Below are 57,671 nucleotides of genomic sequence, written 5' to 3'. Positions count from 1 at the left end.
TGGACGCGCCGGCGGCGGGCTGGCTCGTGGCGCCGGTGGTGGCTTTGCCGCTGGCGCAGGCGGTCAGGACCAGGGCGGCGGCAAGGCCGATCGCCGTCAGCGGGAGGCGGCTGTGGCTCTTGGGGCGGCCGGCGAGACCGGGGAAGCCGGGTGGACGCCGCCTGATGCGGGTGCCTTCCATGGTTGCGGTACTCCTTCGTGTGATGCGCCGGCGTGACAGATGTCTCGGTCGGAGCGCGCGGTATGTCGGGGGGGTATGTCGGATGGCCGATCGCGGGCCTGGGTGCGCGCTCACGCGTTCACAGCGGGTCGCGCCGATTCACGCGAAGCGGTCGGGGACGTGGCCCTGGTGGTGCCGACGCGGATCGCTCGGCGTTCCACGGTCTATCGGCCTGCGGCCTCGAGCAGGGTCTTGGCCGCGGCGGCCAGGCCTTCGAGCTGGTCGAGCTCCTGGTCCTCGTGCTCGATGTTCACGGCCATGTCCGGGTCCACCTTCTCCAGTGCCCCCAGGAACGCGTTCCACCAGGTGACGTCGTGGCCGCGGCCGACGGCGACGAAGTCCCAGGAGGAGTTCTCCGGCCAGCGGGACAGGGTGTACGGCCCGCCGAGGCCGACGGCGCCGGGCTCGTCCGGGTGGACCCGGCCGAATCGGTCGTCGAGGACGCCGTTCACCCGAGCCGCCGGGTTGATCCTGGTGTCCTTGGCCGCGGCGTTGTACACCAGCGAGCCGAGGTGGCCGACCGCCTCCACGGGGTCGATGCCCTGCCAGAACAGGTGGCTGGGGTCCATCTCGGCGCCGACGTGGGTCGCGTCGATCGCCTCGGCGAGCCGCTCCAGCGTCGCCGGGTTGTAGACGACGTTGTGCGGGTGCATCTCGATCGCCACCTTGACGTCGAAGTGGGCCGCCCGCCACTGGACCGTCTTCCAGAACGGGATGGCGACCTCGTTCCACTGGTAGTCCCGTACGTCGAGGTAGGCGCTGTCCCAGGGCAGGACGTTCCAGGCCGGGTTGGTCCCGGTGGCGCTGGCGGCCGGCGTGCCCGACATGGCGACCACGCGCTTGACGCCCAGGAGGGCGGCCAGTTCCAGCGACCGCAGGAGGTCGTTCGCGTGCTTGTCCCGTACGACGGGGTTCGGGTGCAGGGGGTTGCCGTTGCAGTTGAGCGCGGTGAGCGTGATCCCCTGCTCGGCGAAGAGCCCGAGGTAGTCCTGGCGGGCCTGTTCGCTGTCGAAGAGCTCGTCGATCGGAAGGTGCGGCTCCGGGATGAACCCGCCGGAGTTGATCTCCGCGCTGTCCAGGCCCATCCCCTTGAGGATGGCCAGGGCCTCGGGCAGCGGTTTGTCGTGCAGGCAGGCGGTGTAGGCGCCGAGCTTCATCGGTTCTCTTCCTGTGAGATCTTGACTTCGGCGCCGCCGTTGCGGGCCGACTCGGTGATGGCGGCGAGGAGCCGGAGGTTGTGCAGCCCGTGCTCGAAGGAGGGCACCCTGGGCAGCCGGTCGAGCCCGGCCACCTGCTCCAGGAACGCCCGGGCCTGGAAGACGAACAGATCGTTCTGCCCGTATCCGACCCCGGGGAAGTCCATGGGCAGGCCGCCGGTGAGGTAGGGATGGTCCGGGCCGACGGCCACCTGCCGGTAGCCCTTGGTGGGCCCCTCCACCGCGCGGTCCATGTAGCCGAACTCGCCGGCCCGCAGCAGGTCGAAGGTCGCCGCGGCGTTCTCGGCGAACAGCTCGAAGCCGAGGGAGTTGGCCAGGCCGAGCGCGACGCGGGAGGCGGACATGGTCGCCGTGGCCCCTGATTCGAAGGTCGCGGTGAAGGTGACCAGGTCCTCGTTCTCGACCGGCTCGCGCTCGTCGCTCAAGGTCGCCGCGGCGTGCCCGACCGCGGCGCCCAGCGGCAGCGCGCGCTCGGTGACGAACGTCGACAGCGTCGTCCCCCGGACGGACCGGATCGGGCCGCAGAGGAACTCGGCGAGGTCCACGAGGTGGCTGCCGATGTCGGCGAGCGCGCCCGAGCCAGGACCGCCCTTGTACCGCCAGCTCATCGGTCCCGAGGGGTCGGCGCCGTAGTCACACCAGTAGTGGCCGTTGAAGTGGATCGGCCGCCCCGTCGACCCGTCGTCGACCAGCCGCTTGACCGCCGCGATCGCGGGCGAACGGCGGAAGGTGAAGCCGACTCCCGCCTGCGCCTCCGGCCGGGCCCGGGCCGCGGCGACCATGGCCTCGGCGTCCTCGACGGTCGGCGCGAAAGGCTTCTCGCACAGGACGTGCTTGCCCGCCGCCAGGAGTCCCTCGACGACCTCCCGGTGCAGATGATTGGCGACCACCACGCTCACGACATCGATGTCGGGGGCTTCGGCGACGGCCTGCCAGGACGTCTCCGCCCGTGTGTACCCGAACCGGCGCGCGGTCTCCTCCGCGAAGTGCTCGTTCACGTCGGCGATCGCCACCAGCCGCACGTCGGGCAGACCCGGGTCGTACGTCGTCGTGGCGCCGCGATAGCCGGCGGCGTGCGATCTGCCGGCCATCCCGGCACCGATGACGGCGACGCCGATGTGGTCGTTGGGCATGCCAGCTCCTTGGATCATGGGCGTAACTGAATAAGGGCGTCCGCGTCGCGTAAACCGCCCGGCAGCCGGTCTTGGAAACCGGTTTAAAGGAATGCGCCGAGCATGCGACTTGTTACAGGCATATGTCAAGGGTTTGTGCTGACAAACCCTCCGGCATTATGGTGACCGCATGGCCGACCCCACTGCTCCGGCACCGCGCCGCCGGCCCACGATTCTCGATGTCGCCGCCGCCGCGGGCGTCTCCAAAGGCCTGGTCTCCAAGGTGCTCAGCGGCTCGGCGGGACCGAGCGCCGCCACGACCAAGCGCGTCCTGGCCGTCGCCGAGCGCCTGGGATATCGCAAGGACCGGAACGCCACGCTCCTCGCCAAAAAGCGGACGCGGCTCATCGGCGTGACCATCCAGCCCAGCAACGTCTACCAGGGGGAGCTCGCCGAGGAGATCCAGTCGACGGTCGACGCCGCGGGCTACGAGACCGTGCTGGGGGCCATGACCGCCACCCACGACGAGCGGCGCGCCATCGAGACGCTCATCGACTTCCGGTGCGAGGCGCTCCTGCTGCTGGGGCCGACGATGCCCGAGGCCGAGCTGGCCGCGCTCGTCGAGGACGTCCCGACGGTCTGCGTGGGGCGCCCGCTCAACCTGCCGGGCGTGGACGTGGTCCGCGCCGACGACCAGCAGGGCATCTCCGACGTGGTCGATCACCTGGTCGCGCTCGGCCACCGCCGCATCGCGCACGTCGACGGCGGTCCTGGGCCCATCTCCGCCGTCCGGCGGGAGGCCTACCAGGCGGCCGTGCTACGCCACGGGCTCGAGGCCGTCGTCCTGCCCGGAGGGCTCACCGAGCGCCACGGGGCGGAGGCGCTGCGGCACCTCGACTCCGGCGCGGGAGTCACCGCCGTCGTCGCGTTCAACGACCGCACGGCACTGGGGCTGATCGAGGCCCTGGAGAGCGGTGGCCTCAGGGTGCCGGCCGACATGTCGGTGACCGGCTTCGACGACAGCCTCATGGCGCGGCACCCCCGCATGGCCCTCACGACCGTGAGCCAGTTAACGCTGGAGCAGGCCCGGCTCGCCGTCCAGGCGGCCACGGACCGGCTGGACGGCGTACATCAGGAACGCCGCGAGATCCTGCTTCCCACACGTCTCATCGTCCGCGGCAGCACCGGCCTTTCACCGCGATAATCCGCGAATTCGAATTTACCATTTAATGACTTTTCGCAAGGAGCCGATCAGTCGTTCTGCGGGAAACCGAGATTGAGGCCGCCGTGCGAAGGGTCGAGCCAGCGGGAGGTGACGACCTTGCCACGGGTGAAGAAATGCACGCCTTCCGTGCCGTGCGCGTGCGTGTCCCCGAACAGGCTGTTCTTCCAGCCGCCGAAGGAGTAGTGCGACACCGGCACCGGGATCGGCACGTTGATGCCCACCATGCCGACCTCCACCTCGTTCTGGAAGCGCCGGGCCGCCCCGCCGTCGTTGGTGAAGATGGCCGTGCCGTTGCCGTACGGGTTGGCGTTGATGAGGGCCAGGCCCTCGTCGTAGGACTTCACCCGGACGACGGACAGCACCGGGCCGAAGATCTCGTCGCGGTAGATGGACATGCCGGGGGTGACGTCGTCGAACAGGGTGGGCCCGAGCCAGAAGCCGTCCTCGTCGCCGTCGAAGTCGCCGTCCCGGCCGTCGACGACCAGGCTCGCCCCCTCCGCGAGCCCGGCCTCGACGTACCCGGCCACCTTGTCGCGGTGCTGGCCGGTGACCAGCGGGCCCATGTCGCAGCCCCGGGTGCCATCGCCGGTGCGTAGCTTGCGCATCCGGTCCTTGATCTTCTCGACGAGCGCGTCGGCGATGGTGTCGACCGCGACGAGCGCCGAGATCGCCATGCAGCGTTCGCCGGCCGATCCGAAGCCGGCGTTGACGGCGGCGTCGGCGGTGAGATCGAGGTCGGCGTCGGGCAGGACGAGCATGTGGTTCTTGGCGCCGCCGAGGGCCTGCACCCGCTTGCCGTGCGCGGTGCCGGTCTCGTAGACGTACCGGGCGATCGGGGTGGAGCCGACGAACGAGACGGCCCGTACGTCGGGATGGGTGAGCAGCGCGTCCACGGCCTCCTTGTCGCCGTGCACGACGTTCATGACCCCGTCGGGCAAGCCGGCCTCGGTCCACAGGCGGGCCATGGCGACCGCCGCCGAGGGGTCCTTTTCGGAGGGCTTGAGTATCACCGCGTTGCCGCAGGCGATGGCGATCGGGACGAACCACAGCGGCACCATCGCGGGGAAGTTGAACGGCGAGATCACGGCCACGACACCGACCGGCTGCCGGATGGAGTAGACGTCGACCCGGGTGGAGACGTTCTCGCTGAACCCGCCCTTGAGCAGGTGCGGGATGCCGCACGCGAACTCGGCGACCTCCAGCCCCCGGGTGACCTCGCCGAGCGCGTCGTCGAGCACCTTGCCGTGCTCGGCGGTGATCAGCGCGGCGATCTCGTGCTTGCGCGCGTTCAGCAGCTCGCGGAAGGCGAACAGCACCTGGGCGCGCCTGGCCAGCGAGGTGCCGGCCCAGCCGGTCCAGGCCGCCTTGGCCGTGGCGACGGCCTGGCCGACGAGATCGGCGGAGGCCAGGTCGACGCGGCCGGTGCGGGCGCCGGTCGCGGGGTTGTGCACGTCGCCGGCGCGCTCGGAGGTGCCCTCCCAGGGACGGCCGCCTATGAGGTGGGTGATGCGGGTGGTCAACGTCCTGGTCCTTCCGGGTCGCGGGGTGTCGGGGCCACGTGGGGGCCCATGAACGGGCGCTGCGCGGCCTTGTGCGTCGTGTAGCGCTCGTAGGCGCGGCGGGTGGTGCCGAGCTCGCTGACCTGGCTGACCGGGACGTCCCACCAGGACGCGCTGTCCGGGGCGTGCACCATCGGGTCGGTCTCGACGTGGATGACGACGGGGCCGCCGTCCGCCGGGGCTGCCTTGGCGTCCTTGATCGCCTGTTCGAGCTCCTGCCGGTCGCGTACCTCGATGACGGTGGCACCGAAGCTGCGGGCGCTGGCAGCCAGGTCGACCGGCAGCCGGTCGCCCGCCAGCCGGCCGGTGACCGCGTCGCGGAAGCGGTAGCTGGTGCCGAAGCGCTGCGAGCCGAGCTCCTCCGACAGCGAGCCGATGGAGTGGAAGCCGTGGTTCTGGACCAGGACGACGATGATCTTGATGCGTTCCTGGACGGCGGTGACGAGCTCGGTCGGCATCATCAGGTACGAGCCATCGCCGACCATGACGAAGACGTCCCGGCCGGGGTCCGCCAGCCGGACGCCGAGGCCGCCCGGGATCTCGTAGCCCATGCAGGAGTAGCCGTACTCGACGTGGTAGGCCTTGCGGTCGCGTACCCGCCACAGTTTGTGCAGGTCGCCGGGCATGGAGCCGGCCGCGCACACCACCACGTCCGCGGGGTCGGACAGCTCGTTGACGCGGCCGAGCACGGTGCCCTGGGTGAGCACGCCGTCGGCGAGCGCGCCGGTGACCTCCGGGGGCGGGTTGTAGGCCGCCTCCACCTTGGCGTCCCACTCGCGCCACAGCCGGGCCTGCCGTTCCCGGTAGGCCGGGTCCACCTGGTGGCCGGCCAGCGCCCGGGTGAGCGCGGTCAGGGCCTCGCGGGCGTCGGCCACGACCGACAGGCCGGCCAGCTTGCCGGCATCGAAGCGCGCGACGTTGAGGTTGACGAAGCGCACGCCCGGATCCTGGAAGGCGGTGCGGGAGGCGGTGGTGAAATCGCTGTAGCGGGTGCCGATCCCGATCACCAGGTCGGCCTCCCCCGCCAGCGCGTTGGCGGCGGTGGTGCCCGTCGAGCCGACGGCGCCCATCGCCTGCGGGTGGCCGTGCGGCAGCGCGCCCTTGCCGGCCTGACTCTCGCCCACCGGGATGCCGGTCGCCTCGCAGAACGCGCGCAGGGCCTCCTCGGCGCCGGAGTAGTGCACCCCGCCGCCCGCCACGACGAACGGCCGCCGGGCCGCCGAGATCAGCGCCGCGGCCTCGGCGATGTCGGCGGCCTCCGGCAGCGGCCGGCCCACCCGCCAGACCCGGGGGGCGAAGAGCTCCACCGGCCAGTCGAACGCCTCCGCCTGCACGTCCTGCGGCAGCACGATCGTCACCGCCCCCGTCTCCACCGGGTCGGTCAGCACCCGCATGGCGCCGAGCAGCGCCGAGGGCAGTTGCTCGGGCCGGTTGACCCGGTCGAAGAAGCGCGACAGCGGGCGGAAGGCGTCGTTGACGGTGACGTCCGCCGCGTACGGCGCCTCCAGCTCCTGCAGCACCGGCCCCGCCACCCGCGTCGCGAACGTGCCCGAGGGCAGCAGCAGCACCGGCAGCCGGTTGATGGTGGCCAGCGCCGCCCCGGTGAGCATGTTGGTCGAGCCGGGGCCGACGGACGCCGTGCAGACCCAGGTCTGGAGGCGATCCTTCTGGCGGGCGTAGGCCACGGCCGTGTGCACCATCGCCTGCTCGTTGCGGGCCAGCACGTACGGCAGGCGGTCCGGGTGGTCGCCGGCGAGGCGGTCCGGGTCATCGTCGGCGAGGCGGCTCGTGGGGTCGTCGGCGAGCTCGTCCTGCAGCAGCGCCTGGCCGAGCCCGGCGACGTTGCCGTGGCCGAAGATGCCGAAGCACCCGGCGAACAGCTTCTGCCGCCGCCCGTCGCGCTCGCTCCACTGGACGGCCAGGAAGCGCACGACGGCCTGGCTGACGGTCAGGCGGATCGTGCCGGTCATCGGAGTCCTCCTCGGATCCAGGCGTGGGCGGGGTCGTCGCAGATGAGCCAGGCCCGGGTGGCGCCGGGGCCGGCCATCACGTTGAGGTAGTACAGGTCGTAGCCGGGCGGGGCCATCGCGGGGCCGTGCCATCCGTACGGGACGAGGACGACGTCGCCGGTACGGACCTCGGCCAGGACGTCGATGGGGCGTTCGGCGGTGCCGTACACGCGCTGGTAGCCGACGGGGTCCGCGCCGCCGGGGGCGTCCGGCCGGGCCTGGACCTCGAAGTAGTAGATCTCCTCCAGCTCGGTCTCCAGGCCGGCGCGCTCCTCGTCGTGCTTGTGCGGCGGGTAGGAGCTCCAGTTGCCGGCGGGCGTGATCACCTCGCAGGCGATGATCGAGTCGGCGTCGAGCACCTGCGGGATCCCGAAGTTACGCACCTGGCGCGCGGCCGGGCCGGCGCCGCGGTGCTCGACGGGGACGTCGGCCGCGGCCAGGTGCCGGAACGGCAGCGGTTCGGTCAGTTTGGCGGCCTTCGCCCCGCAGAGCGCGATCTTCGCCGGACGCTCGCCGGCGGTCACCGTGAGGGCGGCGCCTCTGGGAACGTAGGCGACGTCGGTGGGCCCGGCGAACACGCTCTCGCGTCCGGCCAGCGGGGCCTTGTGGTGCTGTCCCGCGTGGTCGGCGACCGTGACGTCAACGCCGCCCCGCAAGGGCACCACGATGACCTCGCTGTCCCCGGTGTCCAGCTCCACCCGCTCGAACGGCGCCAGTGCGGCCACGCGCAGGCTCGTGTGGGCCCATCCGGGCACGGCGTCGGTGATCGACACCTGGAAGGGCCCGTCGGCGGCCGTGCCGTACGTCCGGACCCAGCGTTCGTTGTCGTTCATGACCCGTCTCCGTGTACGAGCCCCGCGGCGAGGTCCACCGCCGCGGCCACGTCACCGTCGGGCGGGAACAGCAGCGCCCTTCCCACGACCAGTCCCCGCACGGCGGGCAGCCGCAGGGCTCTCCCCCACCGGGCGTAGGTCTCGTCGGGGTGGCCACCGGGGTCGCCGCCCAGCAGCAGGGTCGGCAGGGTCGTGGCGTCCATGACCCGCTCCAGCTCCTCGACCACGGGCAGCTTCAGCCAGGTGTGCCGGCTGGTGGCGCCGAGCCCGGCGGCGATGTGGACGGAGGTGATGGTCGAGTCGGGGTCGAGCAGGTTGTGCACCCTGCCCTCGCGGCGGACCGACAGGAACGGCTCCACCATTGCCATGACGCCGTGCGCGCCCAGCGCGGTGACCGCCCGGCCACTGGCCTCCAGCGTGGCGGCCGTGCCGGGGTCGTCGAGGCAGATCCGGGTGAGCATCTTGCCGCCTTCCAGGCCGCGGGCGACGATCTCCCCCGCGGTGTAGGCGGTGAAGCGGTCGTCCAGCTCGAAGACCGCGCCCTGCAGGCCGCCCCGGTTCATCGAGCCGATCGCGACCTTGTCCTCCAGCGCCCCCAGCAGCAGCAGGTCGTCCAGGATGTCGGGGGTGCCGAGCACGCCGTCGACACCGGGGCGCGCCAGCGCCGTCGTCAGGCGTTCCAGCAGGTCGCTGCGCGAGGCCATCGCCCTGGCGTCCCCGCGTACGCCGAGCGCGCCGCGGGCCGGGTGGTCGGCGGCCACGATGAGCAGCCTGCCGTCCGCGCCCACCAGGTCGCGCCGCCGGCGGGCGGCCCAGCCGGCGGCGATCCGGTGCGGCTCGCGTACCCGGATCTCGGTCAGGTCGGCGATGCCGGGGCGACTCGGCGTCCGGGTCGTCATCGTGCGTCCTCTCCACTGTTCGGCATGGCGCCCTTGAGCAGTACCGTCTCGACCTCGGCCGCCGTCGGCATCGCGTCGGCGCATTCAAGCCGGCCGGCGACGATGGCGCCTGCCACGTTCGCGAAGCGCAGGATGCGGGTCAGGTCCCAGCCGGACAGCAGGCCGTGGACGAGCGCGCCGCCGAAAGCGTCGCCGGCGCCGAGCCCGTTGACGACCGTCACCGGGAACGGCGGCACCTCGACGCGCTCGTCCGCGGTCGCGGCGAGCACCCCCTTGGGTCCCTGCTTCACGATCGCCAGCTCCACGCCCCGCTCCAGCAGGGCGTCCGCCGCCCGCCGCGGGTCGGCCTCCCCGACCGCGACCTCGCACTCCTCCCGGTTGCCGACCGCCACCGTGACGTGCTCCAGGGCCTGGCTCACCTGCGCGCTCGCCTCACCCGGGTCCGGCCAGAACATCGGCCGGTAGTCGAGATCGAGCACGGTGTGCGCGCGGCGGCCACGGGCCCGCCAGGCGGCGAAGTGCGCCGAGCGCGACGGCTCCTGCGACAGCCCCGTGATGGTGGCCCAGAAGACCCCGGCCTCGCGTACGGCGTCGAACGGAACCTCCTCCGGCTCGATCAGCAGGTCGGGCGCGATCGGATAGCGGTAGAAGTACAGCGGGAAATGGTCCGGGGGGAAGATCTCGCAGAACGTCACCGGGGTCGGCGGCCCGTCGACCTCACCGGCGAAGGCGTCGTCGACGCCGAAGCCGCGCAGCGCCCGCCGGACGAAGCGGCCGAACGGGTCGCGCCCGGTCCGCGTGACGATCGCCGCGCGGCGCCCGTGCCGGGCCGCGGCCACCGCGACGTTGGTCGCGCTGCCGCCGAGGAACTTGGCGAACCGCTCCACGTCCTCCAGGCCGACGCCGTGGTCGAGCGGGTAGATGTCCACCCCGCACCGGCCCATGGACACCAGGTCGTATGACTGCGCCATCGCTGCTGCTCGATCCCTTCGATCTCGGAAAGCGGTACGGGCCTCAACGGATCGCCCGGCTCCGCCCCAGGTCAAGATGGTCGGCGATGATATGCAGCCTGCCTTGCCGATGCAGCCGACGTCAAGACTTTGTCCTGACATCTTAGCGTAACGTCATATTTATGGGAGGAAGGCCGCGGCGTGGTCGCGGGCGAAGTCGGCGAGGTCGCGCGGGGGGTGGCCGAGAAGGTCGGCGACCGTGTCGGTGGTGAGGTCGCCCCAGCCGGAGGCGTACGCCCGCGCGTACTCCTCGAGCATGTCGGCGATCCAGGCCGGGACGCCGTGGCCGAGCAGCGTCTCGCGCTTGGCGTCATCACTGACCGGCAGGTACGTGATGGATCTGCCGAGAGCCAGACTCAGCTGGCGGGCGACCTCGTCGAAGGTCAGCGAGCGAGGCCCGGTGAGGGTGTACGTCCGGCCGTGGTGGCGGTCCGGGTCGTCGAGGAGCACGCGGGCGGCGCACTCGGCGATGTCGCGGACGTCGATCATGCCGATCCGCGCCGCGGCCAGGTTGAGCGAGAACGTGCCGGTGGTGGCGATGTCGCCCGCCTCGTTCAGCAGGTTCTGCATGAACCAGTGGGGGCGCAGGATCGTCCAGCGCATGCCGCACCGTTCGGTCTCCCGGTCGGACAGCGCGTGCAGTCTGCCGCTGCGGTTCGGCGCGTCGTGTGCCGCGCCGACGACGGACAGGCGCACGATGCGCTCCACACCGGCCTGCCGTGCGGCCCATACGGCGTTCATGTTGTGCTCCGGAGCGCGCGGGCCGTTCGGGGTGAGCAGCCACACGTCCCGCACCCCCTTGAAGGCGGGCGGCAGCGACCGGGCGTCATCGAGGTCACCGACGAAGACCTCGGCGCGGAGGCCGTCCGCTCTGGACTCTTCGCGAACGAGAGCGCGGAGGTCCACGTCGGCTCCGTCCAGAGCCTTCATCAGTGCGGTGGACACGGTTCCGGTGGCTCCGGTGATCAGCACGGTGCGTGACATGCTCATTCTCCTTTGGTGGTGGTGACGGGGATGCGGACCAGGGGCTGCCGTTCCGCCCGGTTGACGGTGACGCGCTCCAGGCCCCAGAGTGCGACGGTCCCGGCCGAGAGGGTGGCGCCCAGGACGCACACGCCGGTCCAGCCGCCGTTGACCCAGATCACCGAGGTCAGCGCGGAGCCCACCGCGCCGCCCAGGAACAGGGAGGTCATGAAGGCGGAGTTGATCCGGTTGCGGGCCTCGGGCCGGAGCGCGTAGAGGACGTTCTGGCTGCTGTTGAGCACCGCCTGATGCGCCAGGTCCAGCACGATCACGCCGGCGAGCAGCCAGACCAGCGAGCGTGCCCCCGCCGCGAGCGCCGCCCAGGACGCCAGCAGCAGGACCGTCCCGCCGCCGGTCACGATCTGGACGTGCCCGCGGTCGGCCAGCCGCCCCGCCACCGTGGCGGTCAGCGCGCCCACGACACCGACCAGGCCGAACAGGCCGATGGCCGGCTCCGGCCAGCCGTACGGCGATCCCGCCAGCAGGAAGGTCAGCGCCGTCCACAGCACGCTGAACGAAGCCAGGCTCAACGCGCCGATGCCTGACCGCCATCGCAGCAGCGGCTCATGCCGGAACATCGCGACCGTCGAGCGCAGCAGCCCCAGGTAGGACAGGTGCCGGTCGTCGCCGCCGAGCCGGGGCAGGAAGACCCGCAGCAGGACGGCCATCAGCGCCATCAGGACCGCGTGCACCCAGTAGACCGTCCGCCAGCCGCCCAGCTCCGACAGGGCTCCGGACGCGGTCCGCGCCAGCAACAGGCCGAGCATCAGCCCGGTCATCACCGTGCCGACCACCCGGCCGCGCTCGGCCGGGTCGGCCAGCGTCGCCGCGAACGGCACCACCACCTGCGCTCCCACCGAGGTCAGCGCGGTCAGCGCCGTACTGGCCAGGAGCACCATGCCGTTGGCGGCGGTGGCCGACACCAGCAGCAGGACGGCGGTCGCCGCGTAGAGCGCCACCGCCAGCCGCCGCCGCTCCACCAGGTCGCCGAGCGGCACCAGCAGGATCAGCCCCAGCGCGTATCCGCTCTGCGCGGCCGTCACCACCAGCGCCGCCAGCGAGGGCCCGACCCTCAGCTCCCGGCCGATCAGGTCGAGCAGCGGCTGGGCGAAGTAGTTGCCCGCGACCGCCAGCCCGGTCGCCGTCGACATGAGCAGGAGCAGCCCGCCGTTCATGTGAGGTCTCATGCGCCTAGCCTCGGCGACGGGCGATCAATGAGTCCAACACATGTTTGTCATCGACAACGATCGTGCATCACGATTGATCCATGGAGCTTCAGCAGATGCGCTACGTCGTCGCGGTCGCGGAGACGAGCAACTTCACCCGTGCCGCCGAGCAGTGCCTGGTCGTCCAGTCCGCGCTGAGCCACCAGATCGCCCGCCTGGAACGTGAGCTGGGCGCCAAGCTGTTCGACCGCACCAGCCGCCGCGTCCGGCTGACCCCCGCGGGCGAGGCGTTCCTGCCCGCCGCCCGCCAGGCCCTCGACGCCGCCGAACGCGCCCGCGCCGAGGTGGCCGCCGTCGCCGGCGAGATCCGCGGCCGGCTCGCCATCGGCGCCATCCCCACCGTCGCGGCGATCGATCTCCCGACCACGCTGAAGCACTTCCATCTGCGGCATCGGCAGGTACGCATCAGCCTCCGCTCCGGCGCCAGCGAAGAGCTGATCGAACGGGTCCGGCAGGGCACCCTGGACATCGCCTTCCTGGGGCTGCCCGTGGGCGTACGACCCAAGGGCGTCCGCGGCCGCGAACTGGCCCGCGGCGACCTCGTCGCCGTGGTCGCGCCTGGTCACCCGCTGGTGGACGAGGACCGCGTGGACCTGCACCAGCTGTCGGACGAACCGTTCGTCGACTTCCCGCCGGGCAGCGCCGCACGGGCCCAGTCGGACGAGGCGTTCGCGGCAGCCGCGGTCCGGCGCGAGGTCGCCTTCGAGGTGACGACCGTGGACTTCATGGCTCGCCTGATCCGGCAGGGCCTGGGCATCGGGCTGCTGCCCGCCGCCTTCGTGTCCGAGCTCCCCGACCTGCCCGTCCTCCAGATACGCGACGCCCCCGCCCGCATGGAGCACCTCATCTGGAGCCGCTTCCCTCCCTCCCCTGCCGCCGCGGCGTTCCTGTCCGCCCTCGGCATCTCGTCAGAGCCGTCAGGGGGTCAGTAGCGGAAGGGCCTCGAAGACGTGCTCCTGCCACAGGCGGCGTGAGGTCTCCTCGGGGTACGCGGTGACCGCCCCGGGCGTGTCGAAGATCCGGGTCTGGCGCTGCCGGGAGTCGTACGCGGGCCAGCCGGGGGTGCCCGAGGTGACGAAGGAGGTCCAGGCTGTGCGGATCTGGGTCGTCAGGTCGCGGGCCTCGGCGGTGCCCTCGGGGCCGATGGCCACCGGGCCCAGGTGGGCGTCGTAGGTGCCGAACAGCAGCGGGCCGTCCAGGCCGTGGCAGGCGCGCATCACTCCGCCGCTGCCCGGGGACTGCCAGGTCAGCTCGTACAGGTACGCCTGCCCGCCCCCGGCGGTGTGCGCCTCGGCCAGGTGCAGCGTCGGCATGCGGAACAGCCAGTCGTTCTGGACGAGTTCGTACAGTTCCTCGGCGGAGGCGTCCGGGAACGCCGCGCGGTAGGCCCGTTCGCCGTCCTCGCCGGGGCCGAACAGGCGCAGCGCCTCCGTCGCCTGCTCCTCGGTGATGTTGCCGAGCTGTCCGGCGAACAAGAGGAACGTGCGGCACTCGTCGCGGGTGTGACCGATGATCAGCTCCACGTCCCGTCCCGCGCCACCGGCCAGCGCCTGCCAGGGCGCGGCGGGGAGCACCTCGCCGTCGACGACCGGGGAGAAGAGCGAGAGTGTGTGCGCGAATGTGCCCCAGCGGTCCTCGTACTGCCGCATCTTCGGCTCCAGCGTCTGCCCGAGCTTCGGCAGTTGCCGTGGATCCACACCGGCCAGCTCTCCGGCCGTCGGGCGCAGGCCCGCCTCGGCGGCGATGGCCGTCGCGACGTCCCGGGCCAGGGCGTCGGAGAAGAACGTGCCCGGTACGCTCTGCGCGACGGCCCGCCGGAACAGCCCCGCCGCGCTCGGCATGGCCATCAGCGCGACGATGGACCCGGCACCGGCCGAGTCACCGGCCACGGTCACCTGGCCGGGATCGCCGCCGAACGCCGTGATGTTCTCCCGCACCCACTCCAGGGCGGCAACCTGGTCGAGCAGGCCCCGGTTGGCGGGCGCGCCGTCGATGCGGGCGAAGCCCTCGATGCCGAGGCGGTAGTTCAGCGACACGAACACCACGTCGCCGTCGCGGGCGATGTGCTGGGCGTCGTAGCCGGGGCTGCCGGAGAAGCCGAGCTTGTAGGCGCCGCCGTGGATCCACACCAGCACCGGGCGGCGGGCGGCCGGATCGGGGTCGGGCGTCCAGACGTTGACCGTCAGCCAGTCGTCGCCCGTGTCCATGAGGAACTCGCCGCCGCCGCGGCCCGCCATGTTCACGTCCTGCGGGGCCGGTGGACCGAAGGCGTCCGCCTCCCGTACGCCGTCCCAGCCGCGCACGGGCCGCGGCGCCTGGAAGCGGGCCTCCCCGATCGGGGGTTCGGCGAACGGTATGCCGCGGAAGACGACCAGGCCGTCCTCCGTACGGCCGCGCACCACACCGGCGGTGGTACGGACTTCGGGCTCGAGTGCGGACATGGGCGACTCCTTGCCTTCGACAGGTAAAGCGACTGATTTAACAGTTGTCTATTTTTTTAACACATGTCTAGTGTCGAGGGCATGCAGGATCGACAAGACCGCCGGGTGCTGCGCTCCCGCGCCGCCCTCATGGCCGCCGCTGTACACCTGGTCTCCGAGCGTGGCACCACCGCCCTGCCCATCACGGACCTGGCCGACGCCGCGAACGTCAGCCGGCAGCTGGTCTACCTGCAGTTCGGCGACCGTGACGCGCTCCTCGTGGCGGCCGCGGCGGACCTGGTCGAACGGGAGCTCATGCCCGAGGTCGGGGACGGCGGCGCACCGCGGCGCGCGCGCATGCTGGCGATGGCCCGGCACTTCGCCCGGCACCGATCCTTCTACCGCGCGATGCTCACCGGATCGTGCGCCTTCCTCATGACCCGCGCCCTGAACCGGCTGTTCGGCTCGCTCATCACCACAGCGGGCGTGCGGGAGCTGCTCGGCGACCTCGACGACGCCACGGTGCGGGACTTCGCGACGCTGATCACGGGCGGGACCGGCGCGATCGTCAACGACTGGCTGATCGACGCCGCCGACCCCCTCGACCCGGAGGAACTGGCGGACCGCCTGCTGCGCCTCTCGACGGTGTTCGTCCACGCCGAACAGCGGCTGTGATCAGGTGGCCACCCGCTCCGGGACTCCCGTCTCCGTGCGAGCGGCCTCCGCTACCGCCGTGGCCGTGCGAGCGGCCTCCGCGACCGCCGTGGCCGTGCGGACGAAGGCGGCGACGGCCGCCGAGCGCGCGTCCTGCGGCCAGGCGACGGCCAGCGTGATCGGCTCGAGGTCGTCGACGGTGCGGTAGGCGATCTCGGGCCGTGGGTAGATGCGGGCGATCGAGGCGGGGAGGAAGCAGACGAAGCTCCCCAGCTCGACCAGCTTCAAGATCTGCGTCATGTCCGTGGCGCTCTGCCCGGACGCGGTCACGAGACCGCGCTGCGTCGTCTGCGGGCGCTCACCATCGCTCTGGGTGAGGACGGCGTACGGCGGCTCACTGACGCACTTGGCGATGGCGACATACGGCCGGTCACTGTCGCTCAGTGCCGTGGCGGCGTATGGCCGCTCACCATCGCCCTGGGCCAAGGCGGCGTGCGGCCGATCATCGTCGCACTTGGCGATGGCTGTGTGCGGAGGCGGGAAGCCGCCCTGGTCGGCGGGGGCTCCGCTGGGGAGCCTGCGGCCGGTGAGGTCGGCCAGGCGCAGGTGTGATCGGGCAGCCAGCGGATCGGCCGCCGCCAGGGCGACCAGGCGCGGCTCGGTCAGCAGCGGCTGGTGGTCCAGGCCGCGACCGTCGAAGGGCCCGGTGACCAGCGCGACGTCGGCCCGGCCGTCGCGCAGGGCCGAGGTCTGCTCTCCTCGCCCGCCCAGCACCAGTTCCACCCCGAGCGCCGCTTCCGCACCGCGGTAGGCGGAGAGGATCCGCGGCAGCAGCCCGGCGTCATGGTCGGCCTTGAGCGCGAGTCGCAACCGCGGCTCGGCCTGGCCCGCGTGCCGGGCGCGCCGGCCGGCCGCGGTGACCGCGTCGAGGGCGGTCCGCGCGTCCCGCAGGAAGACCTCTCCCGCCGTGGTGAGTGCGACGTGACGAGTGGTGCGTTCGAGCAGCCGCACGCCCACTCGGCGCTCCAGCGTCCGGATCGCCCGGGACAGCGGGGGCTGCGCCATGCCCAGCCGCTCGGCCGCCCGCCCGAAGTGCAACTCCTCCGCGACCGCCACGAAGTACCGGAGCTGCCGCACCTCCAGATCATTCATATCCGCGAGGGTATCAATGGTGATCCGATCGGTCCTTCAGGTTCACCGCCGGGCCGGGTTGACTGAGCCGTGCGGTCCCGCCGGCGACCAGCTCGCATCTGGGCCGCATTCCCCTGCCTCGAATCCCTTTGTCATGGAGATTTCATGATTGTCATTGCGGCTCCCGCTTGCCCGATCGGCAGGCAGATTCACGGAACCACCGAGAAGGCGGGGCGATCGTGACGAGAGAGCCCACCGGACGATGGCAGGTGCACGCGGCGATCCTGGCGTTCGGGACCTTCGCCGTGGGCACGGACGCCTTCGTCATCGCCGGCATCCTCCCCGAGATCGCCCGGTCGCTGCACGTCAGCGTCGCTGCGGCAGGGCAGCTCGTCACGGTCTTCTCCATCGCCTACGCCGTGCTGGCCCCGGTGCTGGCCACGCTGACCACGGGCTGGTCGCGGCGGGTCGTGCTGCCCGCCGGGCTGGCGCTGTTCGCCGTGGGCAACGTGATCACCGCGCTGGCACCCTCGTACGGCCTGGTGCTGGTGGCCCGGGTGGTCGCCGCGGGCGGCGCGTCGCTCTACGCGGCGACCGCCAGCGCGACCGCGGCGGCGCTCGCCGGGGACGAGCGCCGCGGCCGGGCCATCGCGATCGTCATGCTCGGACTCACGTCGTCGCTGGCGCTCGGCGCCCCGCTGGGCACCGCGGTGGGCGCGGCGCTCGGCTGGCGGGCCACGATGTGGCTGGTCACGGCGTTGGCCGTGGTCGTGGTCCCGGTCATCGCCGGCCGCCTGCCCGATGTCGGCCACGGCCCGGCCGGCGGGTGGCGGCAGCGGCTCGCCCCGCTCGCCGACCGGCGGGTGCTCGGCGTGCTCACCACCACGGTCGTGGCGTTCACCGGGATCTACGTCCCCTACACCTACCTCAGTGCCGTGTACGAGCCGGCCACCGGCGGTCAGGGCGGCCGGGTGGCGGTGTTGCTGCTGGTGTTCGGAGTGGCCGGCACGGTGGGGAACCTGGCGGCCGGGCACTTCACCGACCGTCGCGGGCCCCGCCGCGTCGTGATCGCCGGCACGCTGCTCCTCGCCGTCGTCTTCCTCTTGGTGCCGGCGCTGCGCGGCTCGTACGCGACGGCGCTGCCGGCGGTCGCCGCCTGCGGCGTGTTCTCCTTCACCGTCACGACGCCGCAGCAGCACCTGATCATGAGCTACGCCCCGGCGGGCACGCAGCCGATGGTCGCCTCGCTGAACCAGTCCGCGGTGTACCTGGCGGTCTCGTTGTCCGGCGCGGTCGGCGGGCTCGCCCTCGACGCCGCCGGCGCCACACTGCTCCCGCCACTGGCGGCTGTGCTCGCCGCAGCCGCGGCCGCCCTCACCTGGTGGTACGGCCGCGCCTCCCGCATCGTTCAGGGCCAAGCCCCTGACAGTCATCGGGCGGGGAAGTACGCATAGGCGTCCACGGAGACGGTTACCTGCGAGGTGCCCTCGTTCTTCAGCACGACCGTTCCGTCCTTCCGCAGCGCCGCCGTCGTGAAGCCGGTCGTGTCCTTGCCCGCCGCGTACGCCACCACCCGGGCGGTGCTCGGCCCGCTTGGCGGAACCACCGACACGACCCCGGCCGTGGTCGCCTTGGCGGCGATGGTCAGGCCCACGGCGGAGACGCCGGATGCGGGGATGTCCGGCACGCCGGCGAAGGTCAGCACGCGGGTGCCGCCCGCGGTGATGGTGACGGCTTTGGCCACCGACGCCGGACGGATCGCCTTGACGGTCGATCCCCGCTGGGCGGCGGTGTAATAGCCGCTCACGTCGACGGAGATCTCCACGGTGTTGGCGCCGAGGTTGTGGAGGTTGATCTTTCCGTCGGAGCCGGGCTTGACGATGGTGAAGAACTGCGCCGCGACGTTGGCCGGGTAGTCGATGTTGGCGTCGACGGGATAGACGTCACCGGCGGCGTAGGCGCGGATCGTCCCGGTGGCGGAGCTCTTCACCATCACCGTGAGCGCGACCGTGTCCACGCCGGAGGTGGGGAGGCCGGTCATGGCGGAGGTCGTCAGCTGAACGTTTCCCCATGCCGGGATGACGGTCCGGTCCGCGACCCGTACCGGGGAGATCGGCAGGTAGGTACCGCCCACGGTGGTGGCGGCCTGGGCGCGGGTGTGGCCGTGGACGTCCAGCGTCACGCGGGCCGGGGCGGCGCTCCGGTTCACCAGCTTGATCTTCCCGTCCGTGCCGACCTTCGCGATGACCATGGTGGAGGCCCAGCGGTTGGGGTCGTAGAAGAGGGTGTTGCCCTCCGGCTCCTGCTGGTCGGAGGCGTACACCGCCACGGAGCCCGAGTTGAACCAGTCGCCCTTGGCGGCGATGTTGAGCGCGACCGCGCGGATCCCCTCCGCGGGCAGCCCGGCGACCCCGGTGACCTGCACCGCCATGGTGGAGTTCGCGCTGATCTGGACGTTGTCGAGGATCCGGCCGCGCGAGTGGAAGTACTGGTCGGGCCCCGGTCTCGGGTTCGCGTCCAGGGCGGCGTCGTCGAGCTGGATCCGTGGAGTCGTCGCGATGGGGTAGCTGATGCTCCTGCCGTTCTCCTTGAGCATCGAGACCAGCTCGGCCACACCCGCGTTGGGGAAGGCCTGGCGTAACACCGCCAGCGCGCCGGCGACGTGCGGGGCGGCCATGGACGTCCCGCTCATGGAGCGCCATTCGTCACCGGGCACCGAGGAGATGATGTCGGATCCCGGAGCGAAGAGGTCCAGGAGCGGGCCGCGGTTGCTGAAGGAGGAGACCGCGTCCTCATTGGTGCTGCTGCCCACGGCAACGGCCGAGGAGACGCAGGCCGGGGCGCTGATCGCGTCCGGGTAGCCGTTGTTGCCCGCGGCGATCACCGTGGCCACCCCGGCGGCCAGGAGGTTGTCGATGGCGGGCTTGCGCGGGTCGGTGTCGCAGGCCGCGGTGTATCTGCCGCCGCCCAGGCTCAGGTTGGCCGCGACGATGGGGAGCTCGCCTTTCAGCTCCAGGACGTTCTCCAGCCCGGCCAGCTGGGCGCTGGTGAAGCTGAGCACGCACGGCGTCCCGCCCACCCCGCAGAAGTCCTCGGTGTCGAACTTGCTGAAGACCTGGATGGCGGCGATGTCAGCCCCCGGCGCGACGCCGCTGCCGTCGTCGCCGTCCAGTCCCTCGCCGTCACCCGCGACGATGCCGGCCACGTGTGTTCCGTGGTCGCAGTCCAGGTCGACGGCCGCGCACGGGCCGCTTTCCGAGTCCGCCGAGCCGGGCCCGTCCTGCTGGGCCGTACCGTCCGGGCACAGGCTGGTGGCCGAGTAGTCGGGATCGATGGGCGAGAAGCACGCCTCGGCCACGACCCGGCCGCCCAGGAAGGGATGGTTGACCGCCACGCCCGTGTCCAGCACCGCCACCACACTGCCCTCGCCCGTCAGACCTGCCGCACGCGTACGGTCGGCGCCGATGAGCGCGGTGCTCGGACCGAGCGCCGGCGGCACCGGCCGGTCCTCCGACACGCTGACCACGCCGGGCTGGGCGGCCAGCCGCTCCAATGCCGCCTGGTCCGCGCGCAGCGTGACCACGGGTAAGACGGACAACGTCTGGAGCACCTGCCCGGCGCTCGCCGCGGCCGGCAGGTCCGCGCGGGCCTTCGTCACCACGTTCACCCTGGTACGGGCGCCGCCCGCCAGTTTCTGCGCCAGCCCGGGCTCCACCCACGGGCTCTGCGCCGAGGCGGAGACGTCGGCGCTGACCGCCATCGAGGAGAACAGGATCGCCGCCACAGCGATGATGCGGCGAATAAGACGTCGGTTCATCACGGTCTCCGCTCAGGGCCACGAAGGAGTTGCACAACATCCACGCCTGCATCACGGCACCCGCGGACGCCACCACAAGCGGCGTCCGCGGGCCCGGGTCACTAGTCCTTGGTCGCGTTCGCGCCGTTCCTGGGGTTGCCCTTCTTGCGCACGGCCTGTAGGTAGGTCCACGCGATGCTCTTGCAGAGCGGCCGCACCCACTTGTTGTACGCGGTGCACGTCCAGTCGCGCAGGGTGGTGTAGAAGAGGACGTCCACGTCGTTCTTACGGCTCCAGTCGAGGTAGTACGGGTAGTACCACCGCTTCAGGTTGTTCCCGATCAGTCCGTAGCCGTAGTCGTGCATGTCGCAGGCGGCGCGGAAGTTGAATCCCGACGGAGCATCCGGTGAATTGGTGCAGTGGTCATGGAGGATGCCGACCACCCAGCGCTTGGTGGGCAGCTGCCTCCAGTACGGCGCGTGCCAGCCGTAGTGCGCTGCCCAGGCCGCGCAGTTGCGGCTGTGGTACAGCCAGTGCACGGCCGCCCAGCAGGAGGCCGGGTACGACATCGGGCCCGCGACGCCGCCACTGGGGACGCTGCCGGGAGCGGCCGGGTCGAGCGCCGGTGGCTCGGTGGCGGAGGCGTCCGGCCATCTGGTGGTGGAGGTGGCGGTCGCGGCGGGCAGCGCCGAGTCGCCGCTGTAGGCCAGCGCCCAGGCGCCCGACAGGCGCGAGTCGACCGTGGTCAGCCGCCCGGTCGCGTCGTAGCCATAGGTCGCCGGCGGGATGCTGGTCTCGCGCGGGTCGGCCATGCTGCGCAGCAGGCCGGCGGTGTCGTATCCGTACGCGGCCACGGTCTCCGGCGTTCCCGAGCCGGCCGTCTGGGTGATCTGCTTGAGCCGGCCCGCGTAGTCGCCCAAGGCCGTGCCCGTGGCCGTGGTGGACGTCGCGTAGGTGAAGGCCAGCGTGCTCTCGGGCTCCTCGCCGGCGGCGGGCTCGGTGACGGTGGCGACCCGGCCCTGCGTGTCGTACCGCACGGTCGAGGTGCCGAAGGCGTTCGTGCCGACGCGCGTCACCCTCCAGGTGTCGCCCTGGGAGACGCCCGTCTGCTGCCAGGTGTAGACCTGGTTGAGGTTGGCCGAGCTGATCGGGTTGCCAGTGTCGTCGGTGAACCCGTCGTCGCCCGCTTCCGTCGTGCCGAGGTTGGTGGCCATCGTCTCGCTGATGGTGGTGCTCATCGCGCCGGCCGTCGTGTCCCACCGGGTGGTCTCGGTGAGCTTGGAGCCGTTCTCGGCCTCATAGCGCCGCACCTCGCCGCCGTCGGGGAAGGAGGCGCTGCTCTTGAACGCGTACTGGACCTTCTCCCCCGAGTCGAGCTCGGTGACCTGGACGGCGTTGCTGAGGATCTCGAGTTTCCGGCCGGTCGTCCCGCCGAGGAATTCGGCCTGCCAGCCCGGCCCGAACACCGACAGGTCGGCGCGGGAGGCCGGCACCGCCTTCGGCTGGGCCAGGCTGCCGTCGACGGCGGCCACGCCGTGCTTGCGGCCGATCGCACCCGCCGAGGCGTCGATCTCGTTGAGCTCGAAGGTCTTGCTGTCGGAGAAGTACTGGCCGGGGCCGACGGGCTGGTCGCCGTCCGCCGCCGTCGTGGCGACGGCCGCTTGCCCGGGAAGGACGGCCAGCAGGGGCAGGATCACCGCGGTGACCGCCGTGACGATGGTTAATCGCCTCATGAAGCTCTCCTCAGGTACTCCCCCGTATGAGGCGGGGAACGGTGCCCAAAATGTATGGAGAGATCGGCGGCCAGTCTTCAACCCCCGGTTGGACGAGGCGGTCTACCATCCGCGGTAGCCGCTGCTACCTCGTTCGCTTACACCGGGGGGCGATCTACCTCAGAAGTCGCAGAAAGGGGCACTACCGATGAAACTCCTCAGTCATGTCCTGCAGCGTTTACTGAAGCTGGACCCGCCGCTCACGCGGGACATCGCGGTCCACCACGATCTGCGGGTTCCCATGCCCGATGGGGTCGAGTTGCTGGCCGACCGCTGGGCGCCGCGCACCGGGGGTGACGGGTTGCCGACCGTGTTGCTGCGCAGCCCGTACGGACGCAGCGGACCGCTTTTCGGCGCCGCGATGGCGCTGCCCTGGGCCGAACGCGGGTTCCAGGCGGTGGTCCAGAGCACCCGGGGCACGTTCGGCTCCGGCGGGGTCTTCGACCCGATGCGGCAGGAGCGCGAGGACGGCCTGGCGACGCTGGAGTGGGTGGGGAAGCAGCCGTGGTTCGGCGGGTCCATCGTCCTGGCCGGCGCCAGCTACCTCGGTTACGTCCAGTGGGCCGTCGCGGACAGCCTGCCGCCGACGGTCAAGGCCATGGTCGCGCAGGTCACCGAGTCGGCGCTGACGCTGGAATTCCTGCGCGCGGACGGCCTGTCCCTGGAGACGCCGTTCGGGTGGGGCGTCCAGGTGGACGGCCAGGAACGCCGCTTCGCGTTGCTGCGGCAGCTCACCCAGGGTCGCAAGAGGAGCCGGGCGCTGTTCGCCCTGCCGCTCGGCGGGGCCGACGTCGCCGCCACCGGCCACCGCGTCGACTACATCCAGGACGTCCTGGCCCACGACGCGGAGTCGCCGCGCTGGGCCGGGCTCGACCATCGGGACCGGGTGGCGCGGGTCAGCGTTCCGGTCCACTCGATCGGTGGCTGGTACGACATCTTCCTGCCCGGCCAGCTCCGCGACTTCCAGGCCCTGCAGGAGGCGGGGCGCCCCGCGCGACTGACGGTCGGGCCGTGGACGCACGTCGGTATGAGCAGCACGGTGATGCGGGAGAACATCGCGTTCGGGCTCGCCCACGCTCGCGGGCAGCAGCCACCGGAGCGCGCGCCGGTACGCCTGTACGTGATGGGGCAGGAAGCCTGGCGCGACTTCGACTCCTGGCCACCGGAAGGTCATGCGCCGCGGCGCTACCACCTCCAGCCCGGCGGCGACCTGGCCGACCAGCCGCCCGGCGAGTCACCGCCCGACCGCTACCGCTACGACCCGGCCGACCCCACACCCGCGGTCGGCGGGGTGCGCATGGTCCGCGGCGCCGGCCGGGCCGACAACACCACGCTGGAGAGTCGTCCGGACGTGCGCACCTACACCACCGCCGTGCTCGACCAGGACGTCGAGGTCGTCGGCGAGGTCAGCGCCGAGATCTGGTTCCGCTCCAGCCTGCCGTACGCGGATGTGTTCGTCCGGCTCTGCGATGTCGATCCGCGCGGCCGCTCGTACAACGTCTGTGACGGTTTGGTGAGCCTGACCGGCGCGGACGAGATCAGCCTCGCCAAGGTGACGCTGTGGCCGACCGCGTACCGCTTCAAGCGCGGCCACCGCATCCGCGTCCAGGTCTCCAGCGGCGCTTTCCCCCGCTACGCCCGCAACCCGGGAACCGGCGAACCCCACGCCACCGCCACCACGCTCCGGCCCGCCGACCAGGAGGTCCACCACGATCTCCAGCATCCGTCGGCCGTGATCCTGCCGGTCCGGCACTGAAAGCGGGGGCGGAGCGATCCCGCCCCCGCTTTTCGCGGTCAGTTGCCTCGCAGGACGGTCGTGGCCTTGTTGCCGGCGTAGTCCTCCAGGATGGCGACCACCTTGCTGGTGGCACTGGACATGGTCACCGTTTCGGCGGCGCGGGTGGTGCGGCCGCGGATGATGTACGGCTTGGCGCCCGAGCTGTAGGTCGTCGCGAACGACTTCGGCTGGCCGTCCTCAAGGATGGTCAACGTGTGCCAGTCCGGAAGGGCCGGCCGGGAGAAGGTGAACGTGTTCCCGTTGATCGCCACCGCCGCGGCCGGATAGGGGCTGATCTCGGTGTCGGCGAACGTCCCGCGTGCCCCGGTGATCGTTCCGGTTCCCGCCCGCAGGCTGAGGAGGTAGTCGCCGCCGTCGACGGGTACGCCGGTCAGCGTCGTGCCCGTGCTCGTCGCGGAGAGTTCGACCTCCTTGGTGTACGGGTGGGCGGTGTCGAGGCTCTGGACCTTCAGGGTGATGGGCCCGCCGCTCCCCCGGACCGGGGACGTCCAGGTGGCCGTCAGCGTGCCGTCCGGCTTGGCCGACGTCTTCACCCCGCCGGGCGCCGTGGCCAGGTCGAACGACGTGGTAGCCGCCGGGCTCTGCGAACCGTCCGGGCCGACCGCCACCAGCTTGATCGTTCCCGACGTGGCCGTGAAGCGCTTGACGTAGTAGACGTCGTCGTAGACTCCGCCGAGGTAGGTGTCGTCGAGGTAGACGTCGTAGCGGCGTACCTTGTCGTACCCGGAGCGCTTCCAGGACAGGAACAGTTCGCCGGTCTCGGGGAGCAGCTCGGTGATGCGCAGGTCCTGCGGCGCGGCGGGGGTGTTGGCCTGGCCGTCGCGCAGGGCCAGGGCGCCGAGGTTGACCTGATATCCCGGGATGGGGCGGGCGCCGGCCGCGACGACCAGGCCGAGCGCGGCGACACGCTGACCGGCGTACGCCGACAGGTCCACCGACCCGGTGGTCCACCCCGTGGTGTGCCGGCCCGAGCCGGTCAACGGGAGCTGGATCACCTTGGCCGGGTTGGCGGCAAGGACGAGGCCGAGCCGGAGTTCGGAGTCGTCGCTGGCCGAGGGCTTGTTGTAGGTCAGCTCAAGGGTCGAGCGCTTCGTGAGCTGAAGGTCCGTCTTGTAGAGCCGCGCGGTGTTGTCGCTGTCGAGGGTGCCGCTGAGGACGAGGGAGCTGCCGCCGTTGTAGGCGCCGATCTTCTGGTACGAGAACCGGCTCGCCGGCGTGTACGCGGGGCCGTAGTCGAAGTCGGCTTTGAGGGGCGTCCCGGCCGAGTCGATCCACCACTGCCAGGTCACCGGGAGGTCCTGGAGGTTGACGTTCCCCCACTCCTTCGGGTTGGACAGCCGGCCCTTGGTCCAGGTGGACAGGCCGTGGCCGGTGTTGAAGGAGGTGGCGAACGTGGTGCCGCTGATGACGGAGCGTTCGGCGATGTACTTCGAGATTCCCTTCCAGGTGCCCTCCGGCGTGGTGGCGCCCTGGGAGGAGCCGGTCCACCAGCGGCGTTCCCGGTCGAAGACGTCTCGCTGGGCGGCGTCGTCGGTCTTGGCGGCGTAGTCGGAGGAGACGAAGTCGGCGCCGAGGGTGGCGATGGCGTTCATCGGAGCGCCGCTCGCGTCGAGGTTGTCGTCGAGGTTGTAGGGCTGGTCGAACTGGTACTGCCCGGCCTCGACACCGGCGAAGACGCTCTTGCGGGCGTTCAGGCCGAGGCCGGCGGCGTAGCTCTTGGAGTTGGTGAGCTTGGTCCTGTTCCACCAGTAGTTGAGGAAGATGGAGTCGGACACGTCGCCTTGAGCGTCGCGGACGAACGGGCCGTTCACCGCGTTGAACTCGTTCTGGTACGAAATGGCGCCGGTGGAGCTGTTGATGGAGTCGTACCACTGCACGTAGATGCCGCCCGCGCGCAGTTGCCGCAGGAACTGCTTGTACGCCGGGATGTCGGCCGGCGCGACCTTCGCCTCCTGGTTGATGAAGTAGCCGTCGAAGCCGTAGAACTTGGCGAGCTGGACGAGCTTGGCGGCGACGGGGAAGGTGCCGTCGGCGTCACGGACCAGGAGCTCCGCGTAGGTCTGGTCGCCGCGGTCGTTGTCGGAGAAGAAGACGCACCCCAGCGAGCGCACCCCGTTCGCGTGGGCCGCGTTGGTGTAGCCGGGGTTGGGCAGGTTGAGCATCCCGAACTCGAACCACTTCTCCCGCCAGTCCTTGGTCGGGTCGTAGTAGCTCACCGGCACCCCCTCGGTGGGCATGCCGTGCCAGGAGGCGTAGAAGTCGGCGTACTGCCAGTAGTTGAAGAGGTACTGGCTGAACTCGTTGGTGTAAGGGTGACTTTCGAAGAAGGCGTTGCCGTAGTCGCCGGCCAGGGTCAGCAGCTGCGTGTCGGCGGGCAGGGCGGGGGTGCGCTGCGTGGCGGCGTTGGCGGCGTTGCGCTTCTGGAGCGGCACCTTGGCGCGTAACAGCTCGGCGTGGGCGTCGTCGGCGGGGTTCCAGCGCAGCAGGTCGGTGACGGAGTAGCCGTGCTGGTAGGGCTGGTGGGCGCCGGCCGCGCTGTCGCCCGTCCAGGGCAGCGTGTCGCTGGCCGCGGCGCCGCCGGCGGCGAGCACGACGGTGAGCATCGCGGCCAGGGCGGCGGTGCCCGCGCGGGTCGTCACCCGTCTGCCGGTGCGAGGTGATCGGGCCATCACAACTCCTCACTGTTGGGAATGAGCTCGGCCGCTGACGGCCGGATGGTTTCGTGGAGGTCTTCGACGTACAGGTCGGTGACGGCCCGGTCCGCCGCGCCCTCGGCGAAGCAGCGCGCCGCAGGCAGGTCCCAGACGACGGTGGTGCGGGCGCCCGGCGGGACGGTGACCCTGCGGAACGCCAGCAGTTCGCGTACGCGAGGCAGCACGACCCCTCCGGACCGGTGCCCGAACAGCGGCACGACGACCTCGGCAGCGGCGTCGGCGGGGTTGACGACCTCGACGCTCACCCGCACCGTGGCCGCGTACGCCGATGCGGTCAGGCGGTCGAACAGCACGGGCCGGTAGCGCAGGCCGGCGCCGAAGGGGAAGAGCACCGGGTCCGGCGCGTCCTGGTAGACACCGTTTGCCGGGTGCCGGTCGTTGTGGCGCACCGGCACGGCCCCCGGATGGCGTGGCGCGGTGAACGGCAGGCGGCCGACCGGCTCGTGGCCGCCGAGCAGCGCGTCGACGATCGCGTGGCCTCCGTGCGGGCCGGGGTAGCCGGCCCACAGCAGGGCGTCGGTGTGGGCGAGCACCTCGGTGAGCACATGCGGCCGGCCGGCGATGACGACGGCCACCACAGGGCAGTGGGACCGCGCGCGGACCGCCTCGACCAGCTCGTCCTGGCCGCCGGGTAGGGAGAGGTCGGCCAGGTCGACGCCTTCACCGGCGGTCGCGACGGTCGCCGGGCCGGCGATCGCCCCGTTGGCGGCGAAGTCCTCCGCGTACGTGCGGTGGCTCGTCCCGCCGAGTGCCAGGATCACGACGTCGGCGCCTTTTAGATCGGCCGCCGTCGGCACGCCGGACACGCACCTCACCTCGGCGCCACTCAGGTCGGCCGCCGTCGGCGCTCCGGACACGCACCTCACCTCGGCGTCGGGTAGCGCCTGCCGCAGGGCGAGGTCCAGGCCGGCGGCCGACCCCTCGGGCAAGGGCGGCACGTAGTCGCCCAGCAGGGCGGTGACATCGCAGGCGTTCGGACCGGCGAGGACCACCTTGGTCAGCGCCCGCCGGTCCAGGGGCAGGAGCCCACCGTCGTTGTGGAGCAGCACCAGCGACTGCCGGGCCAGCCGACGTGACAGGCCGTCGGCGGTGCGACCGGCCAGGGCGAGCGTTTCGCGGCGGATCAGCGTGCCCCGCTCCCGCGCCTCATTCGCGGGCGCGGTGGCCATTGCGAGCAGGCCGACCCGCTGTTTGAGTGTGAGCACCCGGCGGCAAGCGGCGTCGACCAGGTCGGCCACCCGTGGGTCCTCGGTGGCGGCCTGTTCCAGCAGGCCGAAGGAGTCGTCCCAGAGCGACAGGTCCACGCCGGCCTCGAGCGCCGCCACGGCGGCGGCCGTCGGGTCGCCCGTCATCGCGGTGAGCCGGTCGACGGCCAGGCCGTCGGCCATGACGATTCCGTCGAAGCCGCATTCGTCCCGCAGGTAGCCGGTGAGCAGGTCGCGGTTGGCGCAGCACGGCACCCCGTCGATGTCGTTGTACGCCGCCATGAACCCCAGCGCCCCGGCCTCCACAGCGGCCCGGACAGCAGGGAGGTGCAGCTCGCGCAGGTCGCGGGGGCCGATGACGGCGGACTGGCCGTTGCGCCCGCCGACGGCCTCGCCTTGGGCGGCCAGGTGCTTGAGCACGATCGCGACTCCGCCGCCGCCCACCGCGCCGCGATCGCCGCCCTGCATGCCGATCACCAGCGCTCTGGTGAGCTCGGCTGCCAGCAGCGGATCCTCGCCGAAGCACTCCTCCGCCCGGCCCCAGCGGGGGTCGCGCAGCAGGTCGAGCGCGGACACCAGAGCCAGATGCACCCCGCTGGCCGCGAGCTCGGCCGCGACGGCGGCCGCGGCCTCGGTCAGCAGCGCCGGATCCCACCCCGCGGCCACCGCGAGGTTGGTGGGCAGCAGCGTCCCGCCCAGCGCCTGGTGCCCGTGCGGGGCCTCCTCGGACAGCAGCACCCCGACGCGGTGCCCACCGGCCCGCGACACCTCGTCCTGGACGAGAGCGGCGACCTCGGCCCGTTCCTCCGGCCGGATCCCGTCGGCCCACGAGCGGCCCGACCAGGCGTCGGCGCGGAAGACCCCGTACAGCGCACCGAGCCCGCCCCACCGGTCGAGCTCGGCGCGCGCGAGGTCGGTGAGCCGGAACCCGCCCCGAGGAGCCCGCTCGACGGCCTGCCAGCCGTACAGGCGCTGGTTGAGCTGACCGACCTTCTCCCGCAGGGAAAGCTCGGCGAGCAGCGGCTCCACGACGCCGATCCCCGGCTCACCACCACCGCTGCCGCTGCCGGGCTCAACGTTCGGCATGCGCGGCCATCCGCTCGAGCACCTCGGCATCGGCGACCGAGCTGTAGAAGGTGCGACCCGTCGGCTCGGCGTGGACGAGCCGTTCGATGCCGCGGGCACGCAGCGCCGACGGGTCGCCCGCGACCGTGGCGGTGACTACAGCGGGCCGGGCTCCGGCGCGGGCACGGCTCATCCAGGTCTCGAACACCCCGCCACCGGGAGAGAGCTCCGCCCGGGACACGGGGACGTCCTCGGCGTCGACCGGGACGACGACCGCCTCCCGCCGTGGGGACGGACGCGGCCGGTGCCGCAGTTCGGCGGCCAGTTCGGCGAAGCGCCTGCCGATCGGCTTGACGGTGGCGTCGGCGCCGATCAGGCCCAGGCTGTACTCCAGGTCGGGGAAGTCGGCCAGCCCGCGTTCCACGTCGTGCGAGCACCACCACGTGACGCCCCACAGGGCGTCGCTGTCGGCCGCGGCCCGCACGGTGCCCTCGCAGAAGTCCGGCGCCTGGTCCTCGGTGAGGTGGTTGAGCGGCGCGCCGACCTCCTGCAGCCACACCGGGCGGGCCGGGTCGAGGGCGAAGGCGCGCGACAGTTCGATGAGGTACGCGGCGTGGCTGACGCTCTCGTGTGACATCGCCCCGTACCCCTGAGCCGTGCCGTTGAAGATCCACGAGTGGATCACGCTCATCTGGCCGTGCCGGGCGGAGTGCGCGGGGGTGAAGGCGTGACCGTCGGCGTACCAGACGGCGTCGTATTCGGCGTTGAGCCGGAAGTGGCGCCGGTCGCGCGGACCCTCGCCGTGCAGTGCCCGGAGCCAGGCCGTGACCTGCTCGGCGGTGGCCGGCATCGGGCTCGGGTGCAGGGCGGAGGTGAACTGGTTGACCTCGTTGCCCAGGGTCAGGCCGAGGAAGTTGGGCAGGTCGTGCAGGTGCTCGTCGAGGGCCTCGACCAGGTGGGCCTGCGCGGCGATCGCGTCGGGGTCGGTGAACATGCTGCGCCGGTGCCAGTCCGTCAGCCAGGCCGGCACGAAGTCGAAGCCCGACAGGTGTCCCTGCAGGACGTCGACGCTGGCGTCGAGACCGGCCTCGCCGGCGATCTCCACGACGTGCCGCACGTCGTCGAGGGCGCGGCGGCGGATCAGCGTCCGGTTCGGCTGCAGGACGGGCCACAGCGGCATGACGCGGACGTGGTCCAGGCCGAGCCCGGCCAGGGCCTTCATGTCGCGCCGGGTGACCGCCCGGTCCGGATCCAGCCAGGAGTAGAACCAGTCCCGGGAGGGCGTGTAGTTGACCCCGAATCTCAGCATTTCACCCTTTCAAGCCTCCCGCTTCGAGCCCGCGGAAGAAGTAGCGCTGCAACACGGCGAAGAAAGTGACGATGGGCACCAAGGCGATGATCGTCCCGGCCGCGATGAGGCGGGGATCGTCGTAGAAGGTGCCGCGCAGACGGTTCAGTCCGACGGTGAGGGTGTAGTTGTCCTCGTCGGACAGGACGATGAGGGGCCACAGGAAGTCGTTCCACGAGCCGACGAAGGCGAAGATCGCCACGACGGTGATGATGCCCTTGACCTGGGGGACGGAGACGCGGATGAACCGCTGCCAGGCGTTGGCGCCGTCGATGACGGCCGCCTCGTCGAACTCGGCGGGCAGGTTGCGGAACGCGTTGCGCATGAGCAGCACGTTCAGCGCGGCCACGATCGTCGGCAGGACGACGCCGATCAGGGTGTTGGCCAGACCGGCCGCCCTGACCAGCAGGAACTGGGAGATGAGGACCGTCTCGGCCGGGACGAGCAGGGCCGCGACGCAGATGCCGGTCGCCACCCCGCGACCGCGGAAGCGCAGCCTGCCCAGCGCGTAACCGGCGCAGGTGGCGCCCACCACGTTGCCGGCGACGGCCATCGCGGCCACGATCAGCGAGTTGAGCAGGTAGTGCGGCACCGGGATGCGATCGAGCACCGTCGAGAAGTTGCCCAGCGTGGGATGGCCGGGGATCAGCTCGGGCGGCCGCGTGTACAGCGCGTCGCCGGCGCCCTTGAGCGACAGCGAGAGCTGCCAGAGCAGGGGGCCGGCCAGCAGCACGACCATCAGGACCAGGATCAGGTAGCGCACGGCCGACCCCGGCGAGAAGCGACGTCGGGTGGACATCAGAAGGACCTCTGCTTGCGTTGCATGACGAGTTGCGCGATCAGCAGCGCGCCGAGGATGACGGACATGACCAGGCTGATCGCGCCCGCGTATCCGGTACGCGCCTGCAGGCCGGTGCCCTCACGCTGGATGAGCATGGTCATCGTGAGATCGCCGCCGCCCACCCCTCCGGTGCCGTCCGTGAGCACGTAGATCTCGCCGAAGACCCGGAAGGCCGCCACGGAGGACAGGACGCCGATGAGCGCCATCGTCGAGCGCACGCCCGGAACGGTGACGTTCAGGAACGTGCGCACCGGGCCGGCGCCGTCCATCGCCGCCGCGTCGTACAGGCTCGGGTCGATGTTCGCCAGCGCGGCCAGGTAGATGACCATGTAGTAGCCCAGGCCCGTCCACACGGTGACGAACATCGCGCTGAACAGCAGCAGCCAGCGGTCGGTGAGGAACGGCACCGGCTGGGCGACGAGCTTGAGCGTGCCGAGCAGCTCGTTCACCAGGCCGCGTTTGTCGAGCAGGTTCGTCCAGATCAGGCCGACGATCACCGGTGACATGATCACCGGCAGGTACATGGTGGTGCGGAAGAACCCCATGAGCCGCCCCGCCCCGCTGAGCAGCGAGGCGAGGACCAGGGGCAGCACCACCATGAACGGCACGACGCACACCACGTACAGGCTGGAGTTCAGCAGCGCGGTGCCGAACCGCTCGTCGGCGAACATCCGCCGGAAGTTGTCCAGCCCGACGAAGTCCCCGGGCCGCAGCAGCATGGAGTCCGTGAACGCCAGCCGCAGCGTGTTCAGGAACGGCACGAGGACCAGGAGCACGACGACGGCCAGGCCCGGCACCAGGAACAACCAGGGGGTCACGCGCCACTTGTGGGTAGCCGGGGTGGAGTCGGTCATCCGTGTGAGGCCAGCCGGTCGTTGGAGTACTTGACCGACTCGTCCAGCGCCTGCTGCACGGTCTTCTTACCGAGCAGGGCCTGGGCGATCTGCTCGCGGAGCGTGTCGGCGTCGGCCGAGCCGGAGAAGGCCGGGGGCCACCACACGACCGCCTTCTTGACCTGGGCGGCGCTCTCCAGCCGCGTCTTCGTGGCGGGGTCGCCGTCGTCCTTGGTGAAGTACTCGTCGTCCATGGACCCGGCCGACGAGGGGAACACCGAGGCCTTCTTGGCGAAGGCGAGCTGGTTGGCGGGGTTGGTCACGTATTTGGCGAAGGCCGTGGCCAGCGGCTGGTTCTTGCCGGTGGCGTTCACGACGAGCGACTCGATGTACATGTTGGGGGCGGCGGTGCTGATCCGCGGCCCGATTCCGAGCACCTTGTAGATGTCGGGCGCGGTCTCCTTCAGGTCGTTGAGGGTGTAGGAGCTGCCCGACAGGTACGCCAGCCGGCCGGCCTTGAACTCCTCCACCTCCTTGGTCTGGAGGTTGTTCAGCGACTCCTGGGTCAGGCCCTTGCCGGCGTACAGCTTCCTGAAGCGCTCGACCAGCTCCACGCCCTTGGGGTCGTTGTAGGTGAACTTCTTGCCCGTGGCGTCCATGAGGGGCACGCCGGCCTCACCGAACATCTCGATGACCGGCATCCGGGCGATCATCGACACGTCCGAGCACTTCTTGGCCATGGTCTCGGCCTGGCTGAAGAGATCGTCATAGGTGGCGGGCAGCTTGGCCGGGTCCAGACCGCACTTCTTGAACAGCGCCGTGTTGAAGAACGACGGCCCGGTGTTCAGGTACCACGGGTAGCCGTAGGTTCCGCCGCCGAGCCCGCTGAAGGTCATCGCCTCCCACGCCTTGTCCAGGTACAGGCTCTTGGCCTGGGGGTCGGCCTTGCTGAGGTCGAGCAGGACCCCGGCCTGGGCCAGGGTGTAGGCGGCCTCGGGGCCCATGTCCACGACGTCGGGCAGCGCCCCCGCCGCGGCGTCGGCCGACAGCTTGTCCTGGTAGCCCTCGGCGGGCTGGTCCACCCAGGTGATCTTCGTGCCGGCGTGTTCCTTCTCGAAAGCCGCGATCAGCTCGGTGAAGTAGGGCGTGAACTTGTCGTTCTTCAGGTTCCAGGTCTGGAACTTGATCGTGCCCGACAGCGCCCCGCCAGAGGCCTGCGGCGACGGGTCGCCGCCGCCGCACCCGGACAGCAGTAGCGATCCCAGGGCGAGTGCCGCGACACCGGTCCATTTTTTCATTTGATGTCCTCCTTGGGGGATGCTTGGGCGGCGATCCGCAGGGTCGCCACCTGGAAAGGGCCCAGATCCAGACGGACGTCGCTCACGGAACGACGTGTCGGCCCCACAGCCAGGGGAAGGTCCTCCTCGCCGGTGAGCTCCCGTTCGAGCAGGTCGGTCTCCCACAGGACGGCTTCCGCGCCGAGTTCCTCGTGGCAGTGCATCCGCGCGCTCGCCCTTCCTCCCTGGGTCTCGTACACACGGACGATGAGGTCTCCGGAGCCGTCGTCGGCCTGCTTCACCCAGTCGATGAGCGCGTGCCCGGACAGGAGCTCCAGGCGGACCAACGGCGGCAGCAGGGCGATGTCGGGCGCGTTGAACGCGTAGGCGGCCTCGACTGCGGCGGGCACGTCCGCACCGGGCAGCACCGCCCAGCGGAAGACATGGGTGCCCTGGTCGGCGTGGGGGTCGGGGAAGCGCGCGCTCCGCAGCAGGGACAGCCGGACGACGGTGGAGTCGCCGTCGGCGCGGGCGTCGGCTCCGTACATCGTGTCGTTGACGATCGCGAGGCCGTAGTCGCCGTCGGCCACCTGCACGTAGCGGTGCATCGCGGCCTCGAACATCGCCTCCTCGGAGGCGGTGTTCGACAGCAGCGGGCGTTCGACGTACCCGTACTGGGTCTCGAACCGCGCGGTCCGCGCGCTGACCCGCGCCGGGATGGCCACCTTGAGCAGGCGTTCGCGCTCCTGCCAGTCGACGGTGCACGCGGTCTCGAACCGCCCGGTGCCGGCCCGCAACCACATGGTCAGCGTGATCGTGGACGCGCCGGTCCGCCGGACCACCTCCACGCCGGCGTCGGGCCCGTCGTGGATCACTTTCCGGCTGGTGACCTCGTCGAGCACCTGGGGGTGGCGCAGTACGTGCCGGTCCACGTCCCAGGCGTCCCAGCGCACCGGCTCGTCGCGGAAGAGCTGCAGCTCGTTGAGTCGCCGTCCGGGCGGGACGACCTCCCGGCCGCTGCGCTGGTCGAGGAGGGAGACGACGTGGCCGCCGCCGTCCACCACGACCCGCAGCAGACCGTCATCCAGTACGGTGCCGCCGTCCTCGCCGTCGGTGACCTCGACGGCGGCCGCACCCGGTTCCGTCACGGCCAGGTCGGCGCGCAGTGCCGCCGTGGCCTGCTTGATCAGATCGTGCAGCCGTTCCTCGAGCGCCCGGTAGGTGTCGCGGGCCTCGCGGTGCACCCAGGCGATCGAGGTTCCGGGGAGGATGTCGTGGAACTGGTGCAGCAGCACGGTGCGCCAGATCTCGTCGAGGTCCGCGTGCGGGTAGGGCGAGTCGCGCAGCGCGCTCGCCGCCGCGCTGAGATATTCGGCCGCGCGCAGCAGCGACTCGCAGCGCCGGTTGCCCTGTTTCATGGCCGTCTGCGAGGTCAGGGTGCCCCGGTGCAGCTCCAGATAGAGCTCGCCACGGTAGACCGGCTCCAGGGATCCGGCGTCCCGCAGCTCGGCCTCGGCCTCCTGGAAGAACTCCGCCGGCGACCTGGAGGTCACCCGTGGGGCGCCTTCCAGGTCGGCGAAGCGGTGCAGCCGCTCGGCCATCTCCCTGGTGGGTCCGCCGCCTCCGTCGCCGTACCCGTAGGGCAGCAGCGAATGGGAGGCGATCGCCTTGTCCTTGAAGGTGGTGACCGCGTGACGGAGCTCGCGGGCGGTCACCTCGGCGGCGTACGTCTCCGCGGGCGGGAAGTGGGTGAAGATCCGGGTGCCGTCGATGCCCTCCCACCAGAAGGTGTGGTGCGGGAAGACCGTGGTGTCGTTCCAGGAGATCTTCTGGGTCAGGAACCAGCGGGACCCGGCCCGGCGGGCCAGCTGCGGCAGGGCGCCCGAGTAGCCGAACGAGTCGGGCAGCCACATCTCCCGTGGTTCGCGGCCGAATCGGCTGATGAAGTAGCGCTTGCCGTAGGTCAGCTGGCGCACCATCGATTCGCCGGTGGGGATGACGCCGTCCGCCTCGACCCACATGCCGCCGACCGGTACGAACCGGCCCTGCTCGACGTGCTGCCGCACCCGGTCGAACAGCTCCGGGTAGTGCTCTTCGAGCCAGCTGAAGTGCTGGGCCGCCGACATCGTGTACACCAGCTCGGGGTCGGCGTCGAGCAGGGCGAGCGCGTTGGAGACCGTACGGGCGAGCTTGCGTACCGTCTCGCGCAGCGGCCACAGCCACGCCGTGTCCATGTGCGCGTGCCCGACGGCGGTGATCCGGTGGGCGCTGGCGTGCGCGGGCGCGGCCAGGACGGGAGCCAGGATCGCCCGCGCCCGCCGGGCGCCGGCCTCGGCGTCCGCCTCGTCGTAGACGTCCAGGGCCTCCTCTATCGCGCGCAGCAGCCGCCAGTGCCGCGGCTCGTCCGCGCTCAGCTCGGCGGCCAGCCCGCCGGCGACGTCCAGGTCGCAGGCCAGGGCGTGGATCTCCGGCGAGAACGCGGCGATCTCCGCGCGGCGCAGCCTGAACTGCTCGAACGGCTCCTCCGCCCCCTTCTCACCGTGATCGGTGACGACGAACGGCGGCAACCCGAGCAGCAGCGGATTCGCCGCCGCCTCGACGTAGAGCAGGAAAGCGCCGTCGGCATCGAGCAGCCCGGGAACGGCTCCGTCGCCCCGTAACCGGATCGCGGACTGCCGGGGGTGCAGGCCTTTGACGATGGTGCCGTCCGGGGTGAAGACCAGGCCCTCGCAGTGGCCGCCCACGGAGTGGTCGAACCAGCCCAGGTCGAGGACAAGGTCGAGGGGACCGTCCTGCTGCCCGGCCGTGCCGCGGATCCGGAACCAGGTCGTGGCCCAGGCCTGTCCCCAGGCGGCGCCCAGCGGGAAGGGGCGGTAGCCGGGCGCCGTACGGCCGGGGTCGCCGGCGAGCCCGAGGGCGTGCCGGGCGCTCACCGGCTCCCCGTCGTCCGCGACGGTCCATGCCTCGACCTCGACGCCTGCCGACCGGGTGTGAATCCGGGGCAGGATCCGGTCTCGCCGCACGCGGTCGAGCCGCTCGAGCGTGCGGCTGAGGTGGTTGTGCATCGTGTACCTCTCCGTAGCGGAGGTGTGACAATATGCCTGAAACGTTTTAGTTGTGGCAAGTGACCGAAGACTAATACGGTTTAGTTCTCATGGTCACGCGGGAGGATCATCTCGTTTGCGTAACGACGATGGAGGAGCGATGCCGCCGAACGACGAGGTTCCGTCTGTTTCATCCGGCTCCCCCGAGCCCTCGGCGCCCGCCCCACCGGCCCGCCTGAAGAGCACCGACATCGCGCGCCTGGCGGGCGTCTCCGTCTCGGCGGTGTCACTGGCGTTCAACGCCCGCCCCGGCATCAGCGACGCGACGCGCAAGCGCATCCTCCAGGTCGCCGAGGAGCTCAACTGGCGCCCGCACCGGGCCGCGCGCTCCCTCAAGGGGGCCAGCAACGACGCGGTCGGCATCGTCCTCGCCCGTCCGGCCCGCACGCTGGGCGTCGAGCCGTTCTTCGCGCATGTCCTGTCGGGCCTGCAGTCCCGCCTGTCCAACGAGGGCATCGCCACCCAGCTCCTCATCGTCGAGGACCCTCAGGCGGAGGTGGCGGTCTACCGCCGCTGGGCCGCCGAGAACCGGGTCGACGGGCTGGTGCTCTTCGACCTCACGGTCGACGACGCCCGGCCGGAGCTCATCGCCGGCCTCGGCATTCCCGCCGTCATCCTGGGCGGCCACGGGGCGCCCCTGCCGCTGACCAGCGTCTGGGTCGACGACCACGCGGCGATGACCCGTGTCCTCGCCTACCTCGCCGCGCTCGGCCACCGCTTCCTCGGCCACGTCAGCGGCATCCCCTCCTACCAGCACACCCGGCGCCGCCTCCAGGCCGTCGCCGACGCGCGCGAAACGCTCGGCGTCGACATCGTGAGCGTGGCGACCGACTACTCCGACACGCAGGGAGCGTCGGCCACGCGCCAGTTGCTGGAGGCGAGCCCCCGGTGCACGGCGATCATCTATGACAGCGACGTCATGGCGGCGGCGGGACTGGGCGTGGCCACCGAGAGGTCCGTACGGGTCCCCGGCGACGTCTCCATCGTGTCCTTCGACGACTCCATCCTCACCCAGTTGCCGCATCCCCCGATCACCGCGCTGACCCGCGACACCTACGCGCTCGGCACGCTCACCGCGACCGAACTGCTCCACGTGATGGCCGAGCGTCCGGAACCCCGCGCGGTGCAGGCTCCCACCCCCGACCTCGTCCTACGTGCCAGCACCGCACCTCCAGCCGACATAGACGAATGGAGAGTCTCGTGACAAGACGAACCCCCGCAGCAGCGCTCGCACTGGCCGCGACCCTGTGCGCCGGAGCGCTCCTGCCCATCCCCGCCGCCCATGCCGCTCCCCCCTTACCCTCGGTGTCGCCGACTCCGCAGTCGCTGAGCGGCATCGGCGCGGACGCCGTGGTCACCAGCCGGGTGCTGGTGATCGCCGACGACCAGACCGACCCCGCCGCCCGCGACCGCCTCGTACGGGAACTCAAGGCACACGGCGCGGCCCGGGTGGACATCATCACCCCCGACCGGACCCCCGCCGCCGGCCTGCTCGCGGTGCGGCTCGGCCCCGGGACCCGCCCGGACATCGCGCGGGCGCTCGGCGACGTGTCCGTGCCCGACAAGGCCGAGGGGTACGCGTTACGGGTCTCGGGCGGCCGGTCGCGCGAGATCGCTCTCGGCGGCAAGGACGCCGGGGGCCAGTTCTATGCCGTGCAGACGCTGCGCCAGTTGTTCGCCCGCTCGGGTGACGGCTGGAAGGTGGCGGGGGTTCAGGTCAGCGACTTCCCGTCGATGCCGCTACGCGGCACCATCGAGGGCTTCTACGGCTCGCCGTGGACACACGCCGAACGCCTCGACCAGATGGACTTCTACGGCGACGTCAAGGCCAACACCTACATCTACGCTCCCAAGGACGATCCCTACCATCGCGACAAGTGGCGCGACCCCTACCCGGCGGCCAAGCTCGCCGAGCTGGGCGAGCTGGTGACCCGGGCCGGCGCGAACCATGTCCGCTTCACCTTCGCGCTCTCCCCGGGCGTGTCGATCTGCTACTCCGACCCCGCGGACCGCGACACCCTCAAGCGGAAGCTGCAGGCGCTCTACGACCTGGGCGCCCGGGCGTTCTCCATCCCGCTGGACGACATCAGCTACACCCGCTGGAACTGCGCGGCCGATGAAGCCGCCTACGGCGCGGCCGGACGCACCGCCGCGGCGAAAGCCCAGGTCGACCTGCTCAACGACGTGCAGCGCACCTTCATCGCCGGCCACGACGGCGCCCAGCGGCTGCAGATGGTGCCCACCGAGTACGGCGATCTGACCGACACCACGTACAAGCAGACCCTGCGGGAATCCCTCGACCCCGCGATCGAGGTGATGTGGACCGGCACCGACACGGTGCCGCCGGAGATCACCAACGCGCAGGCCGAGAAGGCGGCGGAGCTGTTCGGGCGCAAGGTCTTCGTCTGGGACAACTACCCGGTCAACGACTACGGCAACACCAGCGGCCGGCTGCTCCTGGCGCCCTACGACAAGCGTGAGGGCGGCCTGGCCGCGCACCTGTCCGGCATCGTGGCCAACCCGATGAACCAGCCGTACGCGAGCAAGGTCGCGGTCTTCGGCGCCGCGGACTTCACCTGGAACGACACGGCGTACGACGCGAGGAAGAGCTGGCCGCGGGCGATGGCCTATCTCGCCGGCGGCGACAAGGCGGCCACCGAGGCCCTGCTGGTCTTCGGCGACCTGGAGCACATGGCTCCCACCTTCGGCGGCACCCCCTGGCAGCCTCAGGCACCCGAGTTGGCCGGGCGCGTGGCCGGGTTCTGGCGGACGTGGGACGGCGGGCGGCCCGCCGACGCGATCGCCGCGCTGCGTCCGTACGCGAAGGCCATCGCCACGGCGCCGGCCACCATCCGCGGCGGAAAGGTGCAGAAGGGCTTCACCGACGACGCCGCGTCCTGGCTGGACGCCACCGCGCTGTGGGGCAGGGCGATGGTGACCATGCTCGACGCGCTCCAGGCCAAGCAGGCCGGGGACGCGACCAAGGCCGCCGCGTTGCTCGCCGAGTCGCGTGAGCTGCAGCGGCAGGCCCGCGCCGTCCGGGTCAGCCCGCCGCGCAACCGCTGGGGCGCGGCCCAGCCGCAGGTCGGCGACGGGGTGCTCGATGTCTTCCTGGCCGACGCCGACGCCCGGCTCCAGGGGTGAGGCGGGTCAGCCGAACTCCTCGACGTACTCCTCCGGAGGTCCCAGCTCGGGGCGGTCCCGCAGCTCCAGGATTCCGCCGAGCCGTTCCAGCTCGAGGACCGTCACGCTGTTCTCGCCCGCGCGTAGGAGCGGTGCCGGGCAGTACAGCGTGACCTGCGGCCCGATCTCCCAGTAGCGGCCGAGCAGGAAGCCGTTGACCCAGACCAGTCCACGGCTCGACCCCGGCAGCGCGAGGAAGGTGTCCGCGGGCGCGTCGACGCGCACCGCCGCGACGGCGAACCCGACGTCCGCGGACACGGCGCCGCCCCGCGCAGACTCCGGGGCGGCGGTGACCGCGTGGGTCAGCTCCGTGGTGGACCACTCCTGGAGGGCGATCGGGGTGCTGTCCCAGCCCTGCACGATGCGCCGGTCGACGAGGACCGGACCGAGCAGGCCCTTGTGGCGGCCGATGCCCGGCCCGTAGTTCACCCGGCCGAGGTTCTCCACCAAGACCTCCAGGCGTACGACGGCGCCGGTTCCGTGGATCGGCAGCTCCGGGTGATCGGCGTCGGCGACGCCGAGGAAGGCGCCGTCACCGAAGACCAGGGCCCGGTCGCGTACGTCGGTGAGGACGAGCCGATGCTCGCCCGCCGGAATGCGCGGCCGCGCGGTGTGCAGGACCATTCCCGCGTCGAGCCCGAGCCGCTCGAACGAGGCCGGGCGCGGGCCCGTCATGACGGGCGCGGGCACGGCGCGGAGCCCGGCGAGCAGGCCGGCGCGGTGGACCAGCGGCACGCGCGCCGCCGGCAGCGTCGGGATCGTCGTCGGCATCCGTACGGGTCCGCGCGCCCCGAGCACCTCCCGTACGGCGAAGAACTTGGCGGTGAGCGTGCCGTCCTCGGCGACCGGCGCGTCGGAGTCGTAGCTGGTCACGGTGGGCCGCAACCGGCCCTCGTGCTCGTTGGCGCCCGCCCAGAGCCCGAAGTTGCTCCCCCCGTGCGCCATGTAGATGCTCACGCTGCCGCCGTCGGCGACGATCCCCTCAAGGGCGGGCACCACGCTGCCGGCGCCGCGGACGTGGTGCCGCTCGCCCCAGTGGTCGAACCAGCCGTTCCAGAACTCGGCGACGACGAACGGTTCGTCCGGCCGCCGCGCGGACAGGAGCCGCCGGGCGGCGTCGGGATGGGAGCCCAGGGTGACGGCTGTCAGCGTGCCCGGCAGGGCGCCGCCGTCCAGCATCAGTTCGGTGGGCCCGTCCGCGGTGAACAGGAGCTCCCGGATGCCGCGGCTGGTCAGCGCCGCGCGGTTCCAGCCCAGGTAGGCCTGGTCGTCGCCGTAGCTGCCGAACTCGTTCTCCACCTGCACCGCCACGACCGGTCCGCCCTCGGCGGCCTGGAGCGCGGCGATGCGCGGGACCAGCTCGTCGAACCAGCGGCCGACCGCGACGGTGAAGGCGGGGTCGGAGCTGCGGATCGCCACGTCGCGGCCGGTGAGCCAGCTCGGCAGGCCGCCGTTCGACCACTCGGCGCAGATGTACGGGCCGGGCCGGACGACGACGTCGAGACCCTCCTCCCCCACCATGCCGATGAACCGCTCCACGTCCCGCCAGCCGTCGAAGCGTGGCGCCTCGTCCTCGCGGGGCTGATGGAAGTTCCACGCGACATAGGTGTCGACCGTGTTGAGCCCGAGGTCGGCGAGCCGGCGGATCCGGTCCCGCCAGAGATCGGGGTGGACGCGGAAGTAGTGCAGCCCCCCGGACAGGATGCTGTGCGGGACACCGTGCCGGTACAGGCGGCGCCCGCGCCAGGTGAGCGCCGCTCCCTCGGAAGTGGTCGTCGGGGCCGGAGAGGTGCCGGGCAGCTCGATCACGGTGGCAGCCTATGTTATCGATGCCATACGTAACATAGGCACTATGATTCGACGGAGGAAGGCGACGGCGGGAGAAGCGCGATGACCGAGGCCACCGAGCGGCCCACGAGGCAGCCGAGCATGGCTGACGTGGCCAGGGCCGCCGGGGTGTCGGCGCAGACCGTCTCGCGTACGCTCCGCGACTCGCCGAACGTCAACCCGGAGACCAGGAAGCGCGTGCTGGCCGCCGTGGGGCAGCTCGGCTACCGCTTCAACCACGCCGCCCGGGTGCTCTCCTCCGGGCGCAGCCACACCATCGGGCTCGTGCTGCTGCAGTCCGGTGGCTACTACTCGCGCTCGGCGGTGACCGCCGGCGTCGAGGCGGCCGCGGGCGAGGCCGGCTACGCGGTGAGCATCGCGACGATCGCCGGGCTCGACACCGGCCTGATGGAGCGTTCCCTGTCCAAGCTCGCCGACCAGGGCGTGGACGGCATCGTCATCGCCGTGCCGCTCATCTCGGTGACGCAGAAGATGGAGGACATCACCCAGGAGATCCCCACCGTCACGCTCGACGGCTCCCGCACCGCGAGCGCCCGGGTGCTCGGGATCGACCAGCGGGAGGCCGGCCGCATCGCCACGCAGCACCTGCTCGACCTCGGGCATCGCCAGGTGTGGCACGTCTCGGGCCCGGACGAGTGGATCGAGGCGCGCCAGCGGCGGCAGGGCTGGCAGGAGTGCCTGGCCGCGGCCGGGATCCAGGCGCCGCCCCCGCTGGAAGGGGATTGGTCGCCCGATTCGGGGCACCGGCAGGGGCAGGTCCTCGCGATGATCCCGGACGTGACCGCCGTCTTCGCGGCCAGCGACGAGATGGCCTTCGGAGTGATCCGCGCCCTGCGTGAGCGTGGCCGGTCGGTGCCCGGCGACGTGTCCATCGTGAGCGTCGACGACATCGCCCTGGCGGCCTACTGCCACCCGCCGCTGACCACCGTGCGCCAGGACTTCTACCGCTCCGGCTCGGCCGCCGTCGCCCTGCTGCTGGGCGGGGGCGGCGCCGACGCCGCCGAGTCGGCCGTGTCACTGACGGTCCGCGACTCCACGGCACCGCCGCGTCGCCACTGAACCCCGCGCCGGCTGTGCGTGAAGTGCCTCTTGCGCAGCCATGTTATCGATGCCACTGTAACAACGTCCGGACCCTGCTGCGCCATCCACGGGAAGGACCCCGGAACCATGAGGAGATCACTCGTCCTCGCGAGCGCCGCCGTCACGGTGCTCGGACTGCTCGCCGGCTGCTCGGCGGGCGGGGGCGGCTCGGACTCCGGTAAGACGACCCTGAGCGTCGCCGCTCTCGAAGGCGGCTACGGCCGGGACATGTACGCCCAGGTCGTTCAGGCGTACAAGGCCTCGCATCCCAACGTCGACGTGCGCTTACAGATCTCGAAGAGCATCGAGGACGAGATCTCCCCCAACATGAAGGCCGGCAAGTTCCCGGACGTCGTGGTGCTCGGCCAGGGCCGCAAGGCCGCGCTCACCGAGACGCTCATCAAGGACAAGGCCCTCGAAGACCTCACGCCCGTGCTGAAGGCGAAGGTCCCCGGCGAGGACAAGACCGTGGGCGACAAGCTCATCGAGGGCATCGTCGGAAACCTCAACACCAACCCCTACGGCACCGACCAGACGTACACGATGCCGATGTACTACGCGCCGAGCGGGCTCTTCTACAACAAGGGGCTGTTCGCCCAGAAGGGCTGGAAGGTCCCGGCCACCTGGGAGGAGATGTTCGCGCTCGGCGAGTCGGTCAAGAAGCAGGGGTTCTCGCTGTTCACCTACCCGACCGCCGGATACCTCGACGCGTACTTCTTCGCGCTGCTCGCCGACGTCGGCGGCGAGCAGTTCTACACCGACGTCATGACGTACAAGCAGGGCGTGTGGAAGACACCGCAGGCGCGGCAGGCGCTCGACATCACCACCCGGCTGCTGAAGTACGCCGCGCCGACGACGGTCGGGTACGCCAACGAGCAGGACTTCACCAAGAACCAGCAGTCGATCCTCGACAACAAGACGCTGTTCATCCCGAACGGGACCTGGGTCGTCGGCGAGATGAAGGACGCCCCGCGCGCCAAGGGCTTCCAGTGGGGCCTGACGCCGCTGCCGCCGGTGACCGCAGGCGGCAAGCGCTACATCACGACGTCGGTCGAGTCGGTCTGGATCCCCGGCGCCGCCAAGAACAAGGACGCGGCGAAGGAGTTCGTCGCCTACCTGTACTCCGACGAGGCGGCGAAGGTCTTCGCCAGGTCGAACGCGATCCAGCCGATCAAGGGCATCGCGAGCAGTCTGACCGGGGAGAACGCCGAGTTCTACAAGATCTACGACGAAACGGCGGTCGAGGCGCTGGTCGGCGGGTTCGCGAGCACCGCGCCCGTCGAGGGCGTCGACATCAAGGCCACCCTCTTCGACACCGCCAACAGCATCATCAGCGGCGACAAGACCGAGGACCAGTGGCAGGCCGCGCTAGACGACGCGAGCGAGAAACTGCGCCAGGCGGGTGGCTGACGTGCCCGGCGGCCGTCCCTTGAGCACGGGGGCGCGCCGGCGCGGCAACGGCGTCTTCGTACTCGCCTGCCTCCTGCCCGCGCTCGTGCTCTTCGCGGTGTTCATGGTCGTCCCGACCGTGAACGTGTTCCGGATGTCGTTCTACACCTGGAGCGGTTTCTCGCCGGACATGCGATTCGTCGGGCTGGACAACTTCGGCCGGCTCCTCGAGGACGCGCAGTTCGTCCGCGCGTTCCAGAACACGGTCGCGCTGCTGGTCGTCGTGACGGTCGTGACGATGGGTATGGGCCTGTTCCTCGCCGCGATCATGACCCGGCAACGGCTGCGGGGGCGGGTCCTCTACCGGTTCGTCCTCTACGTCCCGAGCGTGCTGTCCGTGGTGGTGATCGCGGCGATCTTCTCCGCCGTCTTCGACCAGGAGAACGGCCTGCTCAACGGCACCCTGCGGCTGCTGTCGCTCGACACCCTGCGGCGGGTCTGGCTCGGCGACCAGGACCTCGTGCTCTGGTCCGTCGCGATCGCGATGGTCTGGCAGTCGCTCGGCTACTACATGGTCCTCTACATGTCCGGAATGTCGAGCATCCCGGAGGAGCTGTACGAGGCCTCGGCGCTCGACGGCGCGTCCGCCGGCCGCCAGTTCTTCGCGATCACGCTGCCGCTCATCTGGCAGAACCTCCGCACGACGCTGACGTTCTTCGTCATGAGCGCGGTCAACCTCAGTTTCGTCCTCGTCCGCGCGATGACCGGCGGCGGGCCCGACGGCTCGTCGGAGGTCCTGCTGAGTTACATGTACCGGCAGGCGTACACGAACTCGTCGTACGGCTACGGCATGGCCATCGGCGTCGTCATCTTCGCGTTCTCCTTCCTCGTCTCGCTCCTGGTGAGCCGGGCGACCCGGCGCGAGCCCCTTCAGTTCTGAGGACGGTCACCATGCCCACGATCAAGGCGCGCCGGGCACTGACCTACGTCCTCGTCACCGCGATCGCCCTGGCCATCGCGGTGCCGGTCGGCTGGGTGCTGCTCGCCTCGCTCAAGGGGAAGAGCGAGTTCTACGGCAGCCCCTGGACCCTGCCGGAGGGCCTGCACCTGCGCAACTACGTCGACGCGTTCGTCACCGCGCGCATGGGCCAGTACTTCTTCACCTCGGTGTTCGTCACGCTGCTCGGGCTGGTGTTCGTCGTGGCGGTCTCCGTGCCGGCGGCCTACGTCATCGCCCGGTACGACTTCCGCGGCCGCGGTCTCGTGGAGGTCGCGCTGCTGGGCGGGTTGTTCGTCAACGTCAACTACATCGTCGTGCCGATCTTCCTCATGCTCGTCGGCTGGGACCGTGCGCTGGTCGACGTGCTGCCCGGCGGCTTCTTCATCGACAACCCCGCGGTCCTCTCGCTCGTCTACGCGGCCACGTCGATCCCGTTCACCATCTATCTGCTCACCGCGTACTTCCGGTCGATACCGGCGGACTTCGAGGAGGCCGCGGCCCTGGACGGGGCCTCCCGCTTCCAGGTCATGGTCAGGGTCATGCTGCCGATGGCGCGACCGGCGCTCACGACCGTGGTCCTGTTCAATTTCCTGGCCTACTGGAACGACTTCATCATCGCGCTCACCCTGCTGCCAGGCGAGGGCAAGACGCTGCAGGTGGGCCTGCTCAACCTGATGACCGCGCAGAAGGCGGCGGCCGACTACGGGCGGCTGTACGCCGGCATGGTCATCGTGATCGTTCCGGTGCTCATCTTGTACGCGTTCATCCAGCGCCGGCTCATCGAAGGCATGGCGTCCGGCGGCGTGAAGGGCTGAAGCTCATGAAGGAATCGACCCGCGGCGTCCTGGTCGTCACCGCGCGGACGCTCGTCGCGGCCGGCTGCGTCGCCGTCGTCGTCACCGCGCGCACCACGGTCGGGTGGGGCAGCCTCGCGATCATGCTCGCCGGGCTCGCCGGGCTGCTGGCCGTACTCGCCTCGTACAACCGGCGGTTCCGGTGACCGGCAATGGGCAGGCGCTCGCCGCGGTCCGGCCGAGCGGGCGTCAGCTCGCGTGGCAGGCGATGGAGTTCTACGGGTTCATCCACTTCGGCATGAACACGATGACGGACCGGGAGTGGGGCGAGGGGCACGACGACCCGGCCGCCTTCGACCCGGCCGGACTCGACGCCGACCAGTGGATCACGGCGCTCAAGGCCGCCGGGATGACCGGCGTGATCCTCACCTGCAAGCACCACGACGGGTTCTGCCTCTGGCCGAGCGACGTCACCACGTACACGGTCGCCTCCTCGCCCTGGCGCGACGGCCGGGGCGACGTGGTCGCGGAGGTCGCCGGCGCGGCCCGGCGGCACGGCCTGCGGTTCGGGATCTACCTGTCGCCGTGGGATCGCACGGAGGCGTCCTACGGCGCCGGGGCCGCGTACGACGACTTCTACATCGCCCAGCTCACCGAGCTGCTCACCCGGTACGGGCCGGTGTTCGCGGTGTGGCTGGACGGCGCGAACGGCGAGGGCCCGAACGGCAGGCGCCAGGTCTACGACTGGGAGCGGTACTACGCGGTGGCCCGCGAGCTGCAACCGGACGCGGTCATCAGCGTGTGCGGACCGGATGTCCGCTGGTGCGGCAACGAGGCCGGGGACACCCGGCCCGACGAGTGGAGCGTGGTGCCGCGCGCCCTGCGCGACGCCGAGCGGATCGCGGACCGCTCGCAGCGGGCGGACGACGGCGCCTTCGCCCGGCTGGTCCGCAGCGACGACCGCGACCTCGGCAGCCGCGCCGCGCTGGCGGGGCACGAGGACGACCTGGTCTGGTACCCGGCCGAGGTGAACACCTCGATCCGTCCCGGCTGGTTCCACCACCCGGCCGAGGACGCCTCGGTCCGCTCCGCGGACGAGCTGTTCGGCGTCTACCTGCGCGCGGTCGGCGGCAACTCCTGTTTCCTGCTCAACGTCCCGCCGGCCCGTGACGGGCGGCTGCGGGACACCGACGTGGCGGTGCTGGAACAGCTCGGTCGGCGCATCGAGGACTTCCGGGCACGGCGCGTCGAGGCGACCGCGACGGTGTCGTCCGGGGCTCCGGGTGACGTCGCGACCGCGTGGCCCGGCAGGGGGCGTACGCCGTGGCGGCCGGACGACGCGCTGCCCAGCGTCCGGCTCGCGTTCGCGGGCCCCCGCCCGATCGAGGCGGTCGTCGTGGGCGAGGACATCACTCAGGGGCAGCGCATCGAACACGTCGTCGTCCGGGGTCGCCGGGACGGCCGGTGGACGACGCTCGCGCGGGCGAACGCGGTGGGCTACCAGCGCATCCTGACGTTCCCGCCGGTCGAGGTCGACGCCGTACTGGTCGAGGTGCCCGAGGCCCGGGACAGGCCCGTCGTCAGCTGTGTGGCGGCGATCGGGGCGAGCTCATGAAGCGCATCCTGCTCTTGACCGTCCTCGCCGCCCTGCTGGTCGGCGGCGTGGTTCTCGCCCTGCGCACCGATGAGGTCGCCTCCGTCAGCGGTCACGCCGTGACCCGCGACGAGCTGCTCTTCCACATGCGGCGGCTCGCACCCCAGGTGGAGAACGAGTTACGCAACCAGTACCACCTCCAGGACGCGATCGACTGGACCGCGAGGACCGGCGACAGGACCGCGCTCCAGCGGCTCGCGGCCCGCGCGCTCGACGAGATCCGGCGGGACAAGACCACGCTCGTCCTCGCGCAGGAGGAGGGGCTGATCGCCTCCCCCGACCACGCGGACTTCCTCGCCGAGCTGGCCGAGGAGAACGAGCGGCGGGCCGCCGACATTGCCAGGGGTGCGGTCGTCTACGGCCTGGCGCGGTTCTCCCCGGAGGAGTACTACTCGCACCGGCTCACCCAGCTCACCACGGCACTGACGCGGCGGCTCAGCGGAAAGGGCACGATCCAGGTCACCGACGCCGACGTCCGGCGGGCGTTCGACGCCGACCGGGACGCCTGGAGCGCCAACGCGACCACGTACACGTACGCGAAGCTCGTCGTGCCGGTGCCGGACAGCACCTCCGCGGCCGCACTCCAGTGGCGGGTGACCGCGGCGGGCCGGCTGGCGAAGGTCGCGGGCCGGGAGCCCGGCGCCCGCCTCACGACCGCCACGCACCACGGCGGCGGCTCGACCGCCCAGGACCAGGACCTCATGGCGGTGCTCGGCAAGCTCGCGGCGGGCCAGATCTCCGCCCCGGTCCCGGGCACCGGCCAGATCACCTACTACGAACTCACCGGCAAGACCGTCGACGAGAGCGCGGCGTTCGCCGAGTACTCCCGGCGGATCCGGCAGTCGCTCATCGAGGAGAAGTTCCGCCAGTTCCTCCAGCGCCGGGTGGACGGCAGCGACATCGAGGTCGACACCGCGGCGGTGGACGCCATCAACGCAGAGGCCATCAACGCAGAGGATGGACAACAGTGAAACCTGTCAGAACGTGGGCGCGAGCGCCGCGCATGGGGCTCACCGTCCTGCTCGCCGCGCTCCTCGCGGGCTCGCTCGCGCCCGCCGCCGCGGCCTCGGACCACTCCCCCGCCGCCGTCAAGGCCGACCTGCCGGGCAACACGCCGAACCCGACGGGCGGCAAGGACTACTTCTTCGACGCCACGAACGGTCGCGACAGCGCGGCCGGGACCTCACCGCAGACCGCCTGGCGCACCCTGGCCAAGGCGAACGCGACGACGTTCCGGCCGGGCGACCGCGTCCTGCTCAAGGCCGGCCAGCAGTGGAACAACGAGCAGCTGTGGCCGAAGGGCTCGGGCAGCGCGGGCAGGCCGATCACCATCTCGGCCTATGGCGACGCGCGCGCCCGCCGCCCGTACATCGCGACGAACGGCAACGTGCCGAGCCCCTTCCGGGCGGACGGCACGAAGAACCCCGACACGGTCGGCCGGACCGGGGCCATCGTGCTGCGCAACCAGCAGTACTTCGAGATCAACAACGTCGAGCTGTCCAACGACGACAACTTCGCCACCGACATCACGACCGGGTCCTACGTCCGCGACGGCATCATGGTCTCCATCAACGCCGACCTCCTGGCGGCCGGCGCGGACAGCATCATGGACCACTTCCGCGTCTCGAACGTGTACGTCCACGATCTCGACGGCCCGAGCAGCTGGCAGAAGATCCACTACGGCGGCGTCAACTTCCAGGTCTTCGGCAGCCGTAGCTACAAGTCGTACGGGACCGGCGGCTATTACTTCAAGGACGTCCGGATCGAGAACAACACCTTCGCGAAGGTCGAGCTGCACGCCGTGCAGTTCGCGTTCAACTGGTTCGCCGCCGACGGGGCGGACGCCGGCCAGTACGACGAGAACGGGAAGTTCCACGAGGGCTGGGAACAGCTCTGGGTACGCACCCGCGACCTGTACAGCCGTGACGTCTACATCGGCCACAACTACGCCGAGAGCGTCGGCCAGGGCGCCGTCCAGCTCGCCGACACCAAGAACATGACGGTCGAGTACAACGAGGTCAACGGCTACCTCAAGCGGTACAACGCGGTCTCCGTCGCGCTCTATCTGTGGGCGGGCGCCGACTCCGTCATGCAGTACAACGAGGTCTACGACGGCCCGGACAACGAGTTCGACGGCACTCCGTGGGATCTGGAATACACCAACTTCAACGTCACCTACCAGTTCAACTACTCGCACGACAACGCGGCGGGCTGGATGTCGTACATGGGCAACAGCTCCAACTCGGTCGCCCGCTACAACCTGAGCGTCAACGACAACGGCGTGCTCGTGAAGAACATGCTGTCGACGAATTACTCGCCGACGTACTTCGCCAACAACACCTTCGTGTACGACGGCGCGGAGCTCGGCTACGTCCATGACGAGACGTTCCTGAGCAGGGTCTACTTCCTGAACAACATCTTCTACAACTCCTCCGCCACGAGATCGACGCCGTGGTACCGCCGGACCGGCGCCCTGCGCCAAGCGGTGTTCTCCAACAACGACTACTACGAGGCGAGCGGCGTCCACTCCAGCCAGGAACCGGCCGACGCGGCCGGGTCGCGGGCCCACCCGAAGTTCGTCGGCGATCCGGCGAAGTACATCACCGGCGTGGGCGTGAACCAGATCCGGACGGCCGCGGCGCACTTCAAGCTGCGCGACGACTCACCGCTCATCGACGCCGGCCGGTACAACCCGCACCTGGGCACCGAGGACTTCCTCGGCACGCACATCTACTACGGGGACGCGCCGGACGTCGGCATGGCGGAGAGCCCGATCGGCACGAAGGTCACCAACCCGGTGGACGACGACCCCATCGAGAACGGGCCGGATGACCGGATTAACCTCGCGCTCGGCAAACCGGTCACCGCGAGCTCGACCCACCCCGGCGCGGGCGGCACACTCGGCGCGGAGAAGCTGACCGACGGCGACCCGGCGACCCGCTGGGCGGCGGCCGACGACGCGACCTACCCGATCACACTCGACATCGCCTTCGGCGCGGACACCACCTTCGACGAGGTGTACCTCGACGAGTACACCGACTCCGGCACCAACCCGCGCGTCCAGTCGTTCGCACTGCAGCGATGGGACGCCGGGACCGGCGCCTGGGTCACCTTCGCCAGCCGCGCCAACGGCATAGGGCACGATTTGACGGTGACCGGTTTCGGCAGCGTCACCACCTCCCGGCTCCGGGTGGCGCTCACCGGGAAGGTGCCGACCGAGGTGTACACGCCGACGATGACCGAGATCGCCGTTTACCGCGCCGGCCAGTAGGCCACCGGCGGGTGGTCGGTTGCGTGACGTTCATGCCGGAGTGTCGAATAGAAGGACGTCGGGCGACCCTTGGGAGAGGCAATGAGGCCGTTAGCCATCGCATTGGTAGCGGTCCTGATGGCCGTGGGTTGCTCGACGTCGAGGAGGGACAAGATCACGGTCGCGTGCGGCGCGAGCGAGCGATGGTGCGCGATGATGGTCAAGAGGTTCTCCGATGCCACCGGCGTGGAGGCCGAGTTCGTCCGGCTGTCGAGTGGCGAGGCGCTGGAGCGGATCAAGGCGGCCAGGGCACGGCAGGAGTTCGACGTCTGGCACGGCGGTCCGGCCGACGCCTACGTGGCCGCCAAGAGTCAGGGCCTGCTTGAGCCGTACAAATCCGAAAAATCCGCTGAAATCCGGCAGGGGTGGGCCGATCCGGAGAACGCCTGGAGCGGGATCTACGCCGGCGTGCTGGCCTTCTGCAACAACACCAAGAAGCTGGCCGAACGCGGCCTGAAGCCGATCAGCTCCTGGCAGGATCTGCTGGACGAACGGCTGCGCGGCAGCGTCGCCATCGCCCACCCGGCCACCTCGGGCACCGCCTACACCGCCCTGTGGACGCAGGTGCAGCTCAATGGCGGCGACCAGGACGCGGCGCTCGGCTATATGCGCAAACTCCACCCGAATGTGCTCAGATACAACTCCTCCGGCAGCGCGGCCGCCCTGCAGGCGGCCAAGGGGGAGGCGGCGGTCGGCGTCGTCTTCTCCCATGACTGCGTCGCCGCCCAGGAGCAGGGCTATCCGCACCTGAAGGTGACCTTCCCCGCCGAGGGCACCGGTTACGAGCTCGGTGGTGTGGCGGTGCTGGCCGGAGCCCACAACCCCGACAGCGCGCGCAAGTACGTCGACTGGGCGCTGAGTGGAGCGTCCCAGCGGCTGGGGCCGCTGGCGAAGTTCTACGCCCTGCCCACCAACACCAAGGTGCCCGCGCACTCCAAGGCGGCCGACCCCGCGACGGTCAAGCTGGTCTCCTACGACGTGGGCGTCGCCGGGCGCGCCAAGCAGACGCTCGTCGACAGGTTCAGCGCGGAGATCGCCCGGCCGCCCGCCTAGGAGCAGCCCTCGAACTGCGGAACCGCCACCACCGACAGGTCGATGCCGGACTTGCCGAACCACTTGTCCAGCAGCATGTTCGCCGTGCCGTCCTGGTACATCTCGGTGATGGCCCGGTTGAGCTCCTCACAACCGTCGACGTCGCCCTTGCGCACGCCGATCGACGTGCGCTGCTCGTTGAAGGTCGCGCCGACCAGGTGCAGGTCGACGCCCGGCTTGGTGAGCAGCCCGGCCAGGATCTGGCTGTTGGTGGAGATGGCGTCGATCCTGCCGTCCTTGATCATCTCCAGGCAGACGTTGTAGTCGGGTGCCGGGACGACGATCGCCTTGACCCGGCGCTCGTCGACGATCCGCTGGGCGATGTTGGTGCCGCGCACCCAGCAGATCTTGCGGCCCTCCAGGTCGCGGACGTCGCGGATGACGCCCTTGTCGGCCGGCCGTACCGCGATGTCCTGGAAGTCGACGTGGTACGGTCCGGCGAAGTCGATCACCTTCTTCCGCTCCGGGGTGACCGACATGTGGGCGAAGACCAGGTCGGCCCGCCCGTCCGTGAGCACGGTGAGCTGGTCGCCGGCCTTGATCTCCAGCCAGCGGATCCGCTTGCCCAGCCGGGAGACGAGATCCTCGGCCACGTCGATGTTGAAGCCGTCGTACGAGCCGTCCGCCCCCTTGAAACTGATCAGCGGGACGTCGGAGCGGATGGCGACGATCACCTCGTCGTGGTCCATGAGGGAGGCCGGCCGAGCGGCGCCGCAGGCGCTGACCAGCAGGATCAGGCAGATCAGCAGTTTTCTCACCGGTACTCCCTGAGTCGTGGCCAGACGCCGGCCAGGATGAGCAGGGCGCCGGCCGCCAGCCCGGCGGGGATCGACCGCAACAGCGTCTCCAGGGCTCCGTCGCCGTTGTCGATGGCGCGCTCGAAGTCGGACTCGTGCCGCCGGACCAGGTCCTCCAGCACCTTGTCGTAGCTCTCGTAGATCTGGGTGAGCTCGCCGTCCCAGAACTTGATCGCCGCCTCGGCCTGCATGGTCCGCATCCGCCCGTCGGCCTGCTGGAACCTCTGGTAGACGGCGAAGAGTCGCTGCCGGTCCTGGCCCGTCAGGCTGCCGAGCAGTCCTTGGAAGTTCGCGTGCAGCTTGCTCTGGTAGTCGGGCAGGCTGGTCGACTCGACGGCCGCGATCGTCTGGGACTTGTCCAGGAAGTTGTGTTCGTAGGTGTCCTTGCGGAAGCGGTCGAGCAGATAGCGGCTCTGGTCCCCGTACATGCTCTTGCTGATCGCCCGTGCTCTGGTCAGGGTGAGCACCGAGTCGAACCCGCCGCGCTTGGCCTCCTCCAGCGCCTGGCCCTGCCGGTTGAGCAGGGCCGTACCGGTCACCAGACCGGCCGCGGTGAGCACGGTGGCGACCACCAGGGCCGGTGCGAAGACCCGCCGGAACCTGCGGGTCAGATAGGCCTGCAGGCCCAGCAGGCAGGCCAGCGCGAGCAGCCCGGTGACGATGACGGCGAAGCGGGCCAGCGAGGTGGACGTGCGCTCGGCGGCGTGCGCGCGCCTGACGATCGTCCCGGTCTCCAGGGTCAGGTTGTAGGCCTGCGGGAGCAGTTCGCGGTGCATGAGGTCGGTGGCCCGCTGATAGGCCTTGACCACGTTGTCGGGCGGCTGTCCCGCGGTGTGCCCGGACTGCGTGTCCAGCAGCCGGGACTGGGCCGCCAGCCGTTCGTAGCGGCCGAGCCCCTCGATCAGCGACTCGACCGTGCGCTGCTCGGCGGGGTTGTCCAGGGCCAGCCGGTAGGCCCTGAGCAGGCTCTCGGAGATCTCCAGCCGCCGCTGGTCATAGCTGGTCAGGTCGGCCTGCTGCTGCGGGCCGTACTCCCTGCCCAGCAGCAGGGTCTCGGCCACCAGCGCGTCCATCTCCGACAACTGCCGGTACAGGCCCGCGGTGGCGAGCACCTGCGGCCCGGCGTCGTGCCCGGTGGTGCGCAGGCTGGAGCCCGTACTCGCCGCGCCGGCCAGGATCGCGGCCAGCAGCAGGGCCAGCGTCAGCAGGGACAGCCCGGCCAGCGTACGCACCCGCCCGGAGACCGACTCCCTGCGCCGGACCGGAGGCGTCGCCGTCACCGTCATGTGCACCGCGCCCCCCGAGATCGACTCGTACTGGGAAATCGAGCATGGCCGCGAGCGCGGCAGATCCGCAAGAGGGGACTCAACACCGACTCAACACATGCTCAACATCGCGCTGCCTACCTTCTTCCCAACCGATCGAGGGAGTCGAGATGAAGGCAGTGAGAACGGCCGGTATCGCCATCGGTGCCGGTGCGATAATCGTCAGCGGATTCGCCGCACCCCCGGCCCAAGCCCAAGCGGCCCGGATCGACACCTACCTGGCCGCGATTCCCGGCGGAACGAAGCTGAGCGCCAACGAGATCTCCTGGGAGGACGGCACGGTCCGCCTGGTCCTGTCGGCGACCCAGGCATCCTGCGGGGCGGGCTGGTACTGCGTGTACGAGCACAGCAACTTTCGCGGGGCGATGACGAAGTGGCGCGCATCCCCCGCGAAGTGCAAGAAATTCAACTTCACCCGCTACTGGCGGGACAAGATCTCGTCGTTCTGGGCGCGCGGTAAATGCCCCAGCGCCAACTACTTCCTCAAGGACAAGAAGGTCGCCCGGCCTGACCCCTTCGAGCCTTTCGAGGGCAAGAAGGCATACGTGCGCTTCAACGACCGCTACGACTACGCGGCCCGCGGCTACACGAGTTGAACGCGTACGTAGGGTCGGTCATCAGAGCGAGCTCAGCGCCGCCGAGAACGCCTCGACGGTGGCGGCGACGTCCGCCTCGGTGTGCGCGGTCGACAGGAACCACAGGCCGCGCGGCACCATGTTGACCCCCTGGTCGAGCAGCGCGGCGTGCAGGCGGCCCATCATGGCCCGGTCCGTCGCCGCGAAGTCGCGGTAGTTCCGCACGGCGGGCGCCTCGGTGAAGTAGATCTGGAAGACCGGCCCCGGCCCGTCCACCAGCATCGGGACCCCCGCCTTGGCCGCCGCCTCCGCCAGGCCGCGCATCAGCTCCCGGCCGCGGGCGTACAGCGTGCCGTACACCTCGTCCCGCTGTTCGTCGAGGATGCGCAGGGTCGCCTCGGCGGCGGCGATGCCGATGGGCTGGGAGTTGAACGTGCCGGCGTGCGCGACCTTGCCGGAGGAGATGGCGTCCATCACGCGGGCGCGTCCGGCGAGCGCTGACACCTGCATCCCGCCCGCCATCGCCTTGCCGAACACCGACAGGTCCGGGGAGACGCCGAGGTACTCCTGCGCGCCGCCGGGAGCGAGCCGGAAACCGGTGATGATCTCGTCGAAGATGAGCAGGCTGCCGTGACTGTCGCACAGTTCGCGGACCCCCTGGAGGTAGCCGGGGTCGGGCTCGATGGCGCCGGTGTTGCAGAGCACCGGTTCGGTGACCACGGCGGCGATCTGCCCCGCGTGCTCGTCCATCAGCCGGGACAGGGCGCCGAGGTCGTTCCACGGGCAGACCACCAGGTCGGCGGCCTCGGGCTGGCCCGCCGTGCCGGGGACGGCGGCGGGGCGGTCGGCGGGCCCGGCGGCCTCCAGGGGCGGGTGCACGCTGTAGAGGACCGGGTCCAGCCAGCCGTGGTAGTGCCCCTCGAACTTGAGGATCTTGGGCCGGCCGGTGAAGCCGCGGGCCAGCCGCCAGGCGGCGTGCACAGCCTCCGAGCCCACCGTGTTGAACCGGACGCGCTCGGCCGAGGGCACCATGGCGCAGAGCCGTTCGGCCACGCGGGCCTCCGCCGCGTGCTGGGCGGAGTAGACGATGCCGCGGGCCACCTGCGCGGTGACCGCCTCGACCACCGGGGCCGGGCAGTGGCCGAGCAGCGCCGGTCCCTGGCCGAGCACGTAGTCGAGGTAGGTGTTGCCGTCGGCGTCCCAGAGCCGCGCGCCCGCCGCCCGGTCCACGTAGAGCGGAACGCCCGCCATGCGGCGGGCGTCGCTGGAGACGCCGCCGGCGATGTAACGCTGGGCGGTGGTGTACAGGTCGCGGCTGACGTCCAGTGTCCGGGTCATGTCGGCCATCAAACGGTGAAATGTCGCCTGGCCACAAGAAAGAGGGCAAGAAGCGGGTTGTCAGCGCAAATTTCGGTGCTTGTGGTGGTCGCGGGCCCTTGATGGGGTTGCGGGCATGTTCCTTGGACGTATTCGGCGTACCCCATCCGACCCCGTCGAGCTGGTGGCCCTGCACCCGGACGGCGGTGGCCTGCTCAGCCTGGCCGACCTCGGCGACGACCCGGTGGCCGCCCTGGCCGTACACGGGCTCGACCGGCTCACCGAGCTGGTGGCCGAGCGGTCGGCGGGACCCCTGCTGGACCAGAGCGCGGTGCTCTTCGAACCGCCGGTGGCCACCTGTACGAAGATCTGCTGTCTGGCCCTGAACTACCGGGCGCACGCGGAGGAGAGCGGCATGGAGGTGCCGCCCGAGCCGGTGCTGTTCTTCAAGCCGCCGTCCGCGCTCACCGGCCACAACCGGCCGGTGGTGGCGCCGGCCCGTACCCGCCACCTGGAGCATGAGGTGGAGCTGGCGGTCGTCATCGGCAAGGTCACCAGGGACCTGCCCGCCGAACGGTGGCAGGAGGCCGTGGCCGGCTACACCGTGATCAACGACATGACGGCCCGCGACCTGCAACTCGCGAACATCGCCAGGAACGTCCCCTGGGACCAGTCGAAGGGGTTCGACACCTTCGCCCCGGTCGGCCCGTTTCTGGCGACGGTGGACGAGGTGCCGGATCCGCAGGCGCTGGAGCTGGTCCTGGAGGTCGACGGCGAGGTCAGGCAGCGGGCGAACACCAAGCAGATGGTCTTCGGCCTCCCCCGGCTGATCGAGGACCTGTCCGACGGGATGACGCTGCTGCCCGGAGACCTGATCGCGACCGGCACCGTGGCCGGAATCGCGCCGCTCAAGGACGGCGACACCATGCGGGCGACGGTGGCAGGAGTCGGCACGCTGGTAAATACGGTCAAATTTCGGTCCGCCTAAAGTAGGGGGATGGACTACGCTGTGGCCGCACTGGTGGACATCGACGACTACATGGCGTCCGAGCAGGCTCGGGGAAGGTCGTGGGCGCGCCGCCAGCTCCGGCACGCCGACCAGGTGGTACGGGCGGCCACTCACGGCCGCCCCGGGGCCACCTGCCGCCCGCAGCCGCCCGAGGAGTGGCTCGTCCTGCTGACCGGAACCGACCCCGACGCCCTGATGAGCGACGCGGCGGCGCTGGCGGAGGAGGTGCGCGCGCACATGGTGCGCGAGACGGCCTGGACCGCCACCGTCAGTCTCGGCTCGCCGAGCCCCGACGGCCGCGGGGCGGCCGAGCGCGACGCCCGGCTGGCCAACGACTACAAGCTCGTGCTCGGCGGCGACCGGGTGATCGCCCCGCCGCCGCCCGCGCGGGTGCCGCTCGCGCCGCCCGTACGCATCGAGCAGGAGCTCTCCCGGCGGGTACGGGCCGGCGACCGCAACGGCGCGGCCGGGCTGCTGGCGGGATGGGTGGACCGGTGCGCCCGCGAGCGGGACGTGGACCCCCGGACGCTGCGCAACTGGCTCATCGGGCAGCTGCTGTTCGTGGTGGACGTGGCCAATCGGTCCAGGCTGGCCGACGGCTCGACCGACTGGGTGGAGGCGTGCGCCCGGCTGCCGATCGAGGACATCGTCTCGGTCGGCGACATCCACGAGCGCTCCTACCTGCACATCTGGCTGCGCGAGGCGCTCGGCCGGCTGATGCCACCGCCGCCGCGCCGGGACGTGCTCACGCTGGCCGAGGCGTACCTGGCCGAGCACTACACCGATCCCGGGCTGCGCCTGACGACGGTGGCGGAGGCGGTGAACGCGAGCCCGTTCTACATCTCGCACCTGTTCGCCGAGGAGCGCCGCACCACCTTCCTGCGCCACCTCACCGGCCTGCGGTTACGGCACGCGCGCCGCCTGCTGACCACCTCGCCGCTGCCCGTCGACGTGATCGCCGCCCGTACTGGCTACCTGAGCGCGAAGGCGCTGCGGGGCGCGTTCCG

The 57,671-nt window shown here is 71.0% G+C and carries 44 protein-coding genes (2 of these 44 running past the window's edge); 19 read left to right on the top strand and 25 right to left on the bottom strand.

The features are described from left to right. The 3 genes from KME78_RS51300 to KME78_RS51290 all read right to left on the bottom strand — a co-directional run. On the bottom strand, nt 1-181 hold the beginning of the coding sequence (locus tag KME78_RS51300) for a sugar ABC transporter substrate-binding protein (protein ID WP_219537314.1). 935 nt of this gene lie to the left of the window's left edge; only the first 181 of its 1,116 coding nucleotides appear in the window; it begins with the start codon at nt 179-181; the stop codon falls past the left edge of the window. Between the two features lie 203 nt (nt 182-384). Then, nucleotides 385-1,377 (bottom strand): sugar phosphate isomerase/epimerase family protein, encoded by a 993-nt coding sequence (locus tag KME78_RS51295; RefSeq protein ID WP_219537313.1) that lies wholly within the window; start codon nt 1,375-1,377, stop codon nt 385-387. Continuing rightward, entirely contained in the window at nt 1,374-2,570 is a 1,197-nt protein-coding gene (locus KME78_RS51290; protein ID WP_219537312.1) for a Gfo/Idh/MocA family protein, read from the bottom strand. Before KME78_RS51290 ends, KME78_RS51295 begins: the two co-directional genes overlap by 4 nt. 169 nt (nt 2,571-2,739) lie before the next feature. Here KME78_RS51290 and KME78_RS51285 point away from each other — a divergent pair, with 169 nt between their 5' ends. Then, nucleotides 2,740-3,753: a LacI family DNA-binding transcriptional regulator gene (locus KME78_RS51285; RefSeq protein ID WP_219537311.1), complete on the top strand. Its 1,014-nt coding sequence runs from the start codon at nt 2,740-2,742 to the stop codon at nt 3,751-3,753. A 47-nt stretch (nt 3,754-3,800) separates the two neighbouring features. On the opposite strand, the gene KME78_RS51280 is transcribed toward KME78_RS51285, so the two are convergent. The 7 genes from KME78_RS51280 to KME78_RS51250 all read right to left on the bottom strand — a co-directional run bounded on the left by KME78_RS51280 (nt 3,801) and on the right by KME78_RS51250 (nt 12,294). Further along, the gene (locus KME78_RS51280) at nt 3,801-5,294 is read right to left on the bottom strand and encodes a CoA-acylating methylmalonate-semialdehyde dehydrogenase (RefSeq protein ID WP_219537310.1); all 1,494 of its coding nucleotides are present in this window, start codon (nt 5,292-5,294) and stop codon (nt 3,801-3,803) included. Beyond that, nucleotides 5,291-7,303 carry a 3D-(3,5/4)-trihydroxycyclohexane-1,2-dione acylhydrolase (decyclizing) gene (iolD, locus tag KME78_RS51275; RefSeq protein WP_219537309.1) on the bottom strand — a complete coding sequence of 671 codons (2,013 nt, stop codon included), beginning with the start codon at nt 7,301-7,303 and terminating at the stop codon, nt 5,291-5,293. The genes KME78_RS51280 and iolD overlap by 4 nt, the downstream gene beginning before the upstream one ends. Further along, nucleotides 7,300-8,175 (bottom strand): 5-deoxy-glucuronate isomerase, encoded by an 876-nt coding sequence (gene iolB, locus KME78_RS51270; protein ID WP_219537308.1) that lies wholly within the window; start codon nt 8,173-8,175, stop codon nt 7,300-7,302. Before iolB ends, iolD begins: the two co-directional genes overlap by 4 nt. Further along, nucleotides 8,172-9,074: a Cgl0159 family (beta/alpha)8-fold protein gene (locus KME78_RS51265; RefSeq protein WP_219537307.1), complete on the bottom strand. Its 903-nt coding sequence runs from the start codon at nt 9,072-9,074 to the stop codon at nt 8,172-8,174. Before KME78_RS51265 ends, iolB begins: the two co-directional genes overlap by 4 nt. Then, nucleotides 9,071-10,045: a 5-dehydro-2-deoxygluconokinase gene (gene iolC, locus KME78_RS51260; RefSeq protein WP_219537306.1), complete on the bottom strand. Its 975-nt coding sequence runs from the start codon at nt 10,043-10,045 to the stop codon at nt 9,071-9,073. The genes KME78_RS51265 and iolC overlap by 4 nt, the downstream gene beginning before the upstream one ends. Before the next feature lie 159 nt (nt 10,046-10,204). Then, on the bottom strand, nt 10,205-11,068 hold the full coding sequence (locus tag KME78_RS51255; RefSeq protein WP_219537305.1) for an SDR family oxidoreductase: 864 nt from the start codon (nt 11,066-11,068) through the stop codon (nt 10,205-10,207). Between the two features lie 2 nt (nt 11,069-11,070). Then, nucleotides 11,071-12,294, bottom strand: a complete 1,224-nt coding sequence (locus KME78_RS51250; protein ID WP_219537304.1) for an MFS transporter — start codon at nt 12,292-12,294, stop codon at nt 11,071-11,073. 80 nt (nt 12,295-12,374) lie between these two features. On the opposite strand from KME78_RS51250, the gene KME78_RS51245 reads away from it, so the two are divergent. Beyond that, nucleotides 12,375-13,265 carry a LysR family transcriptional regulator gene (locus KME78_RS51245; protein WP_219537303.1) on the top strand — a complete coding sequence of 297 codons (891 nt, stop codon included), beginning with the start codon at nt 12,375-12,377 and terminating at the stop codon, nt 13,263-13,265. Here the strand turns inward: KME78_RS51245 and KME78_RS51240 are convergent. Next, nucleotides 13,251-14,774 (bottom strand): carboxylesterase/lipase family protein, encoded by a 1,524-nt coding sequence (locus tag KME78_RS51240; protein ID WP_219537302.1) that lies wholly within the window; start codon nt 14,772-14,774, stop codon nt 13,251-13,253. The genes KME78_RS51245 and KME78_RS51240 overlap by 15 nt on opposite strands. Before the next feature lie 81 nt (nt 14,775-14,855). Between KME78_RS51240 and KME78_RS51235 the strand changes: the two genes are divergently transcribed. Beyond that, complete coding sequence (locus KME78_RS51235; protein WP_219537301.1) at nt 14,856-15,428, top strand: TetR/AcrR family transcriptional regulator; 573 nt, start codon at nt 14,856-14,858, stop codon at nt 15,426-15,428. On the opposite strand, the gene KME78_RS51230 is transcribed toward KME78_RS51235, so the two are convergent. Continuing rightward, a complete protein-coding gene (locus KME78_RS51230) occupies nt 15,429-16,559 on the bottom strand; it encodes a LysR family transcriptional regulator (RefSeq protein WP_219537300.1) in 1,131 nt (376 codons plus the stop codon). 218 nt (nt 16,560-16,777) lie between these two features. Here KME78_RS51230 and KME78_RS51225 point away from each other — a divergent pair, with 218 nt between their 5' ends. Next, nucleotides 16,778-17,992 carry an MFS transporter gene (locus KME78_RS51225; RefSeq protein ID WP_219537299.1) on the top strand — a complete coding sequence of 405 codons (1,215 nt, stop codon included), beginning with the start codon at nt 16,778-16,780 and terminating at the stop codon, nt 17,990-17,992. On the opposite strand, the gene KME78_RS51220 is transcribed toward KME78_RS51225, so the two are convergent. Together KME78_RS51220 and KME78_RS51215 are read right to left on the bottom strand one after the other, a co-directional pair. After that, entirely contained in the window at nt 17,968-20,355 is a 2,388-nt protein-coding gene (locus KME78_RS51220; RefSeq protein ID WP_219537298.1) for a S8 family peptidase, read from the bottom strand. The two genes, KME78_RS51225 and KME78_RS51220, sit on opposite strands and share 25 nt — an antisense overlap. A gap of 101 nt (nt 20,356-20,456) precedes the next feature. After that, a complete protein-coding gene (locus KME78_RS51215; protein WP_219537297.1) occupies nt 20,457-22,067 on the bottom strand; it encodes a phospholipase A2 in 1,611 nt (536 codons plus the stop codon). A gap of 187 nt (nt 22,068-22,254) precedes the next feature. On the opposite strand from KME78_RS51215, the gene KME78_RS51210 reads away from it, so the two are divergent. Next, nucleotides 22,255-23,862 carry a CocE/NonD family hydrolase gene (locus KME78_RS51210; protein WP_219537296.1) on the top strand — a complete coding sequence of 536 codons (1,608 nt, stop codon included), beginning with the start codon at nt 22,255-22,257 and terminating at the stop codon, nt 23,860-23,862. A gap of 38 nt (nt 23,863-23,900) precedes the next feature. Here the strand turns inward: KME78_RS51210 and KME78_RS51205 are convergent, their stop codons facing one another. From KME78_RS51205 to KME78_RS51175, 7 genes are read right to left on the bottom strand one after another with little or no spacing between them, the layout of a single operon-like run. After that, nucleotides 23,901-26,573, bottom strand: coding sequence for an endo-beta-N-acetylglucosaminidase (locus KME78_RS51205; RefSeq protein ID WP_219537295.1), 2,673 nt, complete (start codon nt 26,571-26,573; stop codon nt 23,901-23,903). After that, nucleotides 26,573-28,909, bottom strand: a complete 2,337-nt coding sequence (locus tag KME78_RS51200) for a glycoside hydrolase family 3 N-terminal domain-containing protein (protein WP_219537294.1) — start codon at nt 28,907-28,909, stop codon at nt 26,573-26,575. The genes KME78_RS51205 and KME78_RS51200 overlap by 1 nt, the downstream gene beginning before the upstream one ends. Next, on the bottom strand, nt 28,896-30,197 hold the full coding sequence (locus tag KME78_RS51195; RefSeq protein WP_219537293.1) for a glycoside hydrolase 5 family protein: 1,302 nt from the start codon (nt 30,195-30,197) through the stop codon (nt 28,896-28,898). The genes KME78_RS51200 and KME78_RS51195 overlap by 14 nt, the downstream gene beginning before the upstream one ends. A 1-nt stretch (nt 30,198) precedes the next feature. Beyond that, nucleotides 30,199-31,035: a carbohydrate ABC transporter permease gene (locus tag KME78_RS51190; protein ID WP_219537292.1), complete on the bottom strand. Its 837-nt coding sequence runs from the start codon at nt 31,033-31,035 to the stop codon at nt 30,199-30,201. Then, entirely contained in the window at nt 31,035-31,931 is an 897-nt protein-coding gene (locus KME78_RS51185; RefSeq protein WP_219537291.1) for a carbohydrate ABC transporter permease, read from the bottom strand. The genes KME78_RS51190 and KME78_RS51185 overlap by 1 nt, the downstream gene beginning before the upstream one ends. Then, entirely contained in the window at nt 31,928-33,208 is a 1,281-nt protein-coding gene (locus tag KME78_RS51180) for an ABC transporter substrate-binding protein (protein WP_219537290.1), read from the bottom strand. The genes KME78_RS51185 and KME78_RS51180 overlap by 4 nt, the downstream gene beginning before the upstream one ends. Further along, the gene (locus tag KME78_RS51175) at nt 33,205-36,252 is read right to left on the bottom strand and encodes an alpha-mannosidase (protein WP_219537289.1); all 3,048 of its coding nucleotides are present in this window, start codon (nt 36,250-36,252) and stop codon (nt 33,205-33,207) included. Before KME78_RS51175 ends, KME78_RS51180 begins: the two co-directional genes overlap by 4 nt. 139 nt (nt 36,253-36,391) lie before the next feature. Here KME78_RS51175 and KME78_RS51170 point away from each other — a divergent pair, with 139 nt between their 5' ends. Both KME78_RS51170 and KME78_RS51165 read left to right on the top strand, forming a co-directional pair. Then, nucleotides 36,392-37,495: a LacI family DNA-binding transcriptional regulator gene (locus KME78_RS51170; protein ID WP_219537288.1), complete on the top strand. Its 1,104-nt coding sequence runs from the start codon at nt 36,392-36,394 to the stop codon at nt 37,493-37,495. Then, the gene (locus KME78_RS51165) at nt 37,492-39,435 is read left to right on the top strand and encodes a glycoside hydrolase family 84 protein (protein ID WP_219537287.1); all 1,944 of its coding nucleotides are present in this window, start codon (nt 37,492-37,494) and stop codon (nt 39,433-39,435) included. Before KME78_RS51170 ends, KME78_RS51165 begins: the two co-directional genes overlap by 4 nt. Before the next feature lie 6 nt (nt 39,436-39,441). Here the strand turns inward: KME78_RS51165 and KME78_RS51160 are convergent, their stop codons facing one another. Continuing rightward, nucleotides 39,442-41,283 carry a glycoside hydrolase family 35 protein gene (locus KME78_RS51160; protein WP_219537286.1) on the bottom strand — a complete coding sequence of 614 codons (1,842 nt, stop codon included), beginning with the start codon at nt 41,281-41,283 and terminating at the stop codon, nt 39,442-39,444. A gap of 81 nt (nt 41,284-41,364) precedes the next feature. Here KME78_RS51160 and KME78_RS51155 point away from each other — a divergent pair, with 81 nt between their 5' ends. The 9 genes from KME78_RS51155 to KME78_RS51115 all read left to right on the top strand — a co-directional run bounded on the left by KME78_RS51155 (nt 41,365) and on the right by KME78_RS51115 (nt 51,602). Further along, nucleotides 41,365-42,381, top strand: a complete 1,017-nt coding sequence (locus KME78_RS51155) for a LacI family DNA-binding transcriptional regulator (RefSeq protein WP_219537285.1) — start codon at nt 41,365-41,367, stop codon at nt 42,379-42,381. Nucleotides 42,382-42,489: 108 nt separating this feature from the next. Continuing rightward, nucleotides 42,490-43,812, top strand: a complete 1,323-nt coding sequence (locus tag KME78_RS51150; protein WP_219537284.1) for a carbohydrate ABC transporter substrate-binding protein — start codon at nt 42,490-42,492, stop codon at nt 43,810-43,812. Continuing rightward, nucleotides 43,805-44,731, top strand: coding sequence for a carbohydrate ABC transporter permease (locus tag KME78_RS51145; RefSeq protein ID WP_308127442.1), 927 nt, complete (start codon nt 43,805-43,807; stop codon nt 44,729-44,731). Before KME78_RS51150 ends, KME78_RS51145 begins: the two co-directional genes overlap by 8 nt. Before the next feature lie 11 nt (nt 44,732-44,742). Then, entirely contained in the window at nt 44,743-45,606 is an 864-nt protein-coding gene (locus tag KME78_RS51140) for a carbohydrate ABC transporter permease (RefSeq protein WP_219537283.1), read from the top strand. Between the two features lie 5 nt (nt 45,607-45,611). Further along, nucleotides 45,612-45,791, top strand: coding sequence for a DUF6903 family protein (locus KME78_RS51135; RefSeq protein ID WP_219537282.1), 180 nt, complete (start codon nt 45,612-45,614; stop codon nt 45,789-45,791). Further along, nucleotides 45,788-47,200, top strand: a complete 1,413-nt coding sequence (locus KME78_RS51130; protein WP_219537281.1) for an alpha-L-fucosidase — start codon at nt 45,788-45,790, stop codon at nt 47,198-47,200. Before KME78_RS51135 ends, KME78_RS51130 begins: the two co-directional genes overlap by 4 nt. Beyond that, entirely contained in the window at nt 47,197-48,210 is a 1,014-nt protein-coding gene (locus tag KME78_RS51125; RefSeq protein WP_219537280.1) for a hypothetical protein, read from the top strand. Before KME78_RS51130 ends, KME78_RS51125 begins: the two co-directional genes overlap by 4 nt. Further along, complete coding sequence (locus tag KME78_RS67650; protein ID WP_219537279.1) at nt 48,207-50,510, top strand: discoidin domain-containing protein; 2,304 nt, start codon at nt 48,207-48,209, stop codon at nt 50,508-50,510. The genes KME78_RS51125 and KME78_RS67650 overlap by 4 nt, the downstream gene beginning before the upstream one ends. Before the next feature lie 81 nt (nt 50,511-50,591). After that, the gene (locus tag KME78_RS51115; RefSeq protein WP_219537278.1) at nt 50,592-51,602 is read left to right on the top strand and encodes an ABC transporter substrate-binding protein; all 1,011 of its coding nucleotides are present in this window, start codon (nt 50,592-50,594) and stop codon (nt 51,600-51,602) included. Here the strand turns inward: KME78_RS51115 and KME78_RS51110 are convergent. Together KME78_RS51110 and KME78_RS51105 are read right to left on the bottom strand one after the other, a co-directional pair. Then, a complete protein-coding gene (locus KME78_RS51110; protein ID WP_219537277.1) occupies nt 51,599-52,399 on the bottom strand; it encodes a substrate-binding periplasmic protein in 801 nt (266 codons plus the stop codon). The genes KME78_RS51115 and KME78_RS51110 overlap by 4 nt on opposite strands. Then, nucleotides 52,396-53,724, bottom strand: coding sequence for a GlnX family signal transduction membrane protein (locus KME78_RS51105; RefSeq protein ID WP_219537276.1), 1,329 nt, complete (start codon nt 53,722-53,724; stop codon nt 52,396-52,398). The genes KME78_RS51110 and KME78_RS51105 overlap by 4 nt, the downstream gene beginning before the upstream one ends. Nucleotides 53,725-53,873: 149 nt before the next feature. Here KME78_RS51105 and KME78_RS51100 point away from each other — a divergent pair, with 149 nt between their 5' ends. After that, entirely contained in the window at nt 53,874-54,359 is a 486-nt protein-coding gene (locus KME78_RS51100; protein WP_219537275.1) for a peptidase inhibitor family I36 protein, read from the top strand. Nucleotides 54,360-54,380: 21 nt separating this feature from the next. Here the strand turns inward: KME78_RS51100 and KME78_RS51095 are convergent, their stop codons facing one another. Beyond that, complete coding sequence (locus KME78_RS51095) at nt 54,381-55,676, bottom strand: aspartate aminotransferase family protein (RefSeq protein WP_219537274.1); 1,296 nt, start codon at nt 55,674-55,676, stop codon at nt 54,381-54,383. 115 nt (nt 55,677-55,791) lie between these two features. Between KME78_RS51095 and KME78_RS51090 the strand changes: the two genes are divergently transcribed. Continuing rightward, entirely contained in the window at nt 55,792-56,643 is an 852-nt protein-coding gene (locus tag KME78_RS51090) for a fumarylacetoacetate hydrolase family protein (protein WP_219537273.1), read from the top strand. Between the two features lie 9 nt (nt 56,644-56,652). Next, nucleotides 56,653-57,671, top strand: partial view of a helix-turn-helix domain-containing protein gene (locus KME78_RS51085; protein WP_219537272.1) — the 5' portion only. It continues 61 nt past the right edge of the window; only the first 1,019 of its 1,080 coding nucleotides appear in the window; the start codon lies at nt 56,653-56,655; the stop codon falls past the right edge of the window.

Origin of the sequence: Nonomuraea guangzhouensis (assembly GCF_019396345.1) — a bacterium.
In the GTDB taxonomy this organism is placed as follows: Bacteria; Actinomycetota; Actinomycetes; order Streptosporangiales; family Streptosporangiaceae; genus Nonomuraea; species Nonomuraea guangzhouensis.
Note: the sequence above shows the minus strand (reverse complement) of the source record. Positions and strands in the feature narration are given on the sequence as shown.

Coding starts and splice junctions, on each gene's coding strand:
- KME78_RS51295 (WP_219537313.1), bottom strand. CDS start 1,377: ATGAAGCTCGGCGCCTACACCGCCTGCCTGCACGACAAACCGCTGCCC.
- KME78_RS51290 (WP_219537312.1), bottom strand. CDS start 2,570: ATGCCCAACGACCACATCGGCGTCGCCGTCATCGGTGCCGGGATGGCC.
- KME78_RS51285 (WP_219537311.1), top strand. CDS start 2,740: ATGGCCGACCCCACTGCTCCGGCACCGCGCCGCCGGCCCACGATTCTC.
- iolD (WP_219537309.1), bottom strand. CDS start 7,303: ATGACCGGCACGATCCGCCTGACCGTCAGCCAGGCCGTCGTGCGCTTC.
- iolB (WP_219537308.1), bottom strand. CDS start 8,175: ATGAACGACAACGAACGCTGGGTCCGGACGTACGGCACGGCCGCCGAC.
- KME78_RS51265 (WP_219537307.1), bottom strand. CDS start 9,074: ATGACGACCCGGACGCCGAGTCGCCCCGGCATCGCCGACCTGACCGAG.
- iolC (WP_219537306.1), bottom strand. CDS start 10,045: ATGGCGCAGTCATACGACCTGGTGTCCATGGGCCGGTGCGGGGTGGAC.
- KME78_RS51255 (WP_219537305.1), bottom strand. CDS start 11,068: ATGTCACGCACCGTGCTGATCACCGGAGCCACCGGAACCGTGTCCACC.
- KME78_RS51250 (WP_219537304.1), bottom strand. CDS start 12,294: ATGAGACCTCACATGAACGGCGGGCTGCTCCTGCTCATGTCGACGGCG.
- KME78_RS51245 (WP_219537303.1), top strand. CDS start 12,375: ATGGAGCTTCAGCAGATGCGCTACGTCGTCGCGGTCGCGGAGACGAGC.
- KME78_RS51240 (WP_219537302.1), bottom strand. CDS start 14,774: ATGTCCGCACTCGAGCCCGAAGTCCGTACCACCGCCGGTGTGGTGCGC.
- KME78_RS51235 (WP_219537301.1), top strand. CDS start 14,856: ATGCAGGATCGACAAGACCGCCGGGTGCTGCGCTCCCGCGCCGCCCTC.
- KME78_RS51230 (WP_219537300.1), bottom strand. CDS start 16,559: ATGAATGATCTGGAGGTGCGGCAGCTCCGGTACTTCGTGGCGGTCGCG.
- KME78_RS51220 (WP_219537298.1), bottom strand. CDS start 20,355: ATGAACCGACGTCTTATTCGCCGCATCATCGCTGTGGCGGCGATCCTG.
- KME78_RS51215 (WP_219537297.1), bottom strand. CDS start 22,067: ATGAGGCGATTAACCATCGTCACGGCGGTCACCGCGGTGATCCTGCCC.
- KME78_RS51210 (WP_219537296.1), top strand. CDS start 22,255: ATGAAACTCCTCAGTCATGTCCTGCAGCGTTTACTGAAGCTGGACCCG.
- KME78_RS51205 (WP_219537295.1), bottom strand. CDS start 26,573: ATGGCCCGATCACCTCGCACCGGCAGACGGGTGACGACCCGCGCGGGC.
- KME78_RS51200 (WP_219537294.1), bottom strand. CDS start 28,909: ATGCCGAACGTTGAGCCCGGCAGCGGCAGCGGTGGTGGTGAGCCGGGG.
- KME78_RS51195 (WP_219537293.1), bottom strand. CDS start 30,197: ATGCTGAGATTCGGGGTCAACTACACGCCCTCCCGGGACTGGTTCTAC.
- KME78_RS51190 (WP_219537292.1), bottom strand. CDS start 31,035: ATGTCCACCCGACGTCGCTTCTCGCCGGGGTCGGCCGTGCGCTACCTG.
- KME78_RS51185 (WP_219537291.1), bottom strand. CDS start 31,931: ATGACCGACTCCACCCCGGCTACCCACAAGTGGCGCGTGACCCCCTGG.
- KME78_RS51180 (WP_219537290.1), bottom strand. CDS start 33,208: ATGAAAAAATGGACCGGTGTCGCGGCACTCGCCCTGGGATCGCTACTG.
- KME78_RS51175 (WP_219537289.1), bottom strand. CDS start 36,252: ATGCACAACCACCTCAGCCGCACGCTCGAGCGGCTCGACCGCGTGCGG.
- KME78_RS51170 (WP_219537288.1), top strand. CDS start 36,392: ATGCCGCCGAACGACGAGGTTCCGTCTGTTTCATCCGGCTCCCCCGAG.
- KME78_RS51155 (WP_219537285.1), top strand. CDS start 41,365: ATGACCGAGGCCACCGAGCGGCCCACGAGGCAGCCGAGCATGGCTGAC.
- KME78_RS51150 (WP_219537284.1), top strand. CDS start 42,490: ATGAGGAGATCACTCGTCCTCGCGAGCGCCGCCGTCACGGTGCTCGGA.
- KME78_RS51140 (WP_219537283.1), top strand. CDS start 44,743: ATGCCCACGATCAAGGCGCGCCGGGCACTGACCTACGTCCTCGTCACC.
- KME78_RS51135 (WP_219537282.1), top strand. CDS start 45,612: ATGAAGGAATCGACCCGCGGCGTCCTGGTCGTCACCGCGCGGACGCTC.
- KME78_RS51125 (WP_219537280.1), top strand. CDS start 47,197: ATGAAGCGCATCCTGCTCTTGACCGTCCTCGCCGCCCTGCTGGTCGGC.
- KME78_RS51115 (WP_219537278.1), top strand. CDS start 50,592: ATGAGGCCGTTAGCCATCGCATTGGTAGCGGTCCTGATGGCCGTGGGT.
- KME78_RS51105 (WP_219537276.1), bottom strand. CDS start 53,724: ATGACGGTGACGGCGACGCCTCCGGTCCGGCGCAGGGAGTCGGTCTCC.
- KME78_RS51100 (WP_219537275.1), top strand. CDS start 53,874: ATGAAGGCAGTGAGAACGGCCGGTATCGCCATCGGTGCCGGTGCGATA.
- KME78_RS51095 (WP_219537274.1), bottom strand. CDS start 55,676: ATGACCCGGACACTGGACGTCAGCCGCGACCTGTACACCACCGCCCAG.
- KME78_RS51090 (WP_219537273.1), top strand. CDS start 55,792: ATGTTCCTTGGACGTATTCGGCGTACCCCATCCGACCCCGTCGAGCTG.